Origin of the sequence: Claveliimonas sp. (assembly GCF_037273965.1) — a bacterium.
Lineage (GTDB): Bacteria > Bacillota > Clostridia > Lachnospirales > Lachnospiraceae > Claveliimonas > Claveliimonas bilis.
Map to the genome: position 1 here is coordinate 1 of NZ_JAYAZJ010000127.1, position 42,679 is coordinate 42,679.

The window sequence follows — 42,679 nt, forward strand, 5'->3', positions numbered from 1 at the left end:
CAATTCCAAGAGAAGCATTTATAAGTCCTATATCATAAACGGACTTCTGGTAGGTCTGGCAGGAATGATCTTCATGGCAAGAAATAATGCCGGACTTCCAAACGGAGCAGTAGGTTATGAAATGACAGGACTTACAGCAGCGATCGTCGGCGGAACTTCATTTACAGGAGGAATCGGAACAGTCAGCGGAACTATCGCCGGTGCATTCATCATCGGATTCCTGGAAAACGTTATGAACCTGATGGGTGTCAACTCCTACATCCAGCAGATCGTACAGGGAGCTATCATTGTTCTGGCAGTAGCTTTCGACGTAATGAGCAAATCGAAAAAGACGCAAAAGGTAATCGTTGTAAAAGAAGAGAAGAAAGAAACCTCAAAATAACGTATTATACATTACACATTTTATTTTAAAATCACCAATCAATAACAAAGAGGAGGAATTATTATGAAATGGAAAAAAATCAGTGCAGTATTATTGAGCGCAGCCATGGTAGTAACTCTTGGAGCGTGCAGCAGTTCCAGCGACAGCGGATCTTCTGATTCCGGCGAGGGCAGTGGGGACAAGTACAGAGTATGTTTTGTAGCAAGGGCAAGCGCCGATACATTTGCTGCATGGATGACAACAGAGATGCAGGCAGCAGCTGAACAGTATGATGATATTGAATTGACTTGTGTCAGCGGTGAGGGAGATGACAATACAGAGAACGGTCTTCTTGAAGACTGTATCACACAGGAATATGATCTTGTTATTGTTCAGTCTAACAACAATGCAGCACAGGCTCCGTATGTAAAACAGCTGGTAGATGCAGGCATCCCGGTTATTACAACAAACCCGACAACACATCAGAGTGACCTTGACGGAAGCGATGACGATTCCGTAATGGAAGGAACAGGAACAGTAGACGCTGATCCGATCGAGCAGGCAAAAGTAAGTGCAGAAAGAGCAGTAGAAGAAGTACCGGAGAATGCAAATGTAGTCGTACTTAGAGGACCATCCGGAAACTACCATGCAGAAAAGAGAAGAGAAGCATGGGATACATACTTCTTCAAAGAAAGACCAGATGTAACAATTCTTTATGAAGACTATGCAAACTGGAATAGTGATGAAGCACTGGCACTCATGGAATCATGGGTACAGTCCGGAACACATATTGATGCGATCATTTCTATGAATGATAATATGGCAGCCGGCGCTATCGAAGCAATCAGAAAAGATACAGACTATGTAAATGCAGATGGAACAACAAGTTTCTTCGCATATGGAGTAGACGGAACTGCACAGGGATGTCTTCTGATCCAGGAAGGCCTTCTTACATCCACAGCACTCCAGAATGCAGCAGAGCTGGCAGAAATGAACATGGATTATGCTCATAAGGTTGTAACAGGAGAAATGGAAGTGACAGAGGTAAACGATTACGTTGACGCTCCGGAGATCAATGCAGATAATGTAGAAGAATATATCCAGATCTACATTGACAACGGCGAGATTTCAGAAGACGGAACTTTGTCATAAAACAGAAAAGAAGTCCTGACTTTAGCAGGCGTATAAAATGTGTAATGGTTGCCTGACAAGTCTCGGCTTGTCAGGCATATTTTATAAAAGAACGAAGGGAGAATGAGTATGAAGATGCAGAAAGCGGCCTACATGAGAGGCATCGACAAAATGGTAATAAAAGAGATACCGGTTCCTGAGATCGGAGACAACGAAGTTCTTGTCCATTTGGAGTATGTGGGAATATGCGGATCAGACGTACACTATTTCCACAGCGGCAGCTGCGGCGCCTACAAAGTGGATCTGGAAAAAGATTTTATGCTTGGACATGAATGTGCAGGAATTGTAGAAAAAGTAGGAGCAAATGTCAAGAGCCTGAAAGAAGGGGATAAAGTTGCTCTGGAACCGGGGATCACATGCGGAAAGTGTGAATTTTGTAAATCCGGACACTATAATCTCTGCCCGGATGTAGTGTTCCTTGCGACACCGCCTGTACAGGGATGCTATGAAGAGTATATCGCTTTCCCTGAAGATATGTGCTTTAAGCTGCCTGATAATATGAGCACAGAAGAAGGTGCGCTGATCGAGCCTCTTTCCGTTGGATTTTATGCAGCAAATCAGGGTGAAGTTCAGACAGGAGATACGGTAGTTATCCTTGGAGCAGGGTGCATCGGACTGGTGACTCTCCTTGCATGCAAGGCTCACGGAGCAGGAACTGTTATCGTATCTGATGTTGTAAATGCCCGGCTTGAAAAGGCAAAAGAGCTTGGTGCAGACTATGTAGTGAACGGCGGAAATGGAGACGTCTTAAAAGAGATAGAAAAACTTACAAACGGCAGAGGAGCAGATGTGGTATTTGAGACAGCAGGTTCTCCGGTAACCATCGCGCAGACACCGTTTATTGTAAGAAGAGGTGGTACCATCACTCTCGTAGGTATTTCTTCACAGGAAGAGATTTCTTTCAATTTTGCACAGATCATGGATAAGGAAGCACAGATCAAGAGTGTATTCCGTTACCGCAATATTTATCCGAAAGCAATCGCAGCAGTGGCAAGCGGCGCGATTGATGTGAAGAAAATCGTTACACACAGATTTGAACTGGACAATATACAGGAGGCCTTTGATGAGGCTGTCAACAATAAGACAGATCTTGTAAAAGCAGTTATTAAAATTTAGGAGAAAAATTATGTTGTATGTGGGCGTGGATTTAGGAACATCTGCAGTGAAGCTCCTCTTAATGGAGGCGGATGGAACTATAAGAAATATTGTGTCAAAAGAATATCCATTGTTCTTGCCGCATCCGGGATGGTCAGAACAAAATCCGGAGGACTGGCTGGAGAAGACACTGGAAGGGCTGCAGGAACTTACCAGGGGATACGATTCGCAGCAGATTGCAGGAATAGGTGTGGGAGGGCAGATGCATGGACTGGTTACGTTGGATGACCAGGATCGTCCGATACGCCCCGCCATACTGTGGAATGATGGAAGATCGGAAGAGGAGACCCGCTATCTCAATGAAGAAGTGGGAAAAAAGAAACTCTCAGAATATACGGCAAACATTGCATTTGCCGGCTTTACAGCCCCCAAAATACTTTGGATGAAAAAGAATGAGCCGGAAAATTTCAAACGTATAGCTAAGATCATGCTGCCGAAAGATTATGTGGTCTATAAACTGACAGGAATGTTCTGTACAGATATGTCGGATGCATCAGGAATGCTGCTCATGGATGTAAAAAACCGGCGCTGGTCCCAGGAGATGATCGAGATATGCCAAATCACAGAACAGATGCTTCCGAAGCTTTGCGAGAGCTATGAAGTAGCAGGCACGCTCCGCCCTCAAATGGCGGAAAAAGCCGGACTGACCGAGAAGGTCAAAGTTGTGGCAGGTGCCGGGGATAATGCGGCAGCAGCAGTGGGAACAGGAACGGTAGGAGAGGGACGCTGTAATATTTCCCTTGGAACATCAGGGACTGTTTTCATATCAAGTAAAAATTTCGGAGTTGATCAATATAACAGCATCCATTCCTTTGCACATGCAGACGGCTACTATCATTTGATGGGATGTATGCTGAGCGCGGCATCCTGCAATAAATGGTGGATGGATGAAATCTTAAATACAAAAGATTATGAAGCAGAACAGAGCAAGATTGAGCATCTTGGAGAAAACTCCGTATTTTATCTTCCCTATCTGATGGGAGAAAGATCCCCTCATAATGATCCGAAGGCAAGAGCTTTGTTTATCGGAATGTCCATGGATACTACACGGCAGGATATGACCCAGGCTGTTCTGGAAGGAGTTGCTTTCGGTTTGAGAGATTCTCTTGAAGCAGCAAGAAACTTAGGCATTACAGTCAGCCGGACGAAAATATGCGGAGGAGGAGCCAGAAGCTCCTTGTGGAAGAAGATCATCGCTAATGTCATGAATGTGAAAGTAGACGAGACAGAAAGTGAAGAAGGACCGGCGCTTGGCGGCGCTATGCTGGCTGCAGTAGGATGCGGAGAATATCCCACTGTAGAAGCGGCGGTAGAAAAGATTGTAAAGGTGGTACGGACCGTGGAGCCGGAACCCGAATTAGTAGAAAAATATGAACGTCAGTACCGGCGTTTCAGAGAGATTTATCCGGCGGTGAAAAATCTTTACTAATATTAATAAAAGTCTCTGGACAGGAGACAAAGTAAAAAAGGAATTTACAGAGAATGGCATGGAAGATATTTCTATGCCATTTCTTAACTTGTGACCTTCGAAAATACTGATTATAATAAAGGGGTAGCTAGATTAAGTGAGACAGATTAGATAAGAACAGGAGGAGGTCAATATGTCTCTGACGATCAGAGAAGCCCTGAAATTCGGCGGTTTATTCGGGGCAACTGTCGTTGCGGGAGAAGAGGGATTGGATATTCCCATTGAGAGTGTAAGTGTTCTGGAAATAGCAGACAGGAATATTTCACACTGGGTTTTGAAAAAGCAGCTTTACATTACCGCATTTTATGCCATTTGTGACAACGTAGAACAGCAGAAAGTTGTAATTCAGACTTTGATCGATTACGGGGGCTGTGGACTGGTGCTCTGTTATGTGGGGACATGGGTCCAGCAGATAGATCAGGAAATTATCGATCTGTGTAATGAGGCAGGGTTCCCTCTCATTCAGGCGCGCCAGGATGTGTCCTATATTGAGATCATGAACCCGATCCAGAATCTTCTCTATAAGGAGAATGCACCTGCACTTGAGCCAAACAATGAGACGGGAATCAGAAATGATTTTCTTAACCTGATCATTAACGAGGAGAATATGAATGTGGTCTTCCAGCAGATGAATCAACGCCTGGAAAAACGCATTTCCTATTATGATACCTATGGAAAAATTATTTTTTCCGACAGGGATGATGCTGATATCCAAAAAGAAGAAGAGTACCTGAAATACAACTTCAATCATGTTCTTTATGCATGCAGTAAAAAAGGCTATACAGTGCAGTCTATAGAAGGAAAGGAATGTCTGATCGTTCTGATCCGTTCCCAGAAAAATTTGTTCGGGCTTTTTATTACAGATTATGATGAAACCTTTTCTGAAGAAATGGAGGAAAAGCTGATCCATCCTTTGGTGGTATCGGGCTCTCTTATTCTCAGACGAAAGAACAGGATGGCAGATTTAAGAGAAAAGGCAGTGCAGGAATATGCGGCGGACCTTCTTGTATGGAATTTCCCTTCCAATGAAAGAGCGGTGGAACGGGGATATGAGTTGGGGCTTACCATTCTGGACAAGAATTGTATTGTTTTGATCAATATTAATTCTATCCAACAGATGACAAGCCCTAAAGTACAGCAGGAAATACAGGACTATGTGAAACGGGTTCTGCTGGGCAAAATTGAAGAGTTCATGAAATCTTATAATACAGATAACTGGCTCGCCCTTCGGAGCGATACAATTATTCTGTTTATGGATAACCGGGACAGCAAGATTGATATGAAAAAATTCTGCGGAAGGCTCCTGGGGCTTTTCCAGGGGAAGCCAAACCTGTCGGTTTCCGTTGGTGTCAGCAATTCATTCACAGAGGTGACGAAAATGCCGGATGCTTATTTTCAGGCTTTTGAAGCTGCTGTCATCGGAAGAGAGCATTACGGTGAGAATAAGGTCATTTTTTATGATGCCGTCTATTTCTTTCAGAAGCTGCGAAAAATGGGCGCTCAGGATGAGACATACGAGATATGTCAGCGTTTTATCGGCCCGGTGGCGTCCTATGATGAGGAACATGGGACGGAGCTGGTTGACACACTGCGTATTCTTTTGGAAAATAATGGAAATACTCACACAGCTGCTTCGCAGATGTATGTTCACAAAAATACAGTTCTGCAGCGAAGGAATAAAATTATAGAATTGTTGGGCTACTCACCTTTTGAGATGCCTCACCTTTTAAATTTCCTGATCGTTTTTGATATTTTGAAGGGAAAATAGAAATGGATATTGGGTTGTTGTGTGCGACTGCACACAGCAGCCCTTTTTTTGTGTATGGCTACACGGAGACAAAGGGCGGACGGTTTTGTTAAGATATAAACAAAAGAGAGTACCGGTGCTGGCATCAGCGTATACTAACAAGGAAAGTCAACGTAAGGAGGAATGAAGATGGGTAGTGTGAACAACGTATCAGAAAAGAAAACAGTACATTCGTCAAATGATAATGCGACGCAGCGAGTGCCGGAAGCCGAACAGAAAGGCTTTTGGAGTGTGGCGTTTGTCTGTGCCGGATTTTGTATCTGTATGTCCGGATTATATACCGGTTCAGCCATTGCATTTGGGATGAATTTTCGGGATGCGATCATTGCGACTTTAGTAGGAAATATTATTTTGAGTGTTTATGGAGGATTGATCGGGGCAGCAGGTGCAAGAGAAGGAGTGTCATCTTCTATTCTGGCCCGCCACAGTTTCGGAAGAGAAGGATCCAAAGTGATCGGTATCTTATTAGCAGTTGTTATGGCAGGATGGTATGCTGTGCAGGTAGGGTTCTTTGGATCTACAATGTCAGCTCTTTTCCCGGAAGGAGGATTCATTACATCTCAATATGTAGCAGCAGCCTGGGGCGGTATTTTGATGATGCTGACCGCTTATTTCGGATATAAAGGATTAAATATTTTAAGTTATATAGCTGTTCCATTGATTTTCATTCTTTCTGTAGTCGGTGTCGGATTGGCGATCAAAGGAGCAGGCGGCTGGGCAGCTGTACAGAATGTAGTTCCTACAGAACCAATGACGATAGGAACGGCAATTGTTACTATTGTAGGATCCTTTGCAGGAGGAGCAGCGGCACAGTCGGATATTACCCGTTATGCCAAAGACTGGAAAGCCTCCTGGGGCGGTACTATTTTCGGATATCTGATTGCCAATACATTTATTATTATGTCAGGATATCTGATTACAGCAACAACAGGAGAAAGTGATCTCCCGGTTGCGTTCCTGGCAATGGGACTTGGCGTAGCAGCTCTTCTGATTCTGATCCTGGCACAGTGGACGACAAATGACAATAACCTTTATACAGCAAGTCTTGGATTATCCAACTGTCTGCCATTCCCAAAGAAGAAGATTGTTATTGCGACAGGTCTTCTGGCAACACTTACCGGTACCCTGGGGCTGGCGGATTACTTTTCAACATGGCTGAATGTCCTGGGAGTAGCGCTTCCGCCTGTTGCAGGTGTGATCATATGTGATTACTATCTGATCCGGCATCGCCATTATGAGTATGGGCCGGGAACAAAGTACTGCAAAGTAAATATTTGGGCTTTTGCAGGAATGATCATAGGTATGATAGTCGGATTTACCGTAAAAGCAGGAATTGCTTCTATCAACTCTCTTGTAGTCAGTGTAGTGGCTTACCTGATCCTTATGAAAATATTCAGTAAGAGTGGACAGGGAATCATAGGGGAAGAGATCGAAGAAGAAGAGATCGAAGAATAGTATTGGAAATTAAAAATAAAAACAAAATGTAAAAAATAAAATTATATATATAAGGAGGACAATACTATGGCAAGTTATATGGAACTGGAACTGGCAAATGCATGTTACAAATTGATGCATGATCTGATTCAGGTAAAGAAAGGGGAAAGCGTACTGATTACAGCAGATTCCAAACCGGATTTTCGGGTAGTAGAAGAAATGGCAAAGGCTGCTGAAGTGCTGGGAGCAAAAACAATGGTTGCCTGGCATTCCACCCCGAAGGGATATGGCGCATTGACAATGCCTTATCTTCCGGATCCCTTGATTGCCTGTGTGGATAAGACAGATGTCTGGGTAGAAATGAATGATCAGTGGCTTCTGTATTCTCCAATCTGGGATAAGGCAGTAAATAATGGAAGAACAAGACAGGTTATGCTTGGCGGACTTAGCATTGAGAGAATTGTACGTTGTATCGGAGAAGTGGATCTTGAGGCACAGCAGGCATTCCAGAACAGATTAACTGAAATGACAAGAGCGACAAAACGTATGAGGATTACCAATGCGGCAGGCACGGATGTAACGTTTGAAAATGATCCGAACCGCCCGATCGGAAATGAATGCGATTACAGTTTTGCAGGAGGACATTTCCTCATCGGACAGATCGGATGGGCTCCGAAGGAAGAGACGATCGAAGGAGTGATCGCATTTGACGGAACAATTTCCGGAGGAGGCGATGCAGAGCTTGGCCACCTTACAGAGCCGGTATCCTATATCGTAAAAGAGGGAAGGATCCAGGAAATCAAAGGCGGCGAGCAGGCAGATATTCTCCGCGCTTATTATAAGAAACTGGACGATCCGAATATGTACATAGCTGCACATGTATGTTACGGAGTAAATCCAAATGCAAAACTGGAAGGATGCACGACAGAGGACGAACGTGTATGGGGCAGTACAGAATGGGGATTCGGACATCAGGGATCCTGTTATTCCGGAGGAGCTCCCCGTGAAGCAAAGAGCCATATCGACGGAATCTGTCTGAACTGTACAATTTATCTGGATGACAAGAAGATTCTGGAAGATGGCAAATTTATTGAACCTGAACTGGCAGAGTTAGCGAAAAAGTTAGGGAAATAGCAGGGTATATGCAGCGCCCAAAGCTCATAAGCCCCCACTGGCTTTGGGCACTGCAGCTGTTGATTGGCTGTATAAAATGGCAGATGTGATACCGCATCTGCCATTAAAATTAGAAATGAAAAGGAGAAGGCAATATGAGAAAATTAAAAATATGTGCAGATCCTTTTCCACCTTATCAGTATATTGACAAGGACGGATGTGTAAAAGGAAGAGATTATGAACTTGTTGCCGGAAGGCTTCACAAAGCGGGCTATGAAACGGAAGTTTGTATTGCACCCTGGAATCAGATTTATCCTGAATTTGAAAGCGGCCAGCAGGATGTTCTGTTTCAGGCGCAGGATTCGCCGGAACGTCTGGAAAAATTTTATTTATCAAAGAAGCTTCGGGATGCTGTAACAGAAGTGGTGACTGCTGATGAAACATTAAAGGACATTCAAAATTATTCGGAACTGGAGAACTACCGTCTGGGAGTGATCGCAGATTTTGCAAATGGTCCTGAGATTGACAGCTTATCGGCTTCATGCAAAGTGGAATTTCCAGATGCAGCGGCAGTCCTTAAGGGAATTTATGACGGTGAAGTTGATTTCGGAGTGCTGGATCAGGGCGTGAAAGAATATCTTATGTCCGATAATGTTACGTTGTATCCTGCTCCTGCACTGACATACTACAGACCGTTATATGTTATGTTCCGTGAAGAGAAAGTAAGGGATGATTTCGATGCGGCCGGAGAGCAGACATAAGGAGGAAAAGGTATGATTTTTGACGGTCATGGAGATATATGGACAGATGTCACCAACAAAAGGATCAAAAACAAAGAGAGAGATATTTTCCGTAAGTATCATCTGGAGAAATTCCAAAAAGGCGGTGTGAACGGAGGGATATTCGTTATCTGGCTCGATCCGCCGTATGATGCAGATCCTGTCAAACGTTCAAAAGAGATTGTAGAGAGTATCCAGTGCGAACTTCAAGATGCGTCAGATATTTTAAATCCGGTGAAAAAATTTTCAGACCTTGCAGCAGGAACAGCAGCAGGAAAAATCAATGCAGTGACAGGAATGGAAGGGCTAAGTCAGATCGGCGAAGATATAGACCTGATCAATTACTTTTATGACGAGGTTGGCGTAAGGCATGCCATGCTTACATGGAATGAAGAGAATGCCCTTGCAAGCGGATGGCCGGGGGATCCAAGGCGAGGATTGACAGAGGCTGGAGAAAAGGCGGTAAGAAGAATCCAGGAACTTGGGATGGTGATGGATGTCTCTCATATCAATGACAAGGGATTCTGGGATATCATGAATCTGGCCCGGGGACCGGTGATCGCATCTCATTCCAATGCCAGATCTGTGTGTCCTGCCATGAGAAATCTGTCAGATGATATGCTGAAAGAAATTGCGAGAACAGGAGGGCTGACGGGAATAAACAGTCTTCGGGAATTTATAGATGAAAATCGCGAGAAGCAAACGGTAGAGCGCCTTGCAGATCATGTAGAGTATATTGCAGAGTTGATCGGTATTGAGCATATCGGTCTGGGATTTGATTTTGACGATTATCTGGAAGAAGAGGCGCTTGGCTCTTTCAGTTCCAATTTGGACTCTCCCAGTGGAAAAGGGATTTCCAATGAAGCGGAAGCGGGAAATCTTCTGGAAGTGCTGCAAAAGAGAGGATATAATCAGGAACAGTTAGATGCCATTGCCTATAAAAATTTTTATCGTGTTTTTCAGACAGTATGGAAATAACAGACCCTTCTTTTTATGCCTGTAATCCGGCCGGATGATTCCGGTCAGATTGCAGGCATTTTTCTATACTCCCGAGGTGTGCAGTGATAGAAACGGCGGAATACTTTGGCGAAGTTGCTCGGACTGTCAAAACCGCAGGAAACAGATATATCAGAAATACTTCTTTCGGGTTCCCGAAGGAGAAGATCTGCAGCCTGCATGCTCCGGTATTTCAACAGATATTGAATAGGGGAGGTCTGGATTGTTTTTTGAAAACAGCGCAGGCATTCCCGCTCTCCGATATCAGCAGTCCTGGCGATTTCCGGTAAAGTAATTTCGCCGGAATAATTTTGATGGATATATTCCAGCATTTTTTTGATACGCAGATCATTTTGACCTGAAGTGGAAGAAGAAATGACCATCTCTTCTTTGAATTTTTGGGAGAGGAAAAAGCAGATGCAAGATAGCTTTTCCCGCACAATAAATTCAAATCCAGGCGGTTCTTTTTTCATGACCTCAAAGGCAGCGCAGAAATCCCGGATGATTTCCGGGTACTTTGACGATGGGAATAAAAAGCCGGAGAAGGACGGGCAGGAAAGGAGGGGGTGCACATACTTTTTTGCAAAGACAGAGTTGTCTGTTCCGGTCACAAGAGAGGGAGAAAAAACAAGGGAGTGAAGCAGACAGCCTTCGAGGGAAGATGCAAAGTGCAGGGTGTTGGAATTGATAGCAAAAAGGTCCCCCTTCCTGACACAAAAAGAAGAGGAAGGGATTCGCACTTCCATACTTCCTTCTGCTGCATAGACTAATTCCATTTCCTCATGCCAGTGCCATGGTATCGTATCTTCCGGATTGTCGGTATAGAAAGCGGCATAACCGGCACAGGGGAAATCTAAGGTGCCATGCATCTGGAGTTCTTTTAATCCCCGGTTCAGATTCAGCCCGCATTCGTGAAGCGCCATAAAAGTTCCTCCTTTTCCAGGTTTGTATTACAAAATCCGTTATTGTTGCAATTGTCGGTTTTTTTATATTATATGTCCAAAATTGGGTTGTTTCAACAGGAAAAAGTCGCTAATATTATGAGACGGAAAGTATGACGGGCTGCCGGAGCGGGGACATCCAAAGCAGTCCGGAGCAGACAGGAGGAAAACAATGTTTCAATTATTGTTAGCGATTATTTATCTGGCATTTATCAGTCTGGGGCTGCCGGATTCCCTTTTGGGTTCCGCGTGGCCCAGTATGTATCCGGAATTTTCGGTTCCGGTTTCTTATGCAGGAATTGTTTCCATGATCATTGCAGCAGGGACGATCGTATCCAGTCTGCAGTGTGACCGCCTTACCAGGAAGATGGGAACAGGGAAAGTAACGGCTTTCAGTGTATTACTGACTGCAGCGGCATTGTTTGGATTTTCTATCAGTCATTCTTTTGCGGAGCTGTGTCTTTGGGCTGTTCCTTATGGTTTGGGGGCGGGCTGTGTGGATGCTTCGTTGAATAACTATGTGGCGCTTCATTATGCCAGCCGTCATATGAGCTGGCTTCATTGTATGTGGGGAGTAGGTGCGTCTGTCGGCCCTTACATTATGGGATTTGCGTTGTTTCACGGACAGGGATGGAATATGGGTTACCGCTATATTTCGTTTCTCCAGCTGATTTTAACTGCTGTTTTGTTTTTTAGTCTTCCTCTTTGGACAAAGTCCGCTGCCGGAGGAGAAGACAAGGCGGAAGAGAGGACGGTACAAGGAGAAGTTCTGACACTGCCTCAGATCATACGGATTCCCGGAGCCAAAGAAATTATGATTACTTTTTTCTGTTATTGTGCCCTGGAGCAGACAACCGGCCTTTGGGCCAGCAGTTATCTGGTACTGCATAAAGGGCTTCCTTCGGAAACTGCCGCGAATTTTGCCAGTCTGTTTTTTATCGGAATTACAGTGGGACGAGGGCTGTCCGGGTTCTTGACGCTGAAATTGAATGACAGACAGATGATACGGCTGGGGCAGGGGATTATTCTGTTTGGAATTATCTTGCTTCTGCTTCCGTTTGGAAATGGAAGCGCGCTTTTGGGACTGATTTTTATCGGCCTTGGCTGTGCGCCCATTTATCCGTCTATTATTCATTCTACCCCGGGGTACTTTGGGGCGGATAAATCCCAGGCCATGATCGGTGTCCAGATGGCGTTTGCTTATGTGGGAACCTGCCTTATGCCGCCGGTATTCGGGCTGATGGCAAATCATATCAGTATTTCCCTTTTCCCTTTTTATTTGCTGGCCATTTTGTGTATCATGCTGTATATGCATGAAAGACTGCAGAATGTAATATCTGTCTCCCGCAGAAATGCTTGTTCTGCCGGAACATATCGTCTATAATAGGTGGAAGATAAAATACCGCTGTCAGCGGACTTAAGAAACCGTTTGAAGCGGGGCGGAAGAGGAGAAGGCAGCATGGACTATAATCAGGCAAGGATGGAATTTGAGCAGTATCTGAATGATTATGACCGGACAGACGGCAAAGTAAAGCTGAAGATTACTCATACATATGGTGTTGTGGCAAGAAGCGGCCAGATTGCAGAAAGGATGGGACTTTCGGCAGAGGACAGGGAACTTGCGAAGATGATCGCTCTTCTTCATGATATCGGAAGATTTGAACAGTTGAAGCGGTATGACAGCTTTTTGCCGGAAACAATGGATCATGCGGCATATGGAGCGGATATTCTTTTTAAAGGAGGGCTTATCCGGCGCTTTCTGGAGGAGGATACCTGGGATTCTATTATAGAAGAGGCTATCCGGAAACACAGTGACTATATTTTGTCCGGCATCGAAGATCAGAGGACTTTGCTTCATGCCAGATTGATCCGTGATGCAGATAAACTGGATAACTGTCGTGTAAAATTAGAGGATCCGCTGGAAACGTTTATGAATGCTTCAGCACAGGAAATTGGAGAACAGAAGATTACAGAAAAGGTTCGTGATGATATTTTAAAAGGGAAGAGTATATTGTCCTCGGACCGGATAACGGATATGGATTTCTGGGTATCTTATCTGGCGTACTTTTATGATCTTAATTTTAAAGAAAGCCTGGAAATTGTAAAAGAAAATAATTATGTGGGAAAAATAGCAGGGAGGATTCCATATTCAAACCCGGAGACAAAGGCGACAATGCGGAAGATTTCAGAAGAATTGGAGAAGTATATTGACGGACGGCTGAATACAGGTACCCTTCATTTTGCGCGATAAGCCGGGCAGGCGGCCGTCATGCTTGCATGAACGGACATTTGCCTGGCAACGGACAGCGAACGGCTTTGCCGTGAGCTGCCTGCGGTATCGAACAGATAAGCCGGGCAAGCGGCCGTCATACAGCGAAGCGAAAGGAAAGATAAAATGAAAAAGAATATGAGAAAGGACATTTTAATTACGGGTTTTGCACTGTTTGCTGTCTTTTTCGGATCGGGAAATCTTATATTTCCGCCCCAGGTAGGTCTTTTGTCGGGACAGTATGTACCGGCGGCCATGGCAGGCCTTGCCCTTACCGGTATCCTGTTTCCTATGATGGCGGTGGCAGCTGTGGGGAATACAGGATATGACCTGAAGGATATGATGCGCCATGTTACGCCATGGTGGCACTATTTCTATATGGGGATCGGTCTTTTGGCAGTAATATTCGGAACGATCCCAAGATGCGGGGGCGTTGCCTATGAATCGGGATTGGAAGGAATCTTTGGCAGCATGCCGTCTTACGTGAGAATTGGTTTTCTGCTGTTATTTTTTGCTGTGTCCTATTATTTCGCCATGAATAAGTCAAGTGTAATAGATAAGATAGGGAATTACCTTACGCCGCTTCTTCTGGTCAGCCTGGTTGCAGTGATCATTCTGGCAATTGTTCACCCCATTGACAGGCTGGGGGAAGGGGAGATCACAAGCGGAACAGAGGCATTTGTCAATGCATTTCTGACCGGGTATAATACCGGAGATGTAGGAACGGGAATCATCTGTGCCGGGATATTTATTGAAGCGTTCCGGAATAAAGGTTATACGGAAAGAAAGGAATATAAAAAGGCCATGTTTGGTATCATAGCTGTCGGTTTTGCGCTTCTTTTTGTTGTGTATGGCGGGCTTGCGTATCTGGGCGCGCAGGGAACAAAAATTTATCCGGCGGATGTGGATACTACCTTTCTTTTAACTGACCTGGTAAGGCGGATGGCCGGTTATGGAGGCAGTGTGGTACTGTCGCTGGCTGTTATTTTTGCATGTCTGACAACCGCGGTGGGAATGATCGCCACAACAGGAGAGTGGGTGGAAGGATGGACGCAAGGGAAGCTGTCCTATAAGCTGGCGGCACTTCTCATTACAGCAGCCATTTTCTTCGTATCATCTACAGGAGTCAGCAATGTGCTTGCTATTTCCGGACCTTTGTTTACTGTGCTGTTTCCGATGTCAGTAGTTATGACATTTCTCGGCTTACTGAAAAAGTATGTTCCCAATGACGGGGCGTGGAAGGGCTCTGTCTTTATGGCGGCGCTGATGTCTGTTTTTGACGCTTTAAATGTTGCTCACGCCTCAGGACTTCTAAAAGCGGATATTTCCGGAGTGATGGAGATGGTTTATAAAATTCCTCTGGCAAAGGAAGGTTTCGCATGGCTGATTCCTACAATAATCGGATTTGCAGTGGGAGCGCTGTGGGGAAATTTTGCAGATAAAGACAAGAGCAGCAGAAGATAAGAATCACAGAAAAAAGAACAGGGGAGGATAAAATGGAAAATAAAATTTTTGAAAATGGCAGAATCTTTACATCTGATGACAAAAATCTTTATGCGGATTCCATGATCGTGGAAGAAGAGAAAATAGCCTGGATCGGCAGGCGGGCGGAGATGCCTTCCTGCAGTTATGAAAGAGTGGATCTCAATGGAGCGTGCGTCATACCGGGACTGATCGATGCACATATGCATCCTGTGATGCTGGCAGATTTCTCGCAGCAGATATCGGCTCTCCCTCCAAGAGTAAATTCTATTGCAGAACTCATTGAAGAAATCCGGAGGGTGAGGAAAGAAAAGTTTGCAGACAGGCAGGATGGGAAATGGATCGAAGGATGGGGATATGACGAAGGGAAATTTGCGGAGCAAAGAGCGCTTACCCGGTATGATCTGGATGAAGGCTGCAGCGATATGCCTGTCTGTATCATCCGCACCTGCGGTCATATCCGGTGCGTTAACAGCAAAGCTCTGGAGATTGCCGGAATTGACAGGAATACACCGGATCCGGAGGGCGGAGAAATTGAGCGTGATGCAGACGGCGAACCGACAGGCGTTCTGAAAGAGAATGCGAGAAATTTGGTTACGCCATTTATGCCGGTTCCAACCAGGGAAGAGAAGGTAGAGAATCTGATAGCTCTGGGCCGGCTTCTTCTTTCGCAAGGAATTGTGGGAGTGACAGACATGGGCAACCTGGATAAAGGGGACAATTATCCCCTTTATGAGGAAGCGGCAAAACGGGGCTGGGAACTGAAAACTGGGATTTACTATATGTGGGATTTTTTTGCCGAAGACAAAGACTTCGACCTTTCAGGAGAAAAGAGGGACCGGGCACAGCAGATATTTGCAGCGGGTCTTAAGCTGATCGGAGATGGAAGCGTGTCCGGACGGACTGCCTGGATGAGCCGTCCTTATCTGGGTCGGACAGAAGAGTACGGATTGCCGGTCTGTTCAGACGAGCTGGTAGAGTCGGCAGTTTCCTTCTGCAAAAGAAAGCACTGCCAGCTGTCTGTACACGCTATGGGCGGGAAGGCGATCAAACGGGCGGTAGACAGGCTTTGCCTGGAGGATGACTGGATGGAAGGCAAGGAAAATGTGCCATATGCAAGAGTGGAGCACATTACAGATCCTTCTGAAGAAAGCATTCAAAAAGCGGCAGAAAAAGGAATTGCATTTGTAACACAGCCGATTTTCATGTATGCGGAGATCGAGAGCTACCTGAAAAATCTGGGAAAAGAGTGGATGAAAGAATGCTATCCGGTAAAACGGATGCTGGATAGAAAGGTGCAGCTGTGTTTTTCAACCGATGCACCGGCCACATCGTGGGCAGTTCCATCTGACCCTTTCCCCTGTATAAAAGCAGCCGTAACACGCAGAGCATGGGACGGAACAGACTGCGGCAGGGACCAGGCTGTTGATATTCGGACAGCGGTGAAACTATATACGAGAGAGTCGGCGAAAGCGGCTGGCTTTCCGGAGATGGGGCAGCTGAAAAGAGGATACAGGGCAGATTTTGTTGTCCTGGATCGAAATATCTTTGAAATTCCGGAAGAGGAAATTGATAAGATAAAAGTACAGAAAGTATTTATTAAAGGAAAAAGAGTTTATGAAATTTGAACCTAAAAAAGACATAAAGAGAATCATCATCGTCTGTCTGGCAGCAGTGATCATGGCCTTGAATATCAAATCTTTCGTGCGGACAGGCGGATTATATCCGGGCGGAGCAACAGGGCTTACCCTGCTTCTGCAGCGGATGGGGGAATTGTTTTTTCATGTGACAATACCATATACCATTGTCAATGTAGCCCTGAATGCAGTGCCGGTCTATATAGGATTTCGGTTTATCGGGAAAAAATTTACGCTGTATTCCTGTCTGATGATCGTGCTTACCAGTGTACTGACAGATATCCTGCCGGGATATGTGATTACTTATGACACGCTGCTGATCAGTATTTTTGGCGGGCTGATCAACGGCCTGGTGATCAGTATGTGTCTGATGATGAATGCAACAACAGGAGGAACAGACTTTATCGCCATATTTCTGTCAGAGCGGAAAGGGATTGATTCCTGGAATATGGTGCTGGGACTTAATGTGGTGATCCTTGCCGCAGCAGGTATTTTATTCGGATGGGACAAGGCATTGTACTCCATCATTTTCCAGTATACGTCTACACAGGTACTCCACATGCTTTATAAAAAATATCAGCAGGAGACACTTTTTGTAGTGACAAATAAGGCGAAAGAGGTTTATGAGGCAATCGCCAGGACAACAAATCACGGGGCGACTATTATTGAAGGAGAGGGCTCTTATGAGAAAAGAGAGCGTAAGATCGTGTATTCGGTCGTATCCAGTGCTGAAAGTAAGCGCGTGCTGAAAGCGATAAACGAAGCGGATCCCGAGGCATTTGTTAATCTGATGAAAACTGAGCAGATTGCAGGGAAGTTTTATCAGAAGCCTACAGAATAGATATCCGATAATACAAAATAAGGGAAAAATAGGACAAAGATTTTCCTTTTTTCTTATATTACAATTGTTTCATATTAAGAGAAGATCACTGCATAGAGCAGGGATTTTCAGGAGGGAAAAAAATGAAGGAAGTAACCTTGGAAAGATTAAATGAAGCAATTGAAAATTTTGCATTTGAAGGGAAAATGACAGAGTGCCGTCCATATGGAAGCGGACATATTAACGACACTTATCTGCTTTCCTATGAAATAGGGGTAATGGGAAGGATCAAAGTCATTCTGCAGAGAATGAATGGAGAAGTGTTTGAAAAACCGGAAGAGCTGATGGAGAATATTGTAAATGTGACATCATACCTGAAAGAAAGGATTGCAGAAAACGGGGGAGATCCGGAGAGGGAGACTCTGAATGTAATACCGACAAAAGATGGCAGCTCTTATTATAAAGATTCTGAAGGAAATTGTTGGAGATCCTATAAATTTATTACCGGAGCCACCAGCTATGATAAGGTGGAAAAGCCGGCCGATTTCTATGAAAGCGCAGTGGCTTTCGGAAATTTCCAGCGTCTTCTGGCAGATTTTCCGGCTGAGACACTCCATGAAACGATCAAAGGATTTCATGATACAAAAGCCAGATTTGCTGTTTTTGAGAAAGCAGTAGAAGAAGACGTAATGGGGCGGGCTGCATCTGTGCAAAAAGAGATTGCATTTGTGCGGAGCAGGGAAAAAGGTATTGCCAATTATTTCAGTGAACTTCTGGAAAAAGGCGAGCTTCCTTTGCGCGTTACCCACAATGATACGAAACTGAATAACATTATGATCGATGACAAGACCGGAAAAGGAATCTGCGTGATCGATCTTGACACGGTAATGCCGGGACTTGCTATGAATGATTTCGGAGATTCCATCCGTTTCGGAGCAAGCACAGCAGCGGAAGATGAGAGAGATTTAAGTCTTGTATCCTGCAGCATGGAATTATTTGATATCTACGCAAGAGGATATATCGAAGGATGCGGCGGTAAGCTGACAGAGCGGGAAATCCTGGAGCTTCCTATGGGGGCGAAGACCATGACATATGAGTGCGGAATGAGGTTCCTTACTGATTATCTGCAGGGAGATACTTATTTCAAGATCCACAGAGAAGGTCATAATCTGGATCGCTGCCGTACGCAGTTTAAGTTAGTGGAAGATATGGAACAGAAGTGGCATACGATGCAGTCGATTGTAAAGAAGTATATGTGAAAAAGATAACAGGACACGTAGTAAAGTTGCATTTTACTACGTGTCCTGTTATCTTTTTCACAGAATCTTCATTTTTGCAGGTATTGAAAAATATGTTCTGAAATGTTATCGTTAAAAAATCAAAACAAAAGGGAAGCGATAGCATGAGGCTGACAGTAAAAGATATAAAAAAATTGTGGGACAACGGACAAGCAGAGCTGGTAGCGGGCGAAAAAGGGCTGGACCGTACTGTAGTGGTATATGACATGATGGAACAGCCGGATATCAAACCATGGCTTAGGGCGGATATGCTGCTTATCACTACCGGATATGCCATCCGTAACGACAAAGGGGCGGTTCTTAATCTGATCCGGGATTTAAATGAAGCGGGGGCCGCTGCTCTGGCCATCAAGACACGATTTTTTGACCATTTCCCGGAAGAGGCCCTGAAGCTAGCAGATCAGCTTCAGTTTCCGCTCTTTTTTCTCAACAATGCCCTGGGATTTATTGAGGCTGTGTATCCGGTAATGGTTGCCATTGTGGAGGCTAAAAACGGGGTAGAAATGCGGACGCGCTATCAGATCGGACAGATTGAGAAAAAGGAACTGGATCGGAAATTTTATTTCGACCTGGTGCAGGAGAGGTTTGACCGGGAAGAAGAGGCGCAGATCAGGGCCAATTCTCTGTACTGGCCTATGATGCCGGTAAGGATGATGGAGATCTGCACGAAATATCCGGAAGAGCAGTGGTCCGGTCAGAAAAAGGAAAAAGCGGAACAGCTGGCGGAAACATTTTTTATGAAACAAAATCTCGGGTACACAGTGATTTCTCTTCCGGAAAAGATAGAGGTCCTGTTCTGTGAGCCGGGGCGGATTTTAGCCTTTAAAGAAAAGCTGGAAGAGTTTGAGCAAAGTTTGAAGAAATTATGCAAAGTAGATTTTCATATACTTGTTTCCGATAGAATAGACGGGTATTTTGATATGCCCAAAGCCGCTCATCAGATATCGGAACTTTCGCAGATTGCCGGAAAAGATTTTGAAGACCAGAAGATTTTCTGGTGGGAAGAAATGAAATACGAAGAATTGCTGCTGGAAATTTCCAGGCTTCCGCAAGTGAGATCTTATGTAGAAGAACGGTTGTACAGTCTGGAAGAGTATGACAGGAAACATGGGACCGGTCTTGTGGAGACATTGGAAGTGATGCTGCAAAACGGAGGATCGAAAAAGCAGACGGCGGAAAAGTTGTATCTTCATAGAAATACTATGATGTACAGAGTAAAAAAGATTGAAGAAATACTAAAGTGTAATATAGGAGATTTTACAACTTTGCAGGAACTGGCATTTGTTTGTTTAGTAAGAAGATATCTGACAGAAAACGGGAAGGAAAGGATAAAAAATTGACAAAAGCTGTGCGCTGGGCACAAAGATTCTGACTAAAAATTGGATTCGGAGAATAAAGACTTCAATTTGATAAAGTGCTAAAATAAAGAGGTGTTAAGCCAATGTGGGTGATCGTCACATTGGCTTTCTTTGTACCTGGACGCTGTTTTGACTTGAAAAAGGCAAAGTGGCGAGTGAGAGAAAAGGAGGAGAAAATATGGACGAACAAGAGAAGAAATCGTTTGAGCAGCTGCATATTACAGCGGCTGAACATCCTAAAGCACTGGCTCCGCATGTTCTCATACTGAATATTATTATGAGTGTGCTTGGAGCAATTATCGGGCTGGAATTGATCGTACGTACCGGCGTGGCTCCTAATACGTCAATTGTCGGAGCGCTGTTTGCGATTATACTTTCCAGGATACCTCTGGCATTTTTGCAGAAATACAGGAGTATCCACAGTCAGAACATGATTCAGACTTCTATATCAGGAGCAACATTTTCAGCGGCCAACAGTTTGCTGCTTCCCATCGGTATTCCGGTTATTATGGGAAGAGAAGATCTGATGTTTCCAATGCTGATCGGCGTGTTTATCGCAACGATCATTGACGCAACAATCCTTTATAAAACATTTGATTCGGAAATGTTCCCGGCAGAGGGAGCATGGCCTCCGGGAGTTGCATCTGCGCAGTCTATTCTTGCGGTTGTGGAAAAAGGCCGGAAGGCAATGCTGCTTCTGGTAGGTATGGTGATCGGTATCGGCGGTAAAGTCATCGGTGTCCCGACAGACCTTCTTGGTGTGTCCTGGTTCGGAGACTTTGCGGCAATGGCAGCGCTTGGTGTCGGAAGTATCGTCATCGGTGTCCTTAATACCAATGGCTTTATTATTGATATTTTCGGGAAAAGTTTTCCGGTCGTTACAGATATTTTCGGCGAGGGAGCAGATCTTATGTCACAGACTATGTTCCAGTATATGCCTCACGGAATCATGATCGGAGCAGGACTCGTCGCGCTTCTTCAGGTCTGTAAAATGCTGTTTGCCAAAAAAGGCGATGATGCAAGTGCAGCGGGGAAATTCAGCCGCAGCATGGGAAATATGAAGAGCGCTCTTGGATGGGGATATGTGGCATATTTCGTCGTAGCGATTGCTCTGGCGGTTATTACCGGTATCTGGTCAGAGATGACACCGTTTAAGCTGGTGATCTGGATCATTTATGCAGCATTTGCGGCAATTGCTTCCGAGCTGATTGTAGGAATTTCCGCTATGTATTCCGGATGGTTCCCGGGATTTGCAACGGCGCTTATTTTCCTTTTGGTAGGTATGCTGATCGGATTCCCGAGTATGCCTCTGGCTGTGCTGGTTGCCTATACGGCAGCGACAGGCCCGGCTTTCTCTGATATGGCATACGACCTGAAATGCGGATATATCCTCAGAGGATACGGAAAAGATCCGGAGCTGGAAAAAGTAGGAAGAAAACAGCAGTTTATTTCAGAAATTGTAGGATTTATAGTTGCATTTGTTATGGTGGCTCTTCTTGCGCGGACTTACTTCTCGCAGGGGTTGTACGCACCGGTAGATGCGACCTTTGCAGCTACGATTGAAGCGGGCGCAGGCGGAGAAGTTGCAAAATGGCTTCTGATCTGGGCTGTTCCGGGGGCGATCATTCAGCTTCTTGGAGGTTCCAGACAGGTGGGAATCCTTTTTGCAACCGGTCTTCTGGTAGGAAGCACCATCAACGGTCTTACGATCATCGTGGCCTTGCTCATCCGTGCGATCCTGGTAAAGAGAAACAAAGAAAACGAGCACACACTCAACATTCTGGGTGCCGGCGCACTGGCAGGTGCGGCTCTGTACAGCTTCTTTACGGCGACGCTTGCCCTTGGAAGCAAGAAAGAATAGCGGCTCTGTTCAAGTGTCGGCGTAAGGGATTTTCCTTTATGCCGGCATTTGCAGTATAAAGCAGATCATTTTAAGGAAAGAAGGGGATTTTCAAGTGGAGAAAAAGGAAGGACTTAAACTGACAGAAGAAGTACTGGATGATGTCCTCGCAGGAGGCACGATCCTTGGCGGAGGAGGCGGAGGAGATCCGGTAAAAGGAAGAAAATATGCAAAGATCGCGGTAGAGTATACAGATCTTCGTCTTATTCCGATTGAAGAGATTGATGACGACGCGGTTCTTCTGACCGCTTCCCTTGTGGGAGCTCCAAATGCCAAAGACCAGTTTATGACAGCCAGGGATCTTGCTTATACGATCGAGATGATCAAAAAGAATACAGATCTGAAGCTGGGCGGTATTATCACAAATGAGCAGGGAGGAGAGGCGTCTGTGAACGGATGGCTTCAGGCTGCCATTTCCGGTCTTCCCCTTGTGGATGCACCGTGCAATGGGCGTGCCCATCCTACCGGAGTTATGGGGAGTATGAACCTTCATAAGCAGAAGGACTACAAGACGGTTCAGGCATGTGTAGGAGGCAATCCGGAGACGGGAGATCATGTGGAGTGTTTCTTTGAAGGAAGCATCGAGCATACCTCAAAACTTGTGCGCATGGCGTCTATTGAGGCAGGAGGACTGGTGGCGGTTGCCAGAAATCCGGTGACAGCTGCCTATGCAAAAGAAAACTGCGCTATCGGCGGTGTCAGCTTTGCTATAGAGACAGGAAAAGCTTTCCGTAAAGGGCTGGAAACTTCTGTGGAGGAAGCGGTAAAAAATGTGTGTGAATTTCTCGGTGGTTCTATCCTGGCAAAAGGAGAGGTGAAAAACTTCTCTATTGAAACAACAGGAGGATTTGATGTGGGATATGCGGAAGTAGACGGCTGCCAGCTGACATTCTGGAATGAGTATGCCACAGCGGAAAAGGACGGAAAACGGCTTGCGACTTTCCCTGATCTTATTATGACCATCAATGCAAAGACCGGAGAGCCTGTTACCACAGCTATGATGGAAGAAGGACTGGAGGTCTATGTGATCGGGGCAGATAAGAAAAATCTGAAGCTGTCTGCCACCATGTTTGATCCGGAACTGTTGAAACAGACAGAAGAAGTGGTCGGAAAAGAGATGGTAAGCTACCTGTAAGCGGCAAAAATGCGAAATGTACAGCGCTCCATGGAAAGCATGGACGAAAAACAAAATAGAAAAGCAGAAAAAGGAGATAAAAGCCATGTTAATGAAACAGATTATTGAAGCGTACGATATCCTGGATGATGGAAATGTGACAGGGAAGAAAGTAGAAGAATATTTAAGAACGATCAAACCGGATGCAGACATCGAAGTATATGAACTGAAAGGGTCAAAAGGTTCCACAGATATGCTGAAAGTGCGGATCCCCGGATCCAAAGGAAAGACAAACGGAGGAAACGCTCCGACCATCGGACTCCTTGGAAGACTGGGAGGTCTTGGAGCGCGCCCGGAAAGGATCGGATTCGTATCCGACGGTGACGGAGCACTTGCAGCAGTTGCTCTTGCGGCTAAAATCCTGGATATGCAGAACAAAGGAGATATGCTGGAGGGGGATGTTCTGATCTCCACACATATCTGTCCGGATGCGCCGACACAGCCTCATGACCCGGTTCCGTTTATGGGATCTCCGGTAGAGATGTCACAGGTGAACCAAGAAGAAGTGTCAGACGACCTGGATGCTATTCTCTCTGTTGATACAACAAAGGGAAATCGCGTGATCAACACAAGAGGATTCGCCATTTCTCCTACTGTAAAAGAAGGATATATTTTAAGAACATCAGAAGACCTGCTGGATCTGATGCAGATCACAACAGGAAAACTTCCTTATGTATTTCCTCTGGCAACACAGGATATTACTCCTTACGGAAATGACGTACATCATATCAACAGCGTTCTGCAGCCGTGTACTGCAACAAAAGCTCCAGTTGTAGGAATCGCCATCACAGCAGAAGTTATGGTGCCGGGATGCGCGACAGGAGCAACCCATGCAGCGGACGTAGAAGAAGCAGCGCGCTTTATGCTGGAAGTTGCAAAAGCCTTCGGAAGAGGACAGTGCAAATTCTATGATGAAGCAGAATATGCACGTCTTGTAAAACTGTATGGAAAGATGGATCATTTACAGACACTGGGACAGGAATAAGAGGTGAATACAGATGAAAATTGGTGCGATCACCATCGGGCAGGCGCCGAGAGTCGATGTGACAGCAGACATTATGGATATTTTTGAAGGGCAGGCTGAACTGGTGCAGGCAGGAGGCCTGGACGGACTGACAAAGGAAGAGATTGCAAAGTTTAAACCGGAGGAGGGAGACTATGTGCTGGTCTCCCGTCTGACGGACGGTACTTCTGTGACCTTTGCAGAGCGCTATATCCTGCCGAGGCTCCAGGAGGCTATTGACAGGATGGAGGAGGACGGCTGCAGGCTGATCATGTTCTTCTGCACAGGAAAGTTTCCGGAAACACTGACGTCCAAAAACATTCCTCTGCTCTATCCCTGCGATATTCTGGATCGGATTGTTCCTCTGATGACAAAGAAATCCAACATTATCTGCATGACTCCGTCACCCCTGCAGCTTGCGCAGACAGAAGGAAAATGGAGTCAGTATGTGGATAAGGTGACATCCATCGCAGCATCACCTTACGGAGAGTGGGAAGATCTGGAGAAAGCTGCGGAGCAGGTGAAAGATATGGACGCTGATCTGATCGTCCTGGACTGCATCGGTTATACACAGGAAATGAAGCGTATGTTTGAGGAGAAGACCGGGAAAATGGTCGTCCTTCCGAGAACGCTTCTTGCACGCGTTGTATCAGAGCTGACAGATTTGAAAAAGAGAGGATAGACATACCATGAAAGACTTAGTAAAAATTGCAGAGCAGGTACTTGTTTCCTGTCTGGGAGTAAAAAAAGAAGAATCCGTACTTGTGATCACTGACGACACAAGAAAAGAGATCGGCGAGGCTCTCTATGAAGCATCCTGCCATCTTGGCTGTGAAGGAATGCTGCTTGTGATGAAGGAGAGAGAAGTAAGCGGACAGGAGCCGCCTAAAGCAGTGGCAGAAGCCATGAAAGCGGCGGATGTTGTCATTGCGCCTACTGCCAAATCTCTGACTCACACAAGTGCAAGGATCGAGGCTGCGGCAGCAGGAACCAGAGTTGCGACCATGCCGGGAATCACAAAAGAAATGTTCAGCAAAGGTGCTATGACGGCCGATTACGGCGAAGTGGAGAAACTGACGGCAAAGATCACCGATATGCTGACAGAGGCAGACAATGCAAGAATTGAAAAAGACGGAATGGTATTGAACATCAGTCTGAAAGGAAGAGACGGCGTGCCAAGTCCGGGAGTATATAAGGAAGCCGGGAAATGCGGCAATCTTCCTTCCGGAGAAGCGTACATTGCACCTCTGGAGGACGGATCCGACGGCGAGATGATCATAGACGGTTCCATGGTGGGAATCGGAAAGCTGGAAAGCCCGCTTCACATGAAGATCAGCGGCGGCAAGCTTCGCCAGGTGACAGGAGAAAAAAGTGAAAATCTGGACATCCTGCTGAAAAACGAAGTGAACGGTACTCTGTGTGAACTGGGTATCGGAACAAACGAAGCAGCGATTCTGAACGGCATTATTCTGGAAGATGAAAAAGTGTACGGAACCGTACACATTGCGTTTGGAACCAATACATCCTTCGGCGGGGTAAACAAGGCAGAATGCCACATGGACGGCATTATACTGAAGCCGACGCTCTATCTTGATGATACACTTGTTATCAAAGAGGGAGTGTTCCAGGTATAGAAAAAGGCGAACCCTGCAGCAATGGAAAAGCTGCGGGGTTTTTTATAAAAGTAAAAGGAGGAAGCAAAATGAGTCAGCATGAAAAGAAGTTTAAAGTAGGCCTGATCCGGGTTCTGACCTGTGAGGATCCGGAAGTATTATATTCCCATCAAAGACAGATCATGGAGAAGTTTCCCACTCTTGATGTGGAGACAAAATGTATTCCCGACCAGCCGGAGGGGATCCACAGCCCCCGACTTTGCGAGATCGCGGTTCCGAAGATCGTGGAAACGGCGAAATCCTTTCAGGATGTGGATATGATTATTGTAAGCTGTGCAGATGATCCGGGTGTACGCCAGATAAGGGAGGCGCTTCCGGGGATGTCGGTAACCGGCGGCGGAGAGACAACAGTGGCCCTGGCCCTTCGGTACGGCTCGAAAATCGGAGTCCTTGGGATCACGGATTATGCTCCGGACGCTTATGCAAGACTGCTTGAGGGGAAAATGATCCTGGAAAAACCGGATGGTGTGGACAGCACTCTGGATCTGATGACTCCGGAAGGAAGAAAGCAGGTGATCGCTTCCGGAAAGAATCTGAAAGAGAAAGGGGCGGAAGTGATCGCCCTTGCATGTACAGGTCTTGCCACCATTGGCGTGGCAAAAGAACTGGAAGAGGCAACCGGTCTTCCGGTGATCGATCCGGTGCTGGCAGAAGGTCTGTTCGCTTACTATGAGAGCATCCGCAGATAAAAGAGAACGAAAAAGGGCGGCGAACCTTTAGGAAAAAAAGGAAGCCGCCGCCGGGAAAAAGTGTCCCAGAAACAGTGTGATGACCGGGAAGAAGAGAGCGGGGAGCATATTGCCCACCTTCAGGATCTTGCCGAAGGTCGTGTTGACGCCGATACAGAAAATGAGGGCGGATCCTACAAAAGAAAGCTGGGCGATGAGAGCATCGCTTGCAAAAGATCCGGCCACGGCTGCGATGGCAGTAATACTTCCCTGGTAGACAAAGATTGGGATAGCGGAACAGATCGTGCCCTTGCCATAGATGGAGGCGTTGACAAGGACGATGACAAAGTCCAGGATCGCTTTTGCCGTGAGCATGGAAATGTCATGGTGAATGCCGTCCTCGATGGAGCCCACGATTGCCATAGCGCCGATGCAGATGATAAGGGATGTGTTTACGAAACCATCCACAAAGGAGGAGTCGCCGTGTGAATGGAAGAAATTCCGGAGCCACAGCCCGAAATGCTCGATCCTCCCTTCGATATCAAGCAGTTCTCCTGCCAGAGAACCAAGTGTCATGGAAAAAATAAGAAGCATGGTCCCACGGGTTCCTATGCTGCCGTTTTCGATCGTCAGCATGTAGGAGAGCGTGCCGGAAATACCGATAAACAAAATGGCAATGCCGCTTCCTTTCATGAGAATATCCTGTACATTTTCCCGCAGGCCCTTTTTGAAAAAAAGGCCCAGAAGTCCTCCGGCGATGACAGCCAGGGTGTTGATGATCGTTCCAAGTCCAAACATAGAAGTCCTCCTTTGTATATGAAGCGTACGATTCCTGACATGGAAGCAGAACGCTTTGGTGTCATATCATATGCAACAGAAAATATTTTAACGAATCCGCTGAAAAAAGTAAATACTTTCGGCGGCAGATGAGGTGAAGAACATGGAGATATTAAAAGCAATTGAACAAAGACACAGCATCCGTTCTTTTCAGGAAAAGAAAGTGCCAAAAGAGGTGCTCATCAAACTGGCGGACGCAGCCCAGAGAGCTCCTTCTGCCAGTAATCTGCAGGCATGGAAATTCCTTTTTGTCACAGAAGATGCGCTCAGGGAAAAGGTGGATTTTTTCAGTCCGGGACTTTCGGGGAAGCCGCCGGTTATTCTGGTAATCTGTTCCGATATGGAAAAGGCGCTGAAAAAAGGCGGAGAAAATTCTAAAATCTACGGCTGCATGATGGATGCCTCCATGGCAGCGGAAAATCTGATGCTGGCCGCCCTGGAGTATGGTCTTGGCACATGCGCCATTAAATCTTATAACGATACGGCCATAAGGAAGATCCTTAATATCCCGGAGGAATACCGGATCGAGGCGCTGATCTCCATCGGTTACCCGAAGGGTGAGCCAAGATGTCCGGCAAGGCCGAAAGCAGAAGACATCGCATTTTTTAATACATTTGAAAAGGAATAAAAACCAGAAAAAACGAAAAGGAGAGAAGAGAATGGACAGCAAAGAACTTGAGCTTTTGATCTATCTGATCACAAGCGCCCAGGGTCTTCCGGGAGAGCCGAGGATCTATGGATCCATCCGTCTTACAGAGGCGGCGTCCAAGCTGTGTCAGATCATCCTGGAAAAAGATCCGCAGAATGAGGGAGTGAGAAAACTGGCGGAGCGCATTGACAGGGATAAGGGAAAAGCCCTGTCCCGGGAAGAAGATTTCTTTGGGATGCTGGAGGAGGCTTCCGGTCTTCTGGTAGACTGTATGTAGCGCTGGTACAAATCTGAAATATCTGCTATACTGTTAGCGGCGGCTTATTGCTGCCGCTTTCCTGTCTGACAGGAAATGATTTTCTTTATTTCAGAAAGGAGATACGTATGGCAGTTAGAGGAAGTGTATTATTATATAATTTCAAAGATAAAGAGAGAACAGATAAAGTAAAATTTATTTTTGTCCTTATGGGAATTAAGATCAAGACTGTGGAGAAGGAGGACTATCTCCAGAAGATCGGCGCCCTTGCAGGAGTGGAGGGCATAGAGCGCACAGAGGAGATCTATGAAGGAGAAGGGTTTGACGAGGAAATGCTGGTGCTGAATCACCTGACAGATCCCCAGATGAACCGGATGCTCGCCTATCTGAAGAAAGAAGGGCTGCAGATCCCTTTGAAAGCGGCCCTGACCCCAACCAATGTGCATTGGAATACATTGGAGCTTCATAACGAGCTTGTAAGGGAGCATGAAGAAATGCAGAAGATGATCGCGGCAAAGAGAGCCGGCGGTAAAGAGGAAGAAAACAGAAATGATGGAAAATAGCGGAATCATTGACGGATTGGAATACGCAAGGAGAGAAGGAGGGATACTGCTGGAAAAGTGTCCTGCCTGCAGCGGATCGGTCATCATTCCGGAACAGATAGAAGGGGAGCCGGTCCGCTGGGCGGCTCCCTATGCGTTTTCAAGGACAAATGTTACGTCTGTTGCATTGCCCCGCTATATGGAGCAGATTGGAAATTATGTGTTTTACCGGTGCTTTCATTTGAAAAGCCTTTCTTTTTCCGACGCTTTGAATGATGTAGGGGCAGGAGCCTTCACAGGCAGCGCCATACGGAACATTGAGATACGGCTCTATAAGGGAGAGAAATCCGTACTGAAATTTATTGCCGATGAGATCAGGTACGCCCTTACAGTGACGATGCGCTACTGCCGGGAAGACGGATCGGAAGAAAGAGCAAAGCTGATCTTTCCAGAGCACTATGAAGAGGCTGTGGAAAATACTCCGGCAAGAATTGTAGAGACCCATTATCACGGTTCCGGAGGAGACTACCGGCAGTGCTTCTATGACAGGGAATTAAATTACAGCGAGTACGACAGGCTGTTTCCAAGGGCGGTGGCTGAAGAGACAGAGGAAACGGCGTCAGAGATGGCAGCCCTGCGCCTTCGATACCCTTATAAGCTCTCCCAGGCGGCAAAGGCGGAGTATGCAGAATACGTCAAAGAGCACCTGATGGCGGCAGCGTCAATCTATATTGACAGAGAGGAATCGGACATGCTGCGGTTTTTCGGAAAAGAAGGTTTCTGGAGTCGGGATACGCTGGAGGGTGCGATCGAGAAAGCGGCGGAAAAAGAAAAGACGGAAATATTAAGTGTGCTGATGGAAGAAAGGCACCGGTATTTCCCAAAACAGAAAAAGGTATTTGAGTTATGACAGAGGAAAGAACAAATGCGGAGAAACTGAAAGGAATCGGAAGAGAAATTCTGGTTCTTGCAAGAAATGAGCTCTATCTTAAGATGAGGTTTCTTGACGTGGCTTTAAGCAGTTTCTATTTTGCGGCAGATCCGGCAGCCGATCCGGCAGGGACAGACGGATTTTCCATTTGTTATCATCCGGAGAATCTGAGCAAAATGTATCGTAAGGATGCGGTATTGGTGAACCGGCTTTATCTTCATATGGTACTCCACTGCCTGTTTCATCATTTAACCCGGAGAAACGGGCGGGATGAAGATCTGTGGAATCTCTCCTGCGATATTGTGGCGGAATCCATGATCGACAGTATGCAGCACCGGCCGGTCTTAAGATCCCGGTCTTTTCTGCGAAGAGAGACGTACCGGAAGCTGAAGCAAGAGATGAAAGTACTGACTCCGGAAAAGGTATACGGTTCCCTGGAAAACTGGAATCTGAGTGAAAGAAAGCTTGGAGAGCTGGCAGAAGAATTTTATACGGACAGTCATATTTACTGGCCCGATGACAATGAGGAAGAGCGCCGGCAGGAGATTGAGAACCAGTGGCAGAATAAGACAGAGGAGATGGAGACTGACATGGAGACATTTTCCAAGGAAGCTTCTTCTGCTTCCGGGAATCTGCTGGAACATGTCAAAGTAGAGAATAAAGAGCGGTTCAAGTACGGAGATTTCCTGAGGAAATTCGCGGTTTTAAGAGAGGAAATGGCAGTGGATGACGATTCCTTCGATTATTCCTTTTACAGTTATGGACTTAGGCTTTACGGCAACATGCCTCTGATCGAGCCGCAGGAATGGAAAGAGACGAAGAAAATCGAGGACTTCGTGATCGTGATCGATACCTCCATGTCCTGTTCAGGAGAACTTGTGCAAAAATTTCTGGAAGAGACGTATACGGTGTTAAGTGAGCAGAACAGCTTTTTCCGGAAAGTGAATATCCACATTATCCAGTGTGATGACACCGTGCAGTCGGATCAAAAGATCACGAATGAAGAAGAGCTTAGGGCATACATGGACGATCTCGAACTGAAAGGAGAGGGCGGGACGGATTTCCGCCCGGCTTTTGCCCATGTGGAGAAGCTTCTGGAGCAGAAAGAATTTTCCCAGCTTCGGGGACTGATCTATTTTACAGACGGACAGGGAGTTTATCCGAAGAAAATGCCTCCTTACGAGACAGCCTTTGTCTTTATGAAAGAGGATTATGAGGATGTGAATGTGCCTGCATGGGCCATGAAACTGATCCTTAATGAGGAGGATGTCCGGAAAATGTCCGGAAAATCAGAGGAGAGAAAAGGAGATACAGCATGAATATAAAGCGAGCCAAAAAAGAAATTCAGGACTCCGTTACGGCTTATCTTAAGAAAGATTCCTACGGAGAATATATGATACCGTCTATCCGGCAGCGCCCCATCCTTCTGATGGGACCTCCGGGGATCGGCAAGACACAGATCATGGAGCAGGTGGCAAGGCACTGCGGCATTGCCCTTGTCTCCTACACCATTACCCATCATACAAGGCAAAGTGCGGTGGGCCTTCCCTTTATCAGAGAGAAAACCTACGGAGAGAAAACATATTCTGTCACGGAATATACCATGAGCGAGATCATTTCCTCTGTCTATGAGAAAATGGAAGAAACAGGATTAAAAGAGGGAATCCTCTTCATTGATGAGATCAACTGCGTCTCGGAGACACTGGCGCCTACTATGCTGCAGTTTCTGCAGTGCAAAACTTTCGGTAATCAGAAAGTGCCGGAAGGGTGGATCATCGTGGCAGCCGGAAATCCGCCGGAGTACAATAAATCCGTGCGGGAATTTGATGTGGTGACACTGGACAGGATCCGCCGGATCGATGTGGAAGAAAACTATGAGGTGTGGAGAGAATACGCCTATCGTGCCGGGATCCATCCTGCCATCCTCTCCTACCTGGAAATCCGGAAAGACTGCTTTTACCGGATGGAGACAACGGTGGACGGCAGGACATTTGTAACAGCCCGCGGCTGGGAGGATCTCTCAGAGCTTTTAAAGGTGTACGAGGCGATCGGCAAAAAAGCGGACCGGGAAGTGGTGCATCAGTATTTGCAGCACTGGAAGATCGCCAAGGATTTTGCCAATTATCTGGAGCTTTTTCACAAATATAAAAAGGATTACGGACTGGAGAAAATCCTGGAAGGACACTATGGAAAAGATACCCTGGACAAGCTGAAATTTGCTTCCTTCGACGAGCGTTTAAGCGTCGTGGGGATGCTGATCGGGAAGCTTAGCGAATTGTTCCAGGCAAGTTACCTTGCAGACCAGTATGTAACCAGGCTGTTCGGATGGCTTAAGAAGTATAAGGTACAGGGAAATCTGGCTGATATCAAAGAAGAGGCGGAGAAAGAATATGAGAAGCTTCGCCGGGCAGGACAGCTGACAAAAGAGGCGGATCATATGCTCCGCAAAGTCGCGGACACACTGGAGCGGTATGTTGTGATCCTTAAGGAAGAACATATGGAACAGGATGGGCAGAAAGACGAGGCATTCGAGAGAGTCCGGGCAGAGTTTGTGAAGGAGGCTGATAAGCGGCAGCAGGCTGTGGATGCGGCCGGAGAAGCGCTGGATCACGCCTTTGACTTTATGGAGGATGCCTTCGGGGACAGTCAGGAAATGGTCTGCTTTGTGACCGAGCTGAATACCAATTACTACAGCATCCAGTATCTGAAAGAAAATGACTGTGATAAATATTTTAAATACAACAAAGGACTTCTGTTTGATGAAAGAAGAGAGAAGATCTTAGAAGAATTAGAGGAAATGTCATAAAAGAACAGCCTTTTGGCGCCGGTGCTAATATTTCCGGCTTTACTCCGCACAATACAGGGCAGGGCCTCGGCTTTTACGGATTTCATATTCATGAAGGAAGCGCCTGTACCGGAACCACTTCGGATGAATTTGCCGATACAGACGGCCACTATCAGACCCGGGGTAAAATGCATCCGGAACATGAGGGGGATCTGCCTCCGCTTCTATCCGATAAGGGAACAGCGTGGATGATGGTCTATACCACCCGCTTTTTTCCGGAGGAAGTGGTGGGGAAGACAGTTGTGATTCATGATATGCCTGATGATTTCCGCACCCAGCCGTCGGGAAATTCAGGAGAGAAGATTGCCTGCGGACAGATCGTGGCAGAAGATCCTGATATACGATAAACATTTCCATGTAACAAAGCGCCTCCTGTCTGCATATGCTGGAGTAGAAAGACTGTGCAAATAGGAGGATTTTTATGGCATATTCAATCATGCTGGATGCAGGACACGGAGGACGGGATCCGGGAGCAGTGTACAACGGGCGTCAGGAAAAGGACGATACCTTGCGCCTGGCGCTTGCTGTAGGGGAAATTTTGCAGAACAGAGGTATTGATGTAGAATATACACGTACGACAGATGTCTATGAGACACCATATGAAAAAGCGATGGAAGCAAATCAGGCAGGAGTGGATCTCTTTATTTCCATTCACCGCAATTCTTTTCCAAGAGACAACGAGGTGTCCGGTGTGGAATCGCTGGTGTACGATCTGTCGGGACTGAAGTACCAGATCGCGGAGGCGATCAATGAGGAGCTGGCAACTATAGGGTTTGTGGATCTTGGCGTCAAGGCAAGACCGAATCTGGTCGTGCTGAAGAGGACAAAAATGCCGGCTGTTCTTGTGGAGGCCGGATTTATCAATTCTGACACCGATAACATGTTGTTTGATCAGAATTTTGATGACATTGCACTTGCCATTGCCGAGGGAATCCTCGATACCCTGCAGCGGAACGGACTTATTGAAGGAAGTGCAGATACGTCCGGAAGCGTAAATGGCAGTGGGAACAGCGGCATGACAGGGGGAAATACAGACAGTCAATATGAAAATAATGAATTTGAAAATGCAGTAGTCCACGATTATCGCGTGCAGGTAGGGGCTTTCCGCAACCGTACTTATGCAGAGAGACTTAGAGGGGAACTTCTGGAGCAGGATTTTCCGGCGTATATTGAGGATTCTGACGGTTATTTAAGAGTTCAGGTGGGCGGATATGACACATTGGAGGAAGCAGCCGACATGGAACGGCGGCTGAAACGGGCAGGTTATTCCACTGTGATTGTGTCCTGATCCCATATGGAGATCCTCCCGCTTCCGATAGTCTCTGTTTTCCGGTGCTGGTAATTTTTAAAAACTTTAGGTATAATAACCACATATAATAGCAGCCGCGTGGTTATTATACCTGGGTGCTTTGGCCTGCAAAGCCGAAGATATATCAGAATTTTACATAGGAACCGGAGGATCGAAAATGGCAGATAAATTAAAATTTCAGGAAAAATTAAGCGGAATTTTGCATCTGGCAGAAGAAAAGCAGATGCATCTTAATATAGAGGAAATCGAAAAATTCTTCGAGGAGGAAGCGCTTTCTGCCCAGCAGATAGAGCTGGTGTGCGACTACCTGCTTTCACAGAAAGTGGCTGTATCGGGATATGAAAAAAAGCCCGGAGTGATTCGGCAGGCGGAGGAAGAAAGAGAGGAGCTGACCCGGGAAGAACAGGAATACCTGGAAAGTTATCTTAGAGAAATACACGAGATGGTGCCGCGTACACCGGAGGAGAGCAGGCTGGCAGCCTACATGCCCCTTGTGACAGAGGAAGCGCTGAAGCTGCCAAGACAGGGAGTTTTCCTGGGAGATGTGATCCAGGAAGGAAATGTCAGTCTTGTCGGGGCGCTTTTGGCATATGCTCCGGGAGAAGAGAAGAAGGAAGAAATCCTCAAAGAGATAAGAGCTTCCATGCGCGCGCTTTTGGAATCCCAGCTGGAAATGAAAAGGCAGGATCGCAAGATGGTAGACCGGGTATCTGACCTGGAGGCGACAATCCGGGAAATGAGCGACGGACTGGGCCGTAAAGTAGACGTAGAGGAAGTGGCAGAGAAAATGGGCGTGTCAGAAGAGGAGATCGAAGATATTCTCAAGCTGGCAGGAGAAGAATGGAAAGAAGAATAAGAGAAGGATTATATAAATAAAGAGCAGCTCAAAAGTCCTGAAATGACTTAAGGGCTGCTCTCCTGTTAATATCACAAAATCATTATTTTCTATTTTTCTTCAGAATCTGTTTCCGTCTTTTCCGGCAGATACATATGTACCAGTTCGATCCGGTTTTTATCAAGCTTCTCTACCACAAGGCGGATGCCTTCGTCTGTGGTGATCTCATCTCCTGCCTGGGGAAGACGGTCCAGATGTTCGATGATAAGACCACCGAGAGAATCGTAATCATCCGATGAAAGGTCCAGATCAAGCTCATCATTGAGATCTTCCAGGTTGAGAGATCCCTCTACAAGATATTCTCTCTCTCCGACCTGGCGGACAAGATCTTCTTCGTTTTCATCGTATTCATCCCGGATCTCACCAACAAGTTCTTCCAGAATATCTTCCAGTGTGATAAGACCGGCGGTCTCTCCATATTCATCCAGGACAATGGCGATATTGAAGGAAGAATCTCTCATTTCTACCAGAAGTTCAGAAATATTTTTATACTCATAGGTAAAATAAGCTTCTCTTAAAATATCACGCACATGAAATTCCTTTTTGCTGTCAAATAGGAGCAGATCCTTCATGTTGATGGTTCCGATCACATGGTCAGTAGTCTCTTCATAAACCGGAAGCCGGGTAAATTTATCTTCCCGGAAAATTTCCAGAAGTTCTTCATAAGTACTCTCCACATCAGCGAATGTAACATGAACGCGGGGAACCATAACATCTTTCGCTTTAGCGTCATTGAAATCAAAAACATTGTAGATCAGTTCCTTTTCTTCGGATTCGATCACCCCGTCTTCATGGCTGACATCTACAATTGTACGCAGATCACTTTCTGTCATGGCTTTTTTTGTATTTTCCGGATTTATTCTCAAGATAAAAAGAATTACACGGGACAGACTGTTTATAATAAAGATGACAGGAGTCATCAGTTTTATAAAAATACGGATGATCGGCGCATAGATCATGGAAATGCCCTGGGCGTGGATGGCAGCGGTGGTCTTGGGAGTGATCTCTCCGAAAAGGAGGATCAAAAGAGTAATAAGACCGCTGGCAAAAGCAACGGCTGAGCCGCCGAAGTGATAGGCGATCGTTGTTGTCAGGGAAGCGGCAGCAGTGTTTACCACATTATTTCCGATCAATATAGCGCTTAATAACTTGCTGGAATCTTTTGTAACATCCAGAATAGCCTCTGCCCGCTTGTTTCCTTCATCGGCAAGGCTGCGGATACGAATTTTGTTGACTGTTGTAAGAGCCGTCTCTGCAGATGAAAAAAATGCAGAGAGCATCAGCAGAATAATCAAAATAATAATCTGTATGGCGTCGCTGGGGTCCATGAAGTTTTTTCACTCCTCTTTCATAATTTTGTAAGATTTCAGGGCTCTGCCTGTAAGCGTATAACACGAAATTACTATACCGTATTTTATGTAATTTTGCAAGTCCACGTTGAATTTGCGGGGGTTTTAGTGTATGATGGACAATGAAAAAAAGGAAAGAAAGGCTATATTATCATGAATCAGGATTTTATTTCCCGACTTGAACATATATTGGAAACAGAGCAGATTCTTCAAAACGAACCCATGGATCGGCATACCACATTCCGCATCGGCGGTCCGGCTGACTTGTTTGTCGTTCCGTCTGACAAAGAGCAGGTCCGCAAGATTGTACAGATATGCCGGGAAGAGGGCATGCCATATTATATTATAGGAAATGGAAGTAACCTTCTCGTGTCTGACAAAGGATACAGAGGGGTTGTAATTCAGCTTTATACCCGGATGTCCGGAATTTACCCGGATGGGGATAAGATCTGCGCCCAGGCAGGTGCTTCCCTGGCAAAGATTGCGGCAGCAGCCCTCAAGGAGGGGCTGACCGGATTTGAATTTGCAGCAGGGATTCCGGGAACACTGGGAGGAGCCTGTATTATGAATGCAGGTGCATATGGCGGTGAGATGAAAGATGTGCTGGAAGAGATCACAGTCCTGACAAAAGAAGGAGAAATCAGCACAATTTCCCGGGAAAATCTGGATATGGGGTATCGTACCAGCGCGGCGGCCAAGAACGGCTGTACTGTTCTGGAAGCGGTTATAAAGCTTGAAAAAGGCGACAAAGAAGCAATACAAAAGAAAATGGAAGAGCTGAAAGAAAAAAGGATCAGCAAACAACCGCTGGAATATCCCAGCGCCGGAAGTACCTTTAAAAGACCGAAAGGATATTTTGCCGGTAAATTGATCCAGGACGCAGGACTTAGGGGCTGCCGGATCGGCGGGGCCATGGTCTCCGAGAAACACTGCGGATTTGTCATCAATGCAGGAGGAGCAACCGCGGCAGATGTGGATGCTCTGATCAGACATATTTCAGAAAAAGTAAAGGAACATGCAGGAGTTACATTGGAGCCTGAAGTGAAGAGGCTGGGAGAATTTTAAGTATGAGATTTATTATTGTGACAGGCATGTCGGGAGCGGGAAAAAGTACAGCTTTGAAGATTTTGGAAGATACAGGATACTATTGTGTAGACAATCTTCCGGTAGAGCTGGTGCCGAAGCTGGGTGAGCTGCTTTTGCTGCCTGGCTCGTCCATCAGCAGGATTGCTCTGGGACTGGATATCCGAAGCGGACACAGTTTTGAAAAGCTGCAAAAATCGCTGGAGCAGCTGGATGAGATGAAGATCTCATATGAGATCCTTTTTCTGGAAGCTTCGGACGAGACTTTGATCAAACGCTACAAAGAGACAAGGCGCAGTCATCCGCTTGCGGGAAACGGCAGAGTAGATCAGGGCATTACAGAAGAGAGAAAAAGACTGGCGTTCTTAAAAAGAAAGGCAGATTATCTGATCGATACCAGCCGGCTTCTGACAAGAGAGCTGCGGGAAGAAATGCATAAAATTTTTATTGAAAACAAAGAATATAAAAATCTGTACATTACGATTCTTTCTTTCGGTTTCAAGTACGGTCTGCCAAGTGATGCGGATCTGGTGTTTGATGTGCGTTTCCTTCCCAATCCGTATTATATTGATGATCTTCGTGCTAAAAGCGGAAATGACCCGGAAGTGCGGGATTATGTGATGGACAATGAAAAGGCAGTGATCTTTCTCGATAAACTGACAGATATGGTAAGATTTCTTATTCCGAATTATGTGCAGGAGGGGAAGACACAGCTGGTCATTGCGGTGGGGTGTACAGGGGGGAAACATCGGTCTGTCACCCTTGCCAATGCGCTTTATCAAGTGCTTGCGGAAGAAGAAAGAGATTACGGTATAAAAATAGAGCACCGCGATATTGAAAAGGACGCGGTGACAAAAGCAAAGTAGGGATAGTTATGTCATTTTCTGGGAAAGTAAAGGAGGAATTATCCGGAATTTATCCTCGGGCAAGACATTGTCAGCTGGCTGAACTGGCGGCTTTGACGGGGATGAACGGATTGTGGGAGGAAGAAGAAGGCGGCAGTCTGCGGCTTATCCTCCATGCGGAAAATATAGCCGTCATAAGAAAATGCTTTACATTACTGGAAAAAACATTTAATATAAAAAATGAAATTGCCCTCCAGATATCTGTGAGAAGGAATTTATTAAAAGACAGCAGCAGTTATGTACTGCGGGCCGAAGGAGGCGCTCTGGCTGCCATCAGGCAGGCGGAGGTACAGGCAGTCTGCTGCAAGCGTGCTTTTATGAGAGGCGCATTTCTGGCGGCAGGGTCTATGAGTGATCCGGGAAAATCCTATCATTTTGAGATCGTCTGTGATCAGATGGAAAAAGCACAGTACCTGCAGCGTATTATGAACAGCTTTGAGCTGGATGCCCGGATTGTTTCAAGGAAAAAGCATTTTGTCATCTATCTGAAAGAGGGAGAGCGTATCGTAGATGCGCTGAATATCATGGAAGCCCATGTGGCTTTGATGGAACTTGAAAATGTAAGAATATTGAAAGATATGAGAAACGCAGTGAACCGTAAAGTAAACTGCGAGACAGCAAATATTCATAAAACAGTATCTGCAGCGGTTAAACAACTGGAAGATATTGCTTATATACGTGACACCGTGGGATTTGAGCAGCTTCCCTTAGGACTGAAAGACGTTGCCCTTACACGTCTTGCATACCCGGAAGCAACATTAAAGGAGCTGGGAGATCTTCTGGAGACTCCGGTAGGGAAGTCGGGAGTGAATCACCGGCTTAGGAAATTAAGTGAAATGGCAGATAAGTTAAGGGGAATCAAGGAGGTACATTATGATTAAGAAACCGGTAACAATAAAACATCAAAATGGTCTGGATGTGAGACCAATTGCCCTGCTTGTTCAGGAAGCCAGCCAGTATTCCAGTCGGATATACATAGAGGTGAACAACAGGAAGATCAATGCAAAGAGTATTATGGGTATGATGAGCCTTAACCTGGGTGAGGGCGAGGAAGTTACAGTTGCTGCTGAAGGAGAAGATGAACTGGATGCAGTGGACGGCGTAGAGAAATTTCTTTCAAACCAGAAATAAAAGAATCAGAATAAAGAGTTCCGCTTTCGGGGCTCTTTGTTTATGCCTTAGATAGTAAGGAGGGAATGGATATGAAGAAGCTTCTTTTTGTTTATAATCCTCATGCAGGGAAAGGACTTTTAAAACCTAAGGTATCGGATATTATAGATATTTTTGTAAAGGCAGGATATGATGTGACGGCATATCCCACACAGTCTTACCAGGATGCTTACCGAAAAGTCACAGAATATACAGATCCTTATGATCTCGTGGTATGCAGCGGAGGGGATGGTACCATTGATGAGGTGGTGACGGGAATGATGGGAAGAGAGAAAAAAATTCCGATCGGCTACATCCCCACAGGAACTACAAATGATTTTGCCAATAGTTTGAAAATCCCCAGAGATATTCTGCGGGCGGCGGACAATGCGGTTAATGGAGCACAGTTCCCCTGCGACATCGGGCAGTTTAATGAAGATATTTTTGTGTATATTGCCGCTTTCGGACTCTTTACTGATGTATCTTATCAGACAAACCAGACGGCGAAAAACCTGCTGGGTCATCTTGCCTATGTTCTGGAAGGGACAAAGCGTATTTTTAATATCCCATCCTACCGGATCAAAGTTACCCATGACGGCGAAACGATAGAAGATGAGTTTATTTTCGGAATGGTAACGAACTCCAGATCTGTAGGCGGGTTCCGCAACATGGTAGGAAAGAATGTTACGTTCGATGACGGAGTATTTGAGGTGACTCTTATAAAAATGCCGAAAAACCCCATAGAGCTTCAGGAGATCATCACAGCTCTCCTGCTGGAACAGACCGACAGCAAGCACATGTATTCTTTTAAGAGCGGGCATCTTACCTTTGAATCGCTGGAGGAGATTCCGTGGACGCTGGATGGAGAATTTGGGGGAGATCATGATTTTGTGGAAATATATAACCTGAAGCAGGCGCTGAATATCATGGTTCCCAAAAAGCATGTAAAGGAGCTGTCCGTGTCAGGCAAGAAAGAAAAAAATAAGTAGAATTTTGGAATATTTTTTAAGAAACTACTTGCAAAAGGACAGGCCATATGATATTATATTATTCGGTCACGTGATGAACTGCAAACGCAGAAGTCACGGCTGAATATGGCTCCGTGGTCAAGAGGTCAAGACGCTAGCCTCTCACGCTGGAATCAGGGGTTCGATTCCCCTCGGAGTCACTTGAAAAGCCCGTTTTTACGGGCTTTTTTCGTGTCTGAAAAACAAAAGTGTATCAAATGGTGTATCAAACATACGTTTGGATATTGAGGAATCAAAAATACTTAAGGAGGAAATCTTGGACGTATTTTTATCCCGATCAATAAAATGGTGGTTATTTTTGTGGTTTGATGGTAAGATAAAAGAAAAGAAAGGGTGATGGATATGGCATTAGCACAGGCGACAAAATCGCATGAAACAACTTATACATTGGATGATGCAATGGATATTCTTCTTACGAAACTGGATGATGCCATTCATGATATGGAGGCTGGCAGAGTGCAGACGATAGAGGAAGCGTGGAAAGAGATTGATGAAATATAAAGTTCTGATTACCGATATTGCCAAAGAAGATATCAAAGAAAAGAAGAAATATATCCTTAGAAATTTCAAGTACCGTGAGTATGCAGAATATTTTTCCAGAAAGATAAAGAAAGCGGTGCAGGAGTTGGATACATTGCCGGACGGTTATGGAACTACCGGTTTCCGTTATCGGGGATATGATATTTATCTGAAGGCATATAAAAATTATCTTTTGTTTTATACGGTGGATAAGAGTGCTGCTACGGTAACTGTTCTCCGCATCCTGCAGGACGGTATGGACTGGGAGAATATTATCAGACAATGGATCAGCAGGAAACATTAAATATTTTAAGAAAAGAAAGCCCTGACAGTTAACAGTAAAACTGTCAGGGCTTTTTCGCTGGTAAAATGAATTTTATAATGACTGGTCTGTATCACTTGGAATATACCTGCATATCTCCTGAATATCACAATTCAGAATACGGCAGAGATCATTCAGCGTTGTAGTATTCAACGGTTTGTTCTTACGCAGCTTATCTATCGTAGAACTGGAGATATGGTGTTTGTTGATCAATGTATATGTTGACTCGTTTGATTTCTTTAATGTTTCCCAGAAAGGACTGTAATCAATCATGGCATACCTCCTATGGTTAAAGGATAGTATGTGGTTGTTTTATTGACTATAGTCGCTAAAAAGACTACAATATTAGAGAAATGAAATGGACAAAAGAACAACAGGAAAGATTTGAAAAATTTATATTGGGCGATGATATGGATTTTTACGAGGAGTACACGATCCATCTGACGGATGAGGAACAGGAAAAATTTTTCGCGGAGAATCCAGAGTTTATGTCTGAATACCCTATCAGCCGTGACATGATACATCTGTTAAGGGATCCCATGTACAGAGGTTTGATGAGAAAGATCAAGAAATATGAAACGGGCGAAAGAGAAAAATATTGATTGCATCCTTTATTTTGTGCCATCGCGATGAGACTTTTTTGAGGTTCAAAGGAGACAGGCGATAGAAACATTGCCTCAATGAACTCAGGGCCCAGTTGGATGATCTGATCAGCCGTTTGGATATTGCAGGGATTTCAATCACAAGCCGGATATATGCAGGTATGGGAAGGCAGAGTTCCCAGCAAGAGTACTGCCGCGTGAAATGCAAATGGCAGAGTTTCTGTTTTGGTATTACCGGGGTGGATCTTGCTCTGCTGAAAATTTAACCTGATATGAAATGCAAATGTCTTTTAAAATAATCCATAATTGCAAGACGGGAACAATGCGGAACTGGCTGTACATTGAGTCGGGATAAGCCTTCTGTCTGAATGTATCTGCTGCGACCGACTGCAGTCGGGAGCCAAAATGTTTTCCGTGTTTGAATGATCGCGGTATCTGATAACATAAAGAAAACACCGAGGGCATGGGAAGCGGAATTCCCATCAAGAGCAAGACCACGGAGAATGCAAAAGACAGAAATGCTGCTTTTGTATTACGGGGTGGATCTTGCTCTTTAAAAATCCAATTTATAATCAAGCTGGAAGAAATGAGGTACATGTTAGTAGGAATTTGGCATGGATTTAGATTGAATATTTTGATATATAAAACTATAATGTAACCAACAAATTGGAATTTGTGTAAGCAAAGCGGGGGCTTAAAATGCGTATTTTGGAATATGGCAATACAAATAATCCAACAATAATGCTTGTTCATGGTTTTGAAAGTCCATATCAAATATGGATTGATTATATAGAGCATTATAAAGAGAACTATCATATTCTTGTGCCAATTTTGCCTGGACATGATGTGCAGGAGAAGTCCGAGTTCAATTCCTTTGATGATACTGCAAAAGAGATAGAAAATTATTGTATATCAAAATCTATTAACCATA

43 protein-coding genes, 1 tRNA gene and 1 pseudogene are annotated in these 42,679 nt (G+C 45.5%); 41 read left to right on the top strand and 4 right to left on the bottom strand.

Annotation, left to right across the window (positions count from 1 at the left end; translation table 11 throughout):
• The 9 genes from WJ238_RS11160 to WJ238_RS11200 form a co-directional block, all read left to right on the top strand.
• Window positions 1-382 (top strand): ABC transporter permease (locus WJ238_RS11160; protein ID WP_524537000.1); only part of this gene is annotated, 382 nt, incomplete at its 5' end.
• A 63-nt stretch (window positions 383-445) separates the two neighbouring features.
• The gene (locus WJ238_RS11165) at window positions 446-1,513 is read left to right on the top strand and encodes a sugar ABC transporter substrate-binding protein (RefSeq protein WP_230105068.1); all 1,068 of its coding nucleotides are present in this window, start codon (window positions 446-448) and stop codon (window positions 1,511-1,513) included.
• A 108-nt stretch (window positions 1,514-1,621) separates the two neighbouring features.
• Complete coding sequence (locus WJ238_RS11170; RefSeq protein WP_230105069.1) at window positions 1,622-2,668, top strand: NAD(P)-dependent alcohol dehydrogenase; 1,047 nt, start codon at window positions 1,622-1,624, stop codon at window positions 2,666-2,668.
• A 10-nt stretch (window positions 2,669-2,678) separates the two neighbouring features.
• Entirely contained in the window at window positions 2,679-4,136 is a 1,458-nt protein-coding gene (xylB, locus tag WJ238_RS11175; RefSeq protein WP_337606966.1) for a xylulokinase, read from the top strand.
• 172 nt (window positions 4,137-4,308) lie between these two features.
• The gene (locus tag WJ238_RS11180; RefSeq protein WP_337606967.1) at window positions 4,309-5,943 is read left to right on the top strand and encodes a PucR family transcriptional regulator; all 1,635 of its coding nucleotides are present in this window, start codon (window positions 4,309-4,311) and stop codon (window positions 5,941-5,943) included.
• A gap of 168 nt (window positions 5,944-6,111) precedes the next feature.
• Window positions 6,112-7,437 carry a cytosine permease gene (locus tag WJ238_RS11185; RefSeq protein ID WP_337606968.1) on the top strand — a complete coding sequence of 442 codons (1,326 nt, stop codon included), beginning with the start codon at window positions 6,112-6,114 and terminating at the stop codon, window positions 7,435-7,437.
• Between the two features lie 66 nt (window positions 7,438-7,503).
• Window positions 7,504-8,550, top strand: coding sequence for a 2,5-dihydroxypyridine 5,6-dioxygenase NicX family protein (locus WJ238_RS11190; protein WP_256192975.1), 1,047 nt, complete (start codon window positions 7,504-7,506; stop codon window positions 8,548-8,550).
• Between the two features lie 134 nt (window positions 8,551-8,684).
• On the top strand, window positions 8,685-9,290 hold the full coding sequence (locus WJ238_RS11195; protein ID WP_337606969.1) for a substrate-binding periplasmic protein: 606 nt from the start codon (window positions 8,685-8,687) through the stop codon (window positions 9,288-9,290).
• Window positions 9,291-9,302: 12 nt separating this feature from the next.
• Window positions 9,303-10,286: a dipeptidase gene (locus tag WJ238_RS11200; RefSeq protein ID WP_316269714.1), complete on the top strand. Its 984-nt coding sequence runs from the start codon at window positions 9,303-9,305 to the stop codon at window positions 10,284-10,286.
• 44 nt (window positions 10,287-10,330) lie between these two features.
• Here the strand turns inward: WJ238_RS11200 and WJ238_RS11205 are convergent, their stop codons facing one another.
• Complete coding sequence (locus tag WJ238_RS11205; RefSeq protein WP_337606970.1) at window positions 10,331-11,227, bottom strand: AraC family transcriptional regulator; 897 nt, start codon at window positions 11,225-11,227, stop codon at window positions 10,331-10,333.
• Window positions 11,228-11,417: 190 nt separating this feature from the next.
• Between WJ238_RS11205 and WJ238_RS11210 the strand changes: the two genes are divergently transcribed.
• From WJ238_RS11210 to WJ238_RS11270, 13 genes are all read left to right on the top strand, one after another.
• Window positions 11,418-12,629, top strand: coding sequence for an MFS transporter (locus WJ238_RS11210; protein ID WP_337606972.1), 1,212 nt, complete (start codon window positions 11,418-11,420; stop codon window positions 12,627-12,629).
• A 75-nt stretch (window positions 12,630-12,704) separates the two neighbouring features.
• Window positions 12,705-13,496, top strand: a complete 792-nt coding sequence (locus tag WJ238_RS11215) for an HD domain-containing protein (RefSeq protein WP_256192980.1) — start codon at window positions 12,705-12,707, stop codon at window positions 13,494-13,496.
• 144 nt (window positions 13,497-13,640) lie between these two features.
• Complete coding sequence (brnQ, locus tag WJ238_RS11220) at window positions 13,641-14,978, top strand: branched-chain amino acid transport system II carrier protein (RefSeq protein ID WP_337606974.1); 1,338 nt, start codon at window positions 13,641-13,643, stop codon at window positions 14,976-14,978.
• A gap of 32 nt (window positions 14,979-15,010) precedes the next feature.
• On the top strand, window positions 15,011-16,624 hold the full coding sequence (locus WJ238_RS11225) for an amidohydrolase (protein WP_337606975.1): 1,614 nt from the start codon (window positions 15,011-15,013) through the stop codon (window positions 16,622-16,624).
• Window positions 16,614-17,474 carry a YitT family protein gene (locus tag WJ238_RS11230; RefSeq protein WP_230105081.1) on the top strand — a complete coding sequence of 287 codons (861 nt, stop codon included), beginning with the start codon at window positions 16,614-16,616 and terminating at the stop codon, window positions 17,472-17,474. The genes WJ238_RS11225 and WJ238_RS11230 overlap by 11 nt, the downstream gene beginning before the upstream one ends.
• Before the next feature lie 122 nt (window positions 17,475-17,596).
• Window positions 17,597-18,712 (top strand): phosphotransferase enzyme family protein, encoded by a 1,116-nt coding sequence (locus WJ238_RS11235; RefSeq protein WP_337606977.1) that lies wholly within the window; start codon window positions 17,597-17,599, stop codon window positions 18,710-18,712.
• Window positions 18,713-18,855: 143 nt separating this feature from the next.
• Window positions 18,856-20,091 carry a PucR family transcriptional regulator gene (locus tag WJ238_RS11240; RefSeq protein WP_256192985.1) on the top strand — a complete coding sequence of 412 codons (1,236 nt, stop codon included), beginning with the start codon at window positions 18,856-18,858 and terminating at the stop codon, window positions 20,089-20,091.
• 196 nt (window positions 20,092-20,287) lie between these two features.
• On the top strand, window positions 20,288-21,970 hold the full coding sequence (locus WJ238_RS11245; RefSeq protein ID WP_230105084.1) for an OPT/YSL family transporter: 1,683 nt from the start codon (window positions 20,288-20,290) through the stop codon (window positions 21,968-21,970).
• A gap of 94 nt (window positions 21,971-22,064) precedes the next feature.
• Window positions 22,065-23,144 (top strand): S-methyl thiohydantoin desulfurase family protein, encoded by a 1,080-nt coding sequence (locus WJ238_RS11250; RefSeq protein WP_230105085.1) that lies wholly within the window; start codon window positions 22,065-22,067, stop codon window positions 23,142-23,144.
• Between the two features lie 85 nt (window positions 23,145-23,229).
• Entirely contained in the window at window positions 23,230-24,168 is a 939-nt protein-coding gene (locus WJ238_RS11255) for a DUF1177 domain-containing protein (protein WP_230105086.1), read from the top strand.
• Between the two features lie 13 nt (window positions 24,169-24,181).
• On the top strand, window positions 24,182-24,868 hold the full coding sequence (locus WJ238_RS11260; protein WP_230105087.1) for an AroM family protein: 687 nt from the start codon (window positions 24,182-24,184) through the stop codon (window positions 24,866-24,868).
• Between the two features lie 7 nt (window positions 24,869-24,875).
• Window positions 24,876-25,820, top strand: coding sequence for an aminopeptidase (locus tag WJ238_RS11265; protein ID WP_337606980.1), 945 nt, complete (start codon window positions 24,876-24,878; stop codon window positions 25,818-25,820).
• A gap of 68 nt (window positions 25,821-25,888) precedes the next feature.
• A complete protein-coding gene (locus tag WJ238_RS11270; RefSeq protein ID WP_337606981.1) occupies window positions 25,889-26,548 on the top strand; it encodes an aspartate/glutamate racemase family protein in 660 nt (219 codons plus the stop codon).
• A gap of 27 nt (window positions 26,549-26,575) precedes the next feature.
• Here WJ238_RS11270 and WJ238_RS11275 read toward each other — a convergent pair whose 3' ends face one another.
• Complete coding sequence (locus WJ238_RS11275) at window positions 26,576-27,325, bottom strand: DUF554 domain-containing protein (protein ID WP_230105090.1); 750 nt, start codon at window positions 27,323-27,325, stop codon at window positions 26,576-26,578.
• Window positions 27,326-27,467: 142 nt separating this feature from the next.
• On the opposite strand from WJ238_RS11275, the gene WJ238_RS11280 reads away from it, so the two are divergent.
• From WJ238_RS11280 to WJ238_RS11320, 9 genes are all read left to right on the top strand, one after another.
• Window positions 27,468-27,992 (top strand): nitroreductase family protein, encoded by a 525-nt coding sequence (locus WJ238_RS11280; RefSeq protein ID WP_316265670.1) that lies wholly within the window; start codon window positions 27,468-27,470, stop codon window positions 27,990-27,992.
• Between the two features lie 31 nt (window positions 27,993-28,023).
• Window positions 28,024-28,290 carry a DUF6092 family protein gene (locus WJ238_RS11285; protein WP_316265668.1) on the top strand — a complete coding sequence of 89 codons (267 nt, stop codon included), beginning with the start codon at window positions 28,024-28,026 and terminating at the stop codon, window positions 28,288-28,290.
• 107 nt (window positions 28,291-28,397) lie between these two features.
• Window positions 28,398-28,832 carry a DUF3783 domain-containing protein gene (locus tag WJ238_RS11290; protein ID WP_230105093.1) on the top strand — a complete coding sequence of 145 codons (435 nt, stop codon included), beginning with the start codon at window positions 28,398-28,400 and terminating at the stop codon, window positions 28,830-28,832.
• Window positions 28,819-29,721 (top strand): leucine-rich repeat domain-containing protein, encoded by a 903-nt coding sequence (locus tag WJ238_RS11295; protein WP_316265666.1) that lies wholly within the window; start codon window positions 28,819-28,821, stop codon window positions 29,719-29,721. Before WJ238_RS11290 ends, WJ238_RS11295 begins: the two co-directional genes overlap by 14 nt.
• Window positions 29,718-31,061 carry a vWA domain-containing protein gene (locus WJ238_RS11300; RefSeq protein WP_337606982.1) on the top strand — a complete coding sequence of 448 codons (1,344 nt, stop codon included), beginning with the start codon at window positions 29,718-29,720 and terminating at the stop codon, window positions 31,059-31,061. Before WJ238_RS11295 ends, WJ238_RS11300 begins: the two co-directional genes overlap by 4 nt.
• Complete coding sequence (locus WJ238_RS11305) at window positions 31,058-32,548, top strand: ATP-binding protein (protein WP_316267542.1); 1,491 nt, start codon at window positions 31,058-31,060, stop codon at window positions 32,546-32,548. The genes WJ238_RS11300 and WJ238_RS11305 overlap by 4 nt, the downstream gene beginning before the upstream one ends.
• Window positions 32,549-32,577: 29 nt before the next feature.
• The gene (locus WJ238_RS11310; protein ID WP_337606987.1) at window positions 32,578-32,934 is read left to right on the top strand and encodes a superoxide dismutase family protein; all 357 of its coding nucleotides are present in this window, start codon (window positions 32,578-32,580) and stop codon (window positions 32,932-32,934) included.
• A 74-nt stretch (window positions 32,935-33,008) separates the two neighbouring features.
• Entirely contained in the window at window positions 33,009-33,875 is an 867-nt protein-coding gene (locus tag WJ238_RS11315; RefSeq protein ID WP_230105097.1) for an N-acetylmuramoyl-L-alanine amidase, read from the top strand.
• 178 nt (window positions 33,876-34,053) lie between these two features.
• On the top strand, window positions 34,054-34,752 hold the full coding sequence (locus tag WJ238_RS11320) for a sigma-70 domain-containing protein (RefSeq protein ID WP_230105098.1): 699 nt from the start codon (window positions 34,054-34,056) through the stop codon (window positions 34,750-34,752).
• An 89-nt stretch (window positions 34,753-34,841) separates the two neighbouring features.
• Here the strand turns inward: WJ238_RS11320 and WJ238_RS11325 are convergent, their stop codons facing one another.
• Window positions 34,842-36,119: an HlyC/CorC family transporter gene (locus WJ238_RS11325; protein ID WP_337606985.1), complete on the bottom strand. Its 1,278-nt coding sequence runs from the start codon at window positions 36,117-36,119 to the stop codon at window positions 34,842-34,844.
• Window positions 36,120-36,293: 174 nt separating this feature from the next.
• Here WJ238_RS11325 and murB point away from each other — a divergent pair, with 174 nt between their 5' ends.
• The 8 genes from murB to WJ238_RS11365 all read left to right on the top strand — a co-directional run bounded on the left by murB (window position 36,294) and on the right by WJ238_RS11365 (window position 41,128).
• Window positions 36,294-37,205 carry a UDP-N-acetylmuramate dehydrogenase gene (murB, locus tag WJ238_RS11330; protein ID WP_230107580.1) on the top strand — a complete coding sequence of 304 codons (912 nt, stop codon included), beginning with the start codon at window positions 36,294-36,296 and terminating at the stop codon, window positions 37,203-37,205.
• A gap of 2 nt (window positions 37,206-37,207) precedes the next feature.
• A complete protein-coding gene (gene rapZ / locus WJ238_RS11335; protein WP_230105102.1) occupies window positions 37,208-38,089 on the top strand; it encodes an RNase adapter RapZ in 882 nt (293 codons plus the stop codon).
• An 8-nt stretch (window positions 38,090-38,097) separates the two neighbouring features.
• Complete coding sequence (gene whiA / locus WJ238_RS11340; protein WP_230105103.1) at window positions 38,098-39,009, top strand: DNA-binding protein WhiA; 912 nt, start codon at window positions 38,098-38,100, stop codon at window positions 39,007-39,009.
• A complete protein-coding gene (locus WJ238_RS11345; protein ID WP_230105104.1) occupies window positions 39,002-39,259 on the top strand; it encodes an HPr family phosphocarrier protein in 258 nt (85 codons plus the stop codon). The genes whiA and WJ238_RS11345 overlap by 8 nt, the downstream gene beginning before the upstream one ends.
• Before the next feature lie 71 nt (window positions 39,260-39,330).
• Window positions 39,331-40,266 carry a diacylglycerol/lipid kinase family protein gene (locus WJ238_RS11350; protein ID WP_316267536.1) on the top strand — a complete coding sequence of 312 codons (936 nt, stop codon included), beginning with the start codon at window positions 39,331-39,333 and terminating at the stop codon, window positions 40,264-40,266.
• Window positions 40,267-40,373: 107 nt separating this feature from the next.
• Window positions 40,374-40,445 (top strand) — tRNA-Glu (locus WJ238_RS11355).
• 202 nt (window positions 40,446-40,647) lie between these two features.
• Window positions 40,648-40,806 carry a hypothetical protein gene (locus WJ238_RS11360; protein WP_157888472.1) on the top strand — a complete coding sequence of 53 codons (159 nt, stop codon included), beginning with the start codon at window positions 40,648-40,650 and terminating at the stop codon, window positions 40,804-40,806.
• Window positions 40,796-41,128 carry a type II toxin-antitoxin system RelE/ParE family toxin gene (locus tag WJ238_RS11365; RefSeq protein ID WP_076780374.1) on the top strand — a complete coding sequence of 111 codons (333 nt, stop codon included), beginning with the start codon at window positions 40,796-40,798 and terminating at the stop codon, window positions 41,126-41,128. Before WJ238_RS11360 ends, WJ238_RS11365 begins: the two co-directional genes overlap by 11 nt.
• Before the next feature lie 72 nt (window positions 41,129-41,200).
• Here WJ238_RS11365 and WJ238_RS11370 read toward each other — a convergent pair whose 3' ends face one another.
• The gene (locus tag WJ238_RS11370) at window positions 41,201-41,419 is read right to left on the bottom strand and encodes a helix-turn-helix domain-containing protein (protein ID WP_087174781.1); all 219 of its coding nucleotides are present in this window, start codon (window positions 41,417-41,419) and stop codon (window positions 41,201-41,203) included.
• A gap of 137 nt (window positions 41,420-41,556) precedes the next feature.
• Between WJ238_RS11370 and WJ238_RS11375 the strand changes: the two genes are divergently transcribed.
• Both WJ238_RS11375 and WJ238_RS11380 read left to right on the top strand, forming a co-directional pair.
• Window positions 41,557-41,748, top strand: a complete 192-nt coding sequence (locus tag WJ238_RS11375) for a hypothetical protein (protein ID WP_337606986.1) — start codon at window positions 41,557-41,559, stop codon at window positions 41,746-41,748.
• 699 nt (window positions 41,749-42,447) lie between these two features.
• Window positions 42,448-42,679 (top strand): annotated as a pseudogene (locus WJ238_RS11380) (hypothetical protein); the annotation flags it as partial.

What these genes read in the sequence shown, in the direction of transcription:
- WJ238_RS11360 (WP_157888472.1), top strand. Translation starts at nt 40,648, where the DNA reads ATGGCATTAGCACAGGCGACAAAATCGCATGAAACAACTTATACATTG.
- WJ238_RS11215 (WP_256192980.1), top strand. Translation starts at nt 12,705, where the DNA reads ATGGACTATAATCAGGCAAGGATGGAATTTGAGCAGTATCTGAATGAT.
- WJ238_RS11255 (WP_230105086.1), top strand. Translation starts at nt 23,230, where the DNA reads ATGTTAATGAAACAGATTATTGAAGCGTACGATATCCTGGATGATGGA.
- WJ238_RS11170 (WP_230105069.1), top strand. Translation starts at nt 1,622, where the DNA reads ATGAAGATGCAGAAAGCGGCCTACATGAGAGGCATCGACAAAATGGTA.
- WJ238_RS11225 (WP_337606975.1), top strand. Translation starts at nt 15,011, where the DNA reads ATGGAAAATAAAATTTTTGAAAATGGCAGAATCTTTACATCTGATGAC.
- WJ238_RS11230 (WP_230105081.1), top strand. Translation starts at nt 16,614, where the DNA reads ATGAAATTTGAACCTAAAAAAGACATAAAGAGAATCATCATCGTCTGT.
- WJ238_RS11185 (WP_337606968.1), top strand. Translation starts at nt 6,112, where the DNA reads ATGGGTAGTGTGAACAACGTATCAGAAAAGAAAACAGTACATTCGTCA.
- WJ238_RS11325 (WP_337606985.1), bottom strand. Translation starts at nt 36,119, where the DNA reads ATGGACCCCAGCGACGCCATACAGATTATTATTTTGATTATTCTGCTG.
- WJ238_RS11200 (WP_316269714.1), top strand. Translation starts at nt 9,303, where the DNA reads ATGATTTTTGACGGTCATGGAGATATATGGACAGATGTCACCAACAAA.
- WJ238_RS11180 (WP_337606967.1), top strand. Translation starts at nt 4,309, where the DNA reads ATGTCTCTGACGATCAGAGAAGCCCTGAAATTCGGCGGTTTATTCGGG.
- WJ238_RS11315 (WP_230105097.1), top strand. Translation starts at nt 33,009, where the DNA reads ATGGCATATTCAATCATGCTGGATGCAGGACACGGAGGACGGGATCCG.
- WJ238_RS11305 (WP_316267542.1), top strand. Translation starts at nt 31,058, where the DNA reads ATGAATATAAAGCGAGCCAAAAAAGAAATTCAGGACTCCGTTACGGCT.
- WJ238_RS11195 (WP_337606969.1), top strand. Translation starts at nt 8,685, where the DNA reads ATGAGAAAATTAAAAATATGTGCAGATCCTTTTCCACCTTATCAGTAT.
- WJ238_RS11245 (WP_230105084.1), top strand. Translation starts at nt 20,288, where the DNA reads ATGGACGAACAAGAGAAGAAATCGTTTGAGCAGCTGCATATTACAGCG.
- WJ238_RS11240 (WP_256192985.1), top strand. Translation starts at nt 18,856, where the DNA reads ATGAGGCTGACAGTAAAAGATATAAAAAAATTGTGGGACAACGGACAA.
- WJ238_RS11280 (WP_316265670.1), top strand. Translation starts at nt 27,468, where the DNA reads ATGGAGATATTAAAAGCAATTGAACAAAGACACAGCATCCGTTCTTTT.
- WJ238_RS11270 (WP_337606981.1), top strand. Translation starts at nt 25,889, where the DNA reads ATGAGTCAGCATGAAAAGAAGTTTAAAGTAGGCCTGATCCGGGTTCTG.
- WJ238_RS11375 (WP_337606986.1), top strand. Translation starts at nt 41,557, where the DNA reads ATGGATTTTTACGAGGAGTACACGATCCATCTGACGGATGAGGAACAG.
- WJ238_RS11190 (WP_256192975.1), top strand. Translation starts at nt 7,504, where the DNA reads ATGGCAAGTTATATGGAACTGGAACTGGCAAATGCATGTTACAAATTG.
- WJ238_RS11205 (WP_337606970.1), bottom strand. Translation starts at nt 11,227, where the DNA reads ATGGCGCTTCACGAATGCGGGCTGAATCTGAACCGGGGATTAAAAGAA.
- WJ238_RS11285 (WP_316265668.1), top strand. Translation starts at nt 28,024, where the DNA reads ATGGACAGCAAAGAACTTGAGCTTTTGATCTATCTGATCACAAGCGCC.
- murB (WP_230107580.1), top strand. Translation starts at nt 36,294, where the DNA reads ATGAATCAGGATTTTATTTCCCGACTTGAACATATATTGGAAACAGAG.
- rapZ (WP_230105102.1), top strand. Translation starts at nt 37,208, where the DNA reads ATGAGATTTATTATTGTGACAGGCATGTCGGGAGCGGGAAAAAGTACA.
- WJ238_RS11345 (WP_230105104.1), top strand. Translation starts at nt 39,002, where the DNA reads ATGATTAAGAAACCGGTAACAATAAAACATCAAAATGGTCTGGATGTG.
- WJ238_RS11275 (WP_230105090.1), bottom strand. Translation starts at nt 27,325, where the DNA reads ATGTTTGGACTTGGAACGATCATCAACACCCTGGCTGTCATCGCCGGA.
- WJ238_RS11210 (WP_337606972.1), top strand. Translation starts at nt 11,418, where the DNA reads ATGTTTCAATTATTGTTAGCGATTATTTATCTGGCATTTATCAGTCTG.
- WJ238_RS11235 (WP_337606977.1), top strand. Translation starts at nt 17,597, where the DNA reads ATGAAGGAAGTAACCTTGGAAAGATTAAATGAAGCAATTGAAAATTTT.
- WJ238_RS11290 (WP_230105093.1), top strand. Translation starts at nt 28,398, where the DNA reads ATGGCAGTTAGAGGAAGTGTATTATTATATAATTTCAAAGATAAAGAG.
- WJ238_RS11265 (WP_337606980.1), top strand. Translation starts at nt 24,876, where the DNA reads ATGAAAGACTTAGTAAAAATTGCAGAGCAGGTACTTGTTTCCTGTCTG.
- WJ238_RS11320 (WP_230105098.1), top strand. Translation starts at nt 34,054, where the DNA reads ATGGCAGATAAATTAAAATTTCAGGAAAAATTAAGCGGAATTTTGCAT.
- brnQ (WP_337606974.1), top strand. Translation starts at nt 13,641, where the DNA reads ATGAAAAAGAATATGAGAAAGGACATTTTAATTACGGGTTTTGCACTG.
- whiA (WP_230105103.1), top strand. Translation starts at nt 38,098, where the DNA reads ATGTCATTTTCTGGGAAAGTAAAGGAGGAATTATCCGGAATTTATCCT.
- WJ238_RS11260 (WP_230105087.1), top strand. Translation starts at nt 24,182, where the DNA reads ATGAAAATTGGTGCGATCACCATCGGGCAGGCGCCGAGAGTCGATGTG.
- WJ238_RS11365 (WP_076780374.1), top strand. Translation starts at nt 40,796, where the DNA reads ATGAAATATAAAGTTCTGATTACCGATATTGCCAAAGAAGATATCAAA.
- WJ238_RS11350 (WP_316267536.1), top strand. Translation starts at nt 39,331, where the DNA reads ATGAAGAAGCTTCTTTTTGTTTATAATCCTCATGCAGGGAAAGGACTT.
- WJ238_RS11300 (WP_337606982.1), top strand. Translation starts at nt 29,718, where the DNA reads ATGACAGAGGAAAGAACAAATGCGGAGAAACTGAAAGGAATCGGAAGA.
- WJ238_RS11165 (WP_230105068.1), top strand. Translation starts at nt 446, where the DNA reads ATGAAATGGAAAAAAATCAGTGCAGTATTATTGAGCGCAGCCATGGTA.
- WJ238_RS11370 (WP_087174781.1), bottom strand. Translation starts at nt 41,419, where the DNA reads ATGATTGATTACAGTCCTTTCTGGGAAACATTAAAGAAATCAAACGAG.
- WJ238_RS11295 (WP_316265666.1), top strand. Translation starts at nt 28,819, where the DNA reads ATGATGGAAAATAGCGGAATCATTGACGGATTGGAATACGCAAGGAGA.
- xylB (WP_337606966.1), top strand. Translation starts at nt 2,679, where the DNA reads ATGTTGTATGTGGGCGTGGATTTAGGAACATCTGCAGTGAAGCTCCTC.